General features: G+C 72.6%; 46 protein-coding genes and 3 pseudogenes (1 of these 49 running past the window's edge). 32 read left to right on the top strand and 17 right to left on the bottom strand.

Annotated features, from left to right (window positions below):
* From ACWDBE_RS31275 to ACWDBE_RS31265, 3 genes are all read left to right on the top strand, one after another.
* Nucleotides 1-238, top strand: the 3' portion of a protein-coding gene (locus tag ACWDBE_RS31275) for a PhoH family protein (protein ID WP_449791159.1). 1097 nt of this gene lie to the left of the window's left edge; the window shows 238 of its 1335 coding nt (coding positions 1098-1335); its start codon lies off the left edge, out of view; its stop codon occupies nt 236-238.
* A gap of 450 nt (nt 239-688) precedes the next feature.
* Nucleotides 689-1429, top strand: a complete 741-nt coding sequence (locus ACWDBE_RS31270) for an aggregation-promoting factor C-terminal-like domain-containing protein (RefSeq protein ID WP_449791158.1) — start codon at nt 689-691, stop codon at nt 1427-1429.
* Nucleotides 1430-1918: 489 nt separating this feature from the next.
* A complete protein-coding gene (locus ACWDBE_RS31265; RefSeq protein WP_449791157.1) occupies nt 1919-3430 on the top strand; it encodes an AI-2E family transporter in 1512 nt (503 codons plus the stop codon).
* Between the two features lie 71 nt (nt 3431-3501).
* Here ACWDBE_RS31265 and ACWDBE_RS31260 read toward each other — a convergent pair whose 3' ends face one another.
* Both ACWDBE_RS31260 and ACWDBE_RS31255 read right to left on the bottom strand, forming a co-directional pair.
* Complete coding sequence (locus ACWDBE_RS31260; RefSeq protein WP_392873757.1) at nt 3502-4038, bottom strand: alkyl hydroperoxide reductase; 537 nt, start codon at nt 4036-4038, stop codon at nt 3502-3504.
* 3 nt (nt 4039-4041) lie between these two features.
* Nucleotides 4042-4593, bottom strand: a complete 552-nt coding sequence (locus ACWDBE_RS31255) for a peroxiredoxin (RefSeq protein ID WP_224283642.1) — start codon at nt 4591-4593, stop codon at nt 4042-4044.
* A gap of 189 nt (nt 4594-4782) precedes the next feature.
* On the opposite strand from ACWDBE_RS31255, the gene ACWDBE_RS31250 reads away from it, so the two are divergent.
* Nucleotides 4783-5733 (top strand): LysR substrate-binding domain-containing protein, encoded by a 951-nt coding sequence (locus ACWDBE_RS31250; protein WP_449791156.1) that lies wholly within the window; start codon nt 4783-4785, stop codon nt 5731-5733.
* Between the two features lie 15 nt (nt 5734-5748).
* On the opposite strand, the gene ACWDBE_RS31245 is transcribed toward ACWDBE_RS31250, so the two are convergent.
* Complete coding sequence (locus tag ACWDBE_RS31245) at nt 5749-6384, bottom strand: TetR/AcrR family transcriptional regulator (protein WP_449809661.1); 636 nt, start codon at nt 6382-6384, stop codon at nt 5749-5751.
* Nucleotides 6385-6508: 124 nt separating this feature from the next.
* On the opposite strand from ACWDBE_RS31245, the gene ACWDBE_RS31240 reads away from it, so the two are divergent.
* Nucleotides 6509-8731, top strand: a complete 2223-nt coding sequence (locus ACWDBE_RS31240) for an MMPL family transporter (protein ID WP_449809660.1) — start codon at nt 6509-6511, stop codon at nt 8729-8731.
* A 122-nt stretch (nt 8732-8853) separates the two neighbouring features.
* Here the strand turns inward: ACWDBE_RS31240 and ACWDBE_RS31235 are convergent, their stop codons facing one another.
* The 3 genes from ACWDBE_RS31235 to ACWDBE_RS31225 form a co-directional block, all read right to left on the bottom strand.
* A complete protein-coding gene (locus ACWDBE_RS31235; RefSeq protein ID WP_449791193.1) occupies nt 8854-10596 on the bottom strand; it encodes a SpoIIE family protein phosphatase in 1743 nt (580 codons plus the stop codon).
* A 254-nt stretch (nt 10597-10850) separates the two neighbouring features.
* Entirely contained in the window at nt 10851-11522 is a 672-nt protein-coding gene (locus ACWDBE_RS31230; RefSeq protein ID WP_449791192.1) for a class I SAM-dependent methyltransferase, read from the bottom strand.
* 574 nt (nt 11523-12096) lie between these two features.
* Nucleotides 12097-15063 carry an AfsR/SARP family transcriptional regulator gene (locus tag ACWDBE_RS31225; RefSeq protein WP_449809659.1) on the bottom strand — a complete coding sequence of 989 codons (2967 nt, stop codon included), beginning with the start codon at nt 15061-15063 and terminating at the stop codon, nt 12097-12099.
* A gap of 214 nt (nt 15064-15277) precedes the next feature.
* Here ACWDBE_RS31225 and ACWDBE_RS31220 point away from each other — a divergent pair, with 214 nt between their 5' ends.
* Nucleotides 15278-15550: a hypothetical protein gene (locus tag ACWDBE_RS31220; protein ID WP_449791152.1), complete on the top strand. Its 273-nt coding sequence runs from the start codon at nt 15278-15280 to the stop codon at nt 15548-15550.
* Between the two features lie 234 nt (nt 15551-15784).
* On the opposite strand, the gene ACWDBE_RS31215 is transcribed toward ACWDBE_RS31220, so the two are convergent.
* A complete protein-coding gene (locus ACWDBE_RS31215; protein ID WP_449791151.1) occupies nt 15785-16003 on the bottom strand; it encodes a hypothetical protein in 219 nt (72 codons plus the stop codon).
* Nucleotides 16004-16138: 135 nt separating this feature from the next.
* On the opposite strand from ACWDBE_RS31215, the gene ACWDBE_RS31210 reads away from it, so the two are divergent.
* On the top strand, nt 16139-16897 hold the full coding sequence (locus ACWDBE_RS31210; RefSeq protein ID WP_449791150.1) for a GntR family transcriptional regulator: 759 nt from the start codon (nt 16139-16141) through the stop codon (nt 16895-16897).
* Between the two features lie 113 nt (nt 16898-17010).
* On the opposite strand, the gene ACWDBE_RS31205 is transcribed toward ACWDBE_RS31210, so the two are convergent.
* Nucleotides 17011-18678, bottom strand: a complete 1668-nt coding sequence (locus ACWDBE_RS31205; RefSeq protein ID WP_392873725.1) for a fumarate hydratase — start codon at nt 18676-18678, stop codon at nt 17011-17013.
* A 207-nt stretch (nt 18679-18885) separates the two neighbouring features.
* Here ACWDBE_RS31205 and ACWDBE_RS31200 point away from each other — a divergent pair, with 207 nt between their 5' ends.
* Together ACWDBE_RS31200 and ACWDBE_RS31195 are read left to right on the top strand one after the other, a co-directional pair.
* On the top strand, nt 18886-19566 hold the full coding sequence (locus tag ACWDBE_RS31200) for a DUF1707 SHOCT-like domain-containing protein (protein ID WP_449809674.1): 681 nt from the start codon (nt 18886-18888) through the stop codon (nt 19564-19566).
* A 261-nt stretch (nt 19567-19827) separates the two neighbouring features.
* The gene (locus tag ACWDBE_RS31195; RefSeq protein ID WP_449791149.1) at nt 19828-20259 is read left to right on the top strand and encodes a WhiB family transcriptional regulator; all 432 of its coding nucleotides are present in this window, start codon (nt 19828-19830) and stop codon (nt 20257-20259) included.
* A gap of 88 nt (nt 20260-20347) precedes the next feature.
* On the opposite strand, the gene glpX is transcribed toward ACWDBE_RS31195, so the two are convergent.
* Entirely contained in the window at nt 20348-21388 is a 1041-nt protein-coding gene (gene glpX, locus ACWDBE_RS31190) for a class II fructose-bisphosphatase (protein ID WP_449791148.1), read from the bottom strand.
* 215 nt (nt 21389-21603) lie between these two features.
* Between glpX and ACWDBE_RS31185 the strand changes: the two genes are divergently transcribed.
* Entirely contained in the window at nt 21604-22140 is a 537-nt protein-coding gene (locus ACWDBE_RS31185; protein WP_449791147.1) for a DUF4245 domain-containing protein, read from the top strand.
* 112 nt (nt 22141-22252) lie between these two features.
* Here the strand turns inward: ACWDBE_RS31185 and ACWDBE_RS31180 are convergent, their stop codons facing one another.
* The 4 genes from ACWDBE_RS31180 to ACWDBE_RS31165 form a co-directional block, all read right to left on the bottom strand.
* Nucleotides 22253-22855 carry a malonic semialdehyde reductase gene (locus ACWDBE_RS31180; protein ID WP_449791146.1) on the bottom strand — a complete coding sequence of 201 codons (603 nt, stop codon included), beginning with the start codon at nt 22853-22855 and terminating at the stop codon, nt 22253-22255.
* Nucleotides 22856-22999: 144 nt separating this feature from the next.
* Nucleotides 23000-23257: an exodeoxyribonuclease VII small subunit gene (locus ACWDBE_RS31175; RefSeq protein WP_449791145.1), complete on the bottom strand. Its 258-nt coding sequence runs from the start codon at nt 23255-23257 to the stop codon at nt 23000-23002.
* 64 nt (nt 23258-23321) lie between these two features.
* The gene (gene xseA, locus ACWDBE_RS31170) at nt 23322-24533 is read right to left on the bottom strand and encodes an exodeoxyribonuclease VII large subunit (protein WP_449791144.1); all 1212 of its coding nucleotides are present in this window, start codon (nt 24531-24533) and stop codon (nt 23322-23324) included.
* A gap of 62 nt (nt 24534-24595) precedes the next feature.
* A complete protein-coding gene (locus tag ACWDBE_RS31165) occupies nt 24596-25975 on the bottom strand; it encodes an APC family permease (RefSeq protein WP_449791143.1) in 1380 nt (459 codons plus the stop codon).
* A gap of 110 nt (nt 25976-26085) precedes the next feature.
* Between ACWDBE_RS31165 and ACWDBE_RS31160 the strand changes: the two genes are divergently transcribed.
* Together ACWDBE_RS31160 and ppgK are read left to right on the top strand one after the other, a co-directional pair.
* Complete coding sequence (locus ACWDBE_RS31160; RefSeq protein WP_392873704.1) at nt 26086-27060, top strand: 4-hydroxy-3-methylbut-2-enyl diphosphate reductase; 975 nt, start codon at nt 26086-26088, stop codon at nt 27058-27060.
* A 154-nt stretch (nt 27061-27214) separates the two neighbouring features.
* On the top strand, nt 27215-27961 hold the full coding sequence (gene ppgK / locus ACWDBE_RS31155) for a polyphosphate--glucose phosphotransferase (RefSeq protein ID WP_449791142.1): 747 nt from the start codon (nt 27215-27217) through the stop codon (nt 27959-27961).
* A 60-nt stretch (nt 27962-28021) separates the two neighbouring features.
* Here the strand turns inward: ppgK and ACWDBE_RS31150 are convergent, their stop codons facing one another.
* Nucleotides 28022-28639: a DUF6542 domain-containing protein gene (locus tag ACWDBE_RS31150; protein WP_449809658.1), complete on the bottom strand. Its 618-nt coding sequence runs from the start codon at nt 28637-28639 to the stop codon at nt 28022-28024.
* A 175-nt stretch (nt 28640-28814) separates the two neighbouring features.
* Between ACWDBE_RS31150 and ACWDBE_RS31145 the strand changes: the two genes are divergently transcribed.
* The 6 genes and pseudogenes from ACWDBE_RS31145 to ACWDBE_RS31120 all read left to right on the top strand — a co-directional run.
* Entirely contained in the window at nt 28815-29204 is a 390-nt protein-coding gene (locus ACWDBE_RS31145; protein WP_449809657.1) for a glyoxalase, read from the top strand.
* An 84-nt stretch (nt 29205-29288) separates the two neighbouring features.
* Nucleotides 29289-30362, top strand: a complete 1074-nt coding sequence (gene ychF / locus ACWDBE_RS31140; RefSeq protein ID WP_449791139.1) for a redox-regulated ATPase YchF — start codon at nt 29289-29291, stop codon at nt 30360-30362.
* Between the two features lie 160 nt (nt 30363-30522).
* Nucleotides 30523-30609 (top strand): annotated as a pseudogene (locus ACWDBE_RS31135) (type II toxin-antitoxin system YoeB family toxin); the annotation flags it as partial.
* A 266-nt stretch (nt 30610-30875) separates the two neighbouring features.
* The gene (locus tag ACWDBE_RS31130) at nt 30876-30965 is read left to right on the top strand and encodes a class III lanthipeptide (protein WP_449809656.1); all 90 of its coding nucleotides are present in this window, start codon (nt 30876-30878) and stop codon (nt 30963-30965) included.
* A gap of 111 nt (nt 30966-31076) precedes the next feature.
* The gene (locus ACWDBE_RS31125) at nt 31077-33020 is read left to right on the top strand and encodes an FtsX-like permease family protein (RefSeq protein WP_449809655.1); all 1944 of its coding nucleotides are present in this window, start codon (nt 31077-31079) and stop codon (nt 33018-33020) included.
* 255 nt (nt 33021-33275) lie between these two features.
* Nucleotides 33276-33458 (top strand): annotated as a pseudogene (locus tag ACWDBE_RS31120) (ABC transporter ATP-binding protein); the annotation flags it as partial.
* 137 nt (nt 33459-33595) lie between these two features.
* On the opposite strand, the gene ACWDBE_RS31115 reads toward ACWDBE_RS31120, so the two are convergent.
* A complete protein-coding gene (locus ACWDBE_RS31115; RefSeq protein ID WP_449809654.1) occupies nt 33596-34258 on the bottom strand; it encodes an HAD-IA family hydrolase in 663 nt (220 codons plus the stop codon).
* Nucleotides 34259-34334: 76 nt separating this feature from the next.
* A pseudogene (locus tag ACWDBE_RS31110) lies at nt 34335-35476 on the bottom strand (dihydrofolate reductase family protein).
* A gap of 164 nt (nt 35477-35640) precedes the next feature.
* Between ACWDBE_RS31110 and ACWDBE_RS31105 the strand changes: the two are divergent.
* The 7 genes from ACWDBE_RS31105 to ACWDBE_RS31075 all read left to right on the top strand — a co-directional run bounded on the left by ACWDBE_RS31105 (nt 35641) and on the right by ACWDBE_RS31075 (nt 46652).
* A complete protein-coding gene (locus ACWDBE_RS31105; RefSeq protein ID WP_449791136.1) occupies nt 35641-36459 on the top strand; it encodes a methyltransferase domain-containing protein in 819 nt (272 codons plus the stop codon).
* Nucleotides 36460-36736: 277 nt separating this feature from the next.
* Nucleotides 36737-38140 (top strand): DUF4190 domain-containing protein, encoded by a 1404-nt coding sequence (locus ACWDBE_RS31100; protein WP_449809653.1) that lies wholly within the window; start codon nt 36737-36739, stop codon nt 38138-38140.
* Between the two features lie 147 nt (nt 38141-38287).
* Nucleotides 38288-38479 (top strand): SPOR domain-containing protein, encoded by a 192-nt coding sequence (locus tag ACWDBE_RS31095; protein ID WP_449791134.1) that lies wholly within the window; start codon nt 38288-38290, stop codon nt 38477-38479.
* A gap of 18 nt (nt 38480-38497) precedes the next feature.
* A complete protein-coding gene (locus ACWDBE_RS31090; protein WP_449791133.1) occupies nt 38498-39007 on the top strand; it encodes an NUDIX domain-containing protein in 510 nt (169 codons plus the stop codon).
* 139 nt (nt 39008-39146) lie between these two features.
* On the top strand, nt 39147-41909 hold the full coding sequence (locus tag ACWDBE_RS31085; protein ID WP_449791132.1) for a SpoIIE family protein phosphatase: 2763 nt from the start codon (nt 39147-39149) through the stop codon (nt 41907-41909).
* Between the two features lie 282 nt (nt 41910-42191).
* Nucleotides 42192-44738, top strand: coding sequence for a SpoIIE family protein phosphatase (locus ACWDBE_RS31080; protein WP_449791131.1), 2547 nt, complete (start codon nt 42192-42194; stop codon nt 44736-44738).
* A 93-nt stretch (nt 44739-44831) separates the two neighbouring features.
* A complete protein-coding gene (locus tag ACWDBE_RS31075; protein WP_449809673.1) occupies nt 44832-46652 on the top strand; it encodes an ABC transporter family substrate-binding protein in 1821 nt (606 codons plus the stop codon).
* Between the two features lie 9 nt (nt 46653-46661).
* Here the strand turns inward: ACWDBE_RS31075 and ACWDBE_RS31070 are convergent, their stop codons facing one another.
* Entirely contained in the window at nt 46662-47387 is a 726-nt protein-coding gene (locus ACWDBE_RS31070; RefSeq protein ID WP_449791129.1) for an alpha/beta fold hydrolase, read from the bottom strand.
* A gap of 334 nt (nt 47388-47721) precedes the next feature.
* On the opposite strand from ACWDBE_RS31070, the gene typA reads away from it, so the two are divergent.
* The 7 genes from typA to ACWDBE_RS31035 all read left to right on the top strand — a co-directional run bounded on the left by typA (nt 47722) and on the right by ACWDBE_RS31035 (nt 57583).
* Nucleotides 47722-49626 (top strand): translational GTPase TypA, encoded by a 1905-nt coding sequence (gene typA / locus ACWDBE_RS31065; protein WP_449791128.1) that lies wholly within the window; start codon nt 47722-47724, stop codon nt 49624-49626.
* Between the two features lie 431 nt (nt 49627-50057).
* Nucleotides 50058-51692, top strand: a complete 1635-nt coding sequence (locus ACWDBE_RS31060; RefSeq protein WP_449791127.1) for a peptide ABC transporter substrate-binding protein — start codon at nt 50058-50060, stop codon at nt 51690-51692.
* A gap of 140 nt (nt 51693-51832) precedes the next feature.
* On the top strand, nt 51833-52759 hold the full coding sequence (locus ACWDBE_RS31055; protein ID WP_449791126.1) for an ABC transporter permease: 927 nt from the start codon (nt 51833-51835) through the stop codon (nt 52757-52759).
* Nucleotides 52752-53696: an ABC transporter permease gene (locus tag ACWDBE_RS31050; protein WP_449791125.1), complete on the top strand. Its 945-nt coding sequence runs from the start codon at nt 52752-52754 to the stop codon at nt 53694-53696. The genes ACWDBE_RS31055 and ACWDBE_RS31050 overlap by 8 nt, the downstream gene beginning before the upstream one ends.
* 19 nt (nt 53697-53715) lie before the next feature.
* Nucleotides 53716-54765, top strand: coding sequence for an ABC transporter ATP-binding protein (locus ACWDBE_RS31045; protein ID WP_449791124.1), 1050 nt, complete (start codon nt 53716-53718; stop codon nt 54763-54765).
* Nucleotides 54758-55777, top strand: coding sequence for an ABC transporter ATP-binding protein (locus ACWDBE_RS31040; RefSeq protein WP_449791123.1), 1020 nt, complete (start codon nt 54758-54760; stop codon nt 55775-55777). Before ACWDBE_RS31045 ends, ACWDBE_RS31040 begins: the two co-directional genes overlap by 8 nt.
* A gap of 180 nt (nt 55778-55957) precedes the next feature.
* Nucleotides 55958-57583, top strand: a complete 1626-nt coding sequence (locus ACWDBE_RS31035; RefSeq protein ID WP_449809652.1) for a peptide ABC transporter substrate-binding protein — start codon at nt 55958-55960, stop codon at nt 57581-57583.
* Nucleotides 57584-57671: the final 88 nt, after the last annotated feature.

Below are 57671 nucleotides of genomic sequence, written 5' to 3'. Positions count from 1 at the left end.
GCTGGAGCGGAACGTCCTGCTGACGGTGCTGTCCCGGATCGGCCAGGGCTCGCGGGTGGTGCTCACCCACGACGTGGCGCAGCGGGACAACCTCCGGGTGGGCCGCTACGACGGGGTGGTGGCGGTGGTGGAGAAGCTGAAGGGTCATCCGCTCTTCGCCCACATCACGCTGACCCGCTCGGAGCGTTCGCTGATCGCGGCGCTGGTCACGGAGATGCTGGAGGACATCCACCCGTGATCCGCCCGTACTAGGGCATAGTCGGACAATACGGTCAACTCATGGCCAGGGGTCCGTTCCTGACGGAGCGGGCCCCGCCCGTTTCATCACATCGAGTGCTTTCTGTCCAGGGAACTGCCGTACGGTGGATGTGACATGCGCCACGCGGGCGGGAATTGCGTCGACAGTGCCCGGTGCGGCATGGTGAGGGTTCTGTCAGGCCCCGCGTACGGCGCGGCAGGGCTCCCGGACTTCGGGGGTCAGGCCCCGGAAGGTCCGCCAACTCCGGTCAGTGGACGCACAATTGAAGACCGTTTAGCCGTACGCCGCCCGATTCCAACGCCCGGTCGCCTCACCTCGGCCGGACGCCGGGCCAGCACCTCCCGTGACCAGAGCACCATGCGGAGGTCCGTGCCAAGGGGCATGTTGCGCCCGTACGGTCACGCGTGGGCGATGCTGGAAGGAATCCATGTGACTCGGATCTCGGTCCGGGGAGTTGCTGTGGCCTCCGCCACCGCCGTCACCGCTGTCGGTGCCGTCGTTGGTATGGCCTCGGGCAGCGAGGGCAAGACCACGCAGACGGTCGACGTCGCCGGCGCGACCCTGCTTGCCGAAGTCCCCTCTGGCGCCCAGGCGCAGACCATCAGTGACAACATCGGCCAGCAGGCGTCCGCCCAGCAGGCCTCCGCCGACGCCGCCGCCAAGGCCGCCGCGGAGCAGAAGGCCGCCGAGGAGGCCGCGCGCCAGCAGGCCGCCGCGGACGCCCAGGCGAAGGCCGACGCCCAGGCCAAGGCCGACGCGGAGCAGGCTGCCAAGGCCGCGGACGACAAGCGCAAGGCCGACGAGGCCGCCGCGAACCGTTCCAAGGCCCGGTCCGCGATGACCGCGGTCGAGGACAGCGCACCGGCCGTCTCGGTCAGCCCCGGCTCGGTCCAGGACCTCGCCCGGCAGATCGTCGGCAACGACGCCCAGTTCCAGTGCTTCAGCCAGATCGTGAAGCGCGAGAGCGGCTGGGACTACACCGCGACCAACAAGAGCTCCGGCGCGTACGGTCTGGTCCAGGCGCTGCCCGGCAACAAGATGGCCTCGGCCGGTGCCGACTGGCGCACCAACCCGGCCACCCAGATCAAGTGGGGCCTCAGCTACATGAACTCCCGCTACGGCAGCCCCTGCGGCGCGTGGTCGTTCTGGCAGGCCCACAACTGGTACTAGGAACGGCGGCCGCTCCGGCGGCGCGGTTCCACACGGCCCCCCGGCCGTCCGTCCTCCTCGGGCGGGCGACCGGGGGGCCGTGGCGTTCTCCGGCCACAGGCGCCGCGCGGTGGGCGCGGGAGGACCGCGCCGCCCGGGCTGCGCTGACCAGTGCGCCCTCGGACGGTGCGGTCCCGGTTGCGGACGCGGGGCGCGGGAAGGGGTCCTGGTAGCCTCCCGCGCCGGTCGGTCCGCCGACAGTTGGCCGTGGGGCGACCTCGGCGGCTCGGCTCCGGGGTCTCGTCCCGACTCCTCCCCAGCGAACTGTGACCGAAACCAGGTGGAACCTGGTGTTTTGTCCGGTTCATCGGGATGGTCGGTTCGAGTCGAACGGACCGGCGGCCGGAATTGCCGCAGCCACGCCGGGTAGCGTCATCCCTGACGGCCGCGGCGGGACCCGCGGCGTACCGCCGGTACGGCGGGTTCGGCAGGGGAGTGGTGGTAGCAAGGATGGCGCGGGGCGGAAAGGCCTTCAAGGCCGTGGCCAAGGGCATGGCCGTGGTGGCGAGCGCGGCCGCCGTGATCGAACGGCGCCGGCGGGCCGCGATGGCGGCCGACCCGCACGAGCCGGTCCTGCCGGGGCAGGCCCTTCCCGAGCCGGCCGAGGGGCATGTTCCGGCGCTGGTGGACGGGCACGTCCCGGCACTCGCCGAGGCGCCCGGCCCGGTCCCGGTCCCGCGGGCCGACCCGGGCCCGGTGGCCGAGGCCCTCCCGCAGTCCGCCGCGGCGCTCCCGGCCGCCCGGCCCGCACCGGCCACGCACGCCGGCCTCGGGCGGGAGTACCACCCCGGCCGCCCGGCCACGCCCGCGGAGGCGGTGCCGTGGGGGCTGCGGGTGGCCGCCGAGTCGACCTGGCGGCTGCTGCTGCTCGGCGCCGCGCTCTACGTCGTCTTCTACGTGGTCGACATGCTGCGGCTGGTCGCCTTCTCGGTGCTGGCCTCGCTGCTGATCACCGCGCTGCTGGAGCCCTCGGTCTCCTGGCTGCGCCGGCGCGGGGTGCCGCGCTCGCTGGCGGCGGGCGGGGTGTTCCTCAGCGGTCTGGCCGGGATCGGGCTGGTCGGCTGGTTCGTGGTCTGGCAGGTGTCGACCAACCTCTCGGACGTCACCACCCAGGTGAAGACCGGTGTCAACCAGCTGCGGGACTGGATGGTCACCGGGCCGCTGCACCTGACCCAGCAGCAGATCACCGACTTCGCCAACCAGATCACCAAGGCCATCACCACCAACACCGACCAGCTCACCTCGGCCTCGATCACCGGCGCGCAGATCGCCGTCGAGGTGCTGACCGCGCTGCTGATGACCTTCTTCACCACCTTCTTCTTCCTCTACGACGGCGGGAAGATCTGGAACTGGGCGCTGCGCGGCCTGCCCCGGCACTCCCGGTTCGCGATGGCCGGGGCCGGTCCGAAGGCCTGGACGACGCTCACCGCCTATGTGCGCGGCACGGTCTGCGTGGCGTTCATCGACGCGCTCTGCATCGGCATCGGCGTCGACCTGCTGGGTGTGCCGCTCGCCCTCCCGCTGGCCGTGATCATCTTCCTGGGCGCCTTCGTCCCGCTGGTCGGCGCGCTGATCACCGGCACCGTCGCGGTGCTGATCGCGCTGGTCACCCAGGGGCCGTGGACGGCGCTGATGGTGCTGGTGGTGCTGGTGGTGGTGATGCAGGTGGAGAGCCACATCCTCCAGCCGCTGATCCTCGGCCGGGCCGTCCGGGTCCACCCGCTCGGCGTCGTGCTCGGCGTCGCGGCGGGCGGGATCATCGGCGGCATCGGCGGCGCGGTGGTCGCCGTCCCGCTGATCGCCGTCACCAACACCGTGGTCGCCCACCTGCGCCGCCGCAACGAGGCCGGCCAGGCCGTCTTCACCGCGCTGGAAGCCGCCCGCGAGGCCGCCGAGCGCACCGCGGCCGCCCCGACGGGGGCCCCGCAACCACAGGCGCAGCCGCGGTCCGCGGCGGAGTAGCCGGCGCGTACGCCGACGGGCCCCTCGCGGACATGGTGTCCGGGAGGGGCCCGTCGGCGTACGCGGGTGCGTCAGGCGTTGGCGAGGGCGGCCTCGGAGTCGAGGACGCCGGCCACGGCCTGGAGGACGGCGGCGATCTTCATCGAGGCCTGGACGACCTCGCGCTCGACGCCGGCCTTGCGCAGCACGGCCTCGTGCGAGTCGAGGCACTGGCCGCAGCCGTTGATGGCCGAGACCGCGAAGCACCAGAGCTCGAAGTCGACCTTCTCGACGCCCGGGGTGCCGATGATGTTCATCCGCAGACCGGCCCGCATCGTGCTGTACTCCTTGTCGGAGAGCAGGTGCAGCGTCCGGTAGTAGACGTTGTTCATCCCCATGATCGCGGCCGCGCCCTTGGCGGCGTTGTACGCCTCCGGGGAGAGGTTGGCCTTGGCCTCGGGCTCCAGCTCGCGCAGCAGGCCGGGGCTGCGGGTGGCCATCGCGCAGGACAGCACGGTGCCCCAGAGCTGCTGGGCGGGGAGGTCGGAGTTGCCGATGACCGAGCCCAGGTTGAGCTTGAGGTCCTTGGCGTAGTCCGGGAGGGCGGCCTTCAGGTCGTCGAGAGCCATGGGTCAGCCCGCCAGCAGGGCCTGGGCGTCGAGGGTGTCCTCGCCCTTGTTCCAGTTGCACGGGCACAGCTCGTCGGTCTGCAGGGCGTCCAGCACCCGCAGGACCTCCTTGGGGTTACGGCCGACGGAGCCGGCGGTGACCATGACGAACTGGATCTCGTTGTTCGGGTCGACGATGAAGACGGCGCGCTGGGCGGTGCCGTCCTCGTTCTCGACGCCGCAGTCGCGCATCAGGTCGTGCTTGATGTCGGCCAGCATCGGGAAGGGCAGGTCGCGCAGGTCCTTGTGGTCCTTGCGCCAGGCGTGGTGCACGAACTCGGAGTCGCCGGAGACGCCGAGGATCTGGGCGTCGCGGTCGGCGAACTCGTCGTTCAGCTTGCCGAACGCGGCGATCTCGGTCGGGCAGACGAAGGTGAAGTCCATCGGCCAGAAGAAGACGACCTTCCACTTGCCCTCGTAGGACTTGTGGTTGATGTCGGCGAAGGCGCTCGCGGCGTCCAGGTCGACACAGGCCTTGAGGTCGAACTCGGGGAACTTGTCACCGATCGTGAGCACGTTCGCTTCTCCTGAAGTGAGATGAGGGGAGATGTCCGGAATCCGGACACCACTCACGATTCCACAGGGTGGACTGATCAGGGAAATAGCTACACTTGATGTGTCTGATCGGAGATTGCTATCAGTACTGAATTCCCCACGTCGCGCCCGGCCTCCCGCAGGAAGGGCGGCGCCAGGACCGAGCCCGCTGTGGCGAGTGCCACAGTCCGCAGTCCGCGCACCCCGACCGTCGCCCAGCTGAGGGCCTTCGTCGCGGTGGCCGAACACCGGCACTTCAGGGAGGCCGCCGCCGCCACCGGGACGAGCCAGCCCGCGCTGTCCGGAGCGGTCGCGGCGCTGGAGGAGTCGCTGGGCGCGCAGCTGGTCGAGCGTACGACGCGCAAGGTGATCGTCACACCGCTGGGGGAGCGCGTGCACCAGCATGCCCGCCGGGTGCTCGCCTCGCTCCAGGCCCTCACCGAGGAGGTCGAGGCCGCCCGCCGCCCGTTCACCGGGCCGCTGCACCTGGGCGTCATCCCGACCGTCGCGCCCTACCTGCTGCCCACCGTGCTGCGGCTGGTGCGCGACCGCTTCCCGGACCTGGAGCTGCACGTCCACGAGGAGCGCACCCCCTCGCTGTTGGAGGGCCTGGCCGCCGGGCGGCTGGACGTCCTGATGCTCGCGCTGCCCGCCGGCGGGGTTTCGCCGACCCTGGACATCCCGCTGTTCGACGAGGACTTCGTCCTGCTCACCCCGCCCGGGCACCCGCTCGCCGGGCGGATCGACGTGCCGCGCGACGTGCTGCTCGACCTGGACGTGCTGCTGCTGGAGGAGGGCCACTGCCTGCGCGACCAGGCGCTGGACATCTGTCGTGAGGTCGGCGCCGACCCGACGGGCTCGACCACCCGCGCGGCCGGCCTGTCCACCCTGGTCCAGCTGGTCGCCGGCGGCCTCGGGGTGACCCTGCTGCCCGCCACCGCGCTGGACGTCGAGGCCGGGCGCACCGACCGGCTGGCGGCTGTCCGCTTCGCCGCTCCGGCGCCCGGCCGCCGGATCGGGCTGGCCGTCCGGCCGGGCTCGGCCCGCGGAGCCGAGTACGAGCGCTTCGCGGCCGCGCTGCGCGAGGTGCTGGTCGAGCTGCCGGTCCGGATCGTCTCCTAGGGCTTGCCTCCTCGGTCAGCCCTGGGCGCTCTCCGCCGCCGGGGCGCCCAGGCAGAGCCCGACCGTCGTCGCGACCAGCAGCTCCAGCGCGTCCAGGGTGTCCTGGTCGGGCCGGTCGCCGGGGCGACGCAGGGTGAGGTGGCGGGCCGTCAGGCCGTCGAAGCCGCCGAGGAAGTGGACGGCGATCCGGCGGGCGGGCAGCGCCAGGGTCAGGCCGTGGGCGGCCGCGAGGGCGCCGAGCATCTCGGTGGCGGTGCCCTCGATGTCGTGCTGGAGCCCGAGCATGATCTCCTGCATGTCCGGGTCGCGCATGGCCAGCGCCCCGAACTCGCTCAGCAGCACACAGCGCCCGTGCTCGCCGGTGGCGGCCTCCCAGAGCGCGTGCACCAGCGTGCGGACCTGCTCGCCGAACGCGCCGTCGCCGGGGGAGGCGGCGCGCACCTCGCCGACGAAGTCGGACTTCAGCTGCTCGACGACGGCCCGGTAGAGGTCCTTCTTGGTGCCGAAGGTGTAGTGCACCGTCGCCTGCGCCACGCCGAGCTCGGCGGCGATCGCTCGGGTGCTGCCGGCCGCGATTCCCTCCCTGGTCATCAGGTCGATCGCGGCCTGGACCAGTTGCGGTCGGCGTTCGGAGGCGGGGACATGAGCCATCCAGTCAGGGTAGCGCCACGAGCGGGTAACTACGTCATTTGAACTTGTCGATCAACTTTGTCACTCGACAAAGTTCGGTCTACGGTGGGACGCGACCTGCCCTGACCGACCCGAGGGACCGCCGATGGCCACGTACCTGTACCGACTGGGCCGATACTGCTTCCGACGACGGCGAGCCGTCGTCGCCGTCTGGATCGCCGTACTCATCGCCATCGGCGGAGCCGCGGGCGCCTTCGCCGGCAAGACCACCGACGAGTTCAAGGTCCCGGGCACCGAGGCCCAGGCCACCCTGGACCGGATCAAGGACACCTTCCCGGAGCAGGGCCACGGCTCCGCGCAGGTCGTCTTCGCCGCCGGTGCGCCCGGCGGCGTCGCGACGCCCGAGGCGGGCAAGGCGGTCGGCGAGGCCGTCGCCCGGATCGCGCGGGTGCCGGGCGTTGCCGCGGTGCCCGACCCGTACGCCACCGGCGCGCTCTCGCCGGACGGGAAGGTCGCGATCGCCCTGGTCTCGTTCGACCACAAGCTCGCCGACGTCACCGACCAGCAGCGCGAGGCCGTGAAGGCCGCCGCCGAGCCGGCCCGCGCGGCCGGGCTGGACGTGGCCTTCGGCGGCGACGCGTACAACACGATGGCCCAGATCGAGGGCGGCAGCGAGGCGATCGGCCTGGCGGTGGCCGGGGTGGTCCTGGTGGTCACCCTCGGCACGCTGGTCGCCGCCGGGCTGCCGCTGCTGACCGCGCTGGTCGGCGTCGGCGTGACGATGGCCGGCCTGCTGGCGCTCACCGGCTCCTTCGAGATCATCACCACCGCGCCGGTGCTGGCCCTGATGGTCGGCCTCGCGGTCGGCATCGACTACGCGCTGTTCATCCTGTTCCGGTACCGCCGCCACCTGGACGAGGGCCTGGAGCCGGAGGAGGCAGCCGCCCGGGCCACCGCGACCGCCGGCAGCGCCGTCGTCTTCGCCGGCCTGACCGTGGTCGTCGCGCTCGCCGGACTCGCCGTCGCGGGCGTCCCCTTCCTCACGGTGATGGGCCTGGCCGCCTCCGGCGCCGTCGTGGTGGCCGTCCTGGTCGCGATCACCCTGCTGCCCGCCGTGCTGGGCTTCACCGGCCGGGCCATCGACCGGCTGCCGATCTGGAAGCGGGCCCTGACCGCCAACGGCCGCACCACCACGGGCGAGCGCTGGGGCCGCTTCGTGGTCCGCCGCCCGCTGCCCGTGCTGCTGGTCTCACTGGCCGGGCTGGGCGCCCTGGCGGTGCCCGCCGCGAGCCTGAACCTCGGCCTGCCGAGCGGCGGTTCGCAGGCCGCCGGGACGGACGCCCGCAAGGCCTACGACCTGGTGGGCGAGAGCTTCGGGCCGGGCTTCAACGCGCCGCTGGTGGTCGTCGTGGACGCCCACGGCGCGCCGCGGCCCGAGCAGGCGGTGCAGGGCGTGGCCGCGAAGCTCCAGACCCTCGACGGCGTCGGGACGCTGCTGCCGCCGACCGTCGACCGGGCGAGCGGCACCGCGCTGGTGACCGTCATCCCGCGGACCGGCCCGGACCACGCGGACACCAAGGCGCTGGTCAACGAGATCCGCGACCAGAAGGCGGAGCTCAAGGCGGCGACCGGCGCGGACATCGCCGTCACCGGCACCACGGCCGCCAACATCGACGTCTCCACCAAGCTCGGCCAGGCGCTGCCGCCCTTCCTCGCGGTGATCGTCGGGATCGCGGTGGTGCTGCTGGCGCTGGCGTTCCGCTCGGTGCTCGTCCCGCTCAAGGCGGTGGCCGGCTTCCTGCTCAGCGTCACCGCCTCGCTCGGCGCGGTGGTCGCGGTCTACCAGTGGGGCTGGCTGGACGGCCTGATCGACGTGCCCAGGGTCGGCCCGGTGGTGAGCTTCGTGCCGATCCTGCTGATCGGCGTGCTGTTCGGGCTGGCGATGGACTACGAGCTGTTCCTGGTCTCCGGGATGAAGGAGCAGCACGTCCACGGCGTGGCGCCGCGCGAGGCCGTGGTGGGCGGTGTGCGCAACGGGGCCCGGGTGGTCACCGCGGCCGCGCTGATCATGGTGGCGGTGTTCGGCTCGTTCGTCTTCGGCCACGACCCGATCGTCCAGCCGATCGGCTTCGCCCTCGCGGTGGGCGTGCTGGTGGACGCCTTCGTGGTGCGGATGGCGTTGGTGCCGGCCGCGATGGCGCTGTTCGGCAAGGCGGCCTGGTGGTTCCCGAAGCGGCTGGAGAAGGTCGTGCCGCGGGTGGACATGGAGGGCGAGCAGCTGATCGCCCGGCTGGCGGAGCAGTCGGCGCAGACGGAGCAGTCGGAGCGGTCGGCGCAGGAGCCGGCCAAGGAGCCGGCCCGGGCCTGACGGACCGACCCGGGGCGCCCGGTGGGACTCGTTCCCGCCGGGCGCCGTCGCGTGCACGGCACCGGGTTCACGGCGGCCGCTCGCAACACCGCGTTCACGGCGGCGCGCTCACAACGGCGCGCTCACGCCCCGGCGTTCACGTTCACGTTCGCGGGCAGCCGCTGCTCGAACCAGACCACCTTGCCGGTGCCCAGCCTGGTCGCGCCCCAGCGGTCCGCGCACCGGGCCACTATCTGCAGCCCGCGCCCGCGTTCGTCCTCCGGCCCGGTGCGGCGCGGGCGCGGCAGCAGCGGGCTGTCGTCGCCGACCTCGCAGCGCAGCCGGGTGGTGCGCACCAGGCTCAGGGTGACCGGCCGGGTCGCGTGCTGGACGGCGTTGGTCACCAGCTCGCTGACCATCAGCTCGGTCGCCTCGCTGAGCTCGTCCAGCCCCCAGCGGCGCAGGGTGTGCGCGGCCAGCCGGCGGGCCCGTCCGGGCGTCTCGTTGCGCGGCTGCAGGTACCAGTGCGCGACGTCCCCGGCCGGGATGCCGTCGAAGCAGGCGCCGAGCAGCGCGATGTCGTCGCCGCGGTCGCCGGGCGGCAGGATCCGCAGCGCCTCCTGGCACAGCTGCTCCGGGGACTGCCAGCGGGCGGCGGCGATCCGGGCGCGCAGCAGCTCCAGGCCGTCACTGATCGGGCGGGTGCGGGTCTCCACCAGGCCGTCGGTGAACAGCAGCAGCGCCGAGCCGGGCGGCGCGGGCAGTTCGACGGAGTTGAAGTCCACCCCGCCGACGCCGATCGGCGCCCCGGAGTCCAGTTCGACGAGCTCGGCGGTGCCGTCCGGGCGGACCAGCACCGGCGGGACGTGCCCGGCGTTGGCCATCACCACCCGGTTGGCGATCGGGTCGTACACCGCGTAGACGCAGGTGGCCAGGTGCTGTTCGCGGCCGAGCCGCTGGGCCTGTTCGTCCAGGTGGTAGAGCACCTCGTGCGGCGGCAGGTCGAGGGCGGCCAGGGTCTGGGCGCTGGTGCGCAGCTGGCCCATGATGGCGGCCGAGGTGAGCGAGTGGCCCATCACGTCGCCGACGATCAGGGCGACCCGGTTGCCGGGCAGCGGGACGGCGTCGTACCAGTCCCCGCCGACCTGGGCGCCGCGCTCGCCGGGCAGGTAGCGCTGGGCGATCCGGACGCCGTGCGACTGCGGCAGGCGCAGCGGCAGCATGCTGCGCTGCAGCTCGTTGGCGATCTCCCACTCGCGGGCGTAGCGCAGCGCGGTGTCCACGGCCAGCCCGGCCTGGGTGGCGAGGTGCGCCGCGGTCGCGGTGTCCGCGGCGTCGAAGACCGGGCGGCCGCTGCGTTCGGGAGGGCGGCGGATCAGTATCAACAGCCCGAGCACCGCCTTGCGGCCGCGCAGCGGCAGGGCGAGGACGGAGGTGCCGGCGGCCAGCCGGGCCACCCCGCGGGTGCCGTACAGCTCGCGCAGCAGCGTCTCGGCGCGCTCGGCGGAGGGCGTGCCCAGGACGGCGGCCTCGGCGGGGCGGCGGCTCAGCAGGGCGTGGGCGAGCGCCCCGCCGCGGGTCACCGGGGTGGCCGGGCCGCCGTCGGCGGTCGAGCGGGCGCCGTAGCGGGAGCGGCGCCGGTCGTCCAGGCCGCTCGGGCGGCCGCGGCGGCCGATCCGGGTGCCGGTGCTGTGGTGTATCCGCAGCTCCTCCGGGAATCCGGGTTCGCGTTCGACGTTGGGCAGCGGGTCGCGCAGGTGGACGACGGCGGCGTCGGCGAGCGTCGGGACGAGCACCCGGCCGATGTTGCGCAGCGTCGCGGCGAGGTCGAGGGCGGTGTTGATCCGCCGGGTCGCCGAGTCGAGGTATGCCAGGCGGTCCGCCATCTCGGCGCGCTCCGGCCGTGCGCCCGTCCGTCGGGCCGGGGCCGCCGGGGCCACCGCCAGGGCCGGGGCGGTCGGAGCCGGGGCCGAGGTCGGTGGCGCGGCCGGGACCTGGCGGCGCTGGCCCGGGACGGCGGGCGGCTGCTCCGCCTCGGTCTTGAGCTGGTCGCGCACGGCTGCCTGTCCTGGATTCGGTGTGGTCGGTGAGCTGTTCTGTTGCGCCGGCCGCGGGTACGGCCGGTCCTGTCCCGGTTCGATCAGCCGACGCGTCGACAGCACAGGAACAGCTGTTCCTCCGGCGGCAGCGAGGTGCTGGCCGGTGCGTACGGATGCCCCGAGCACTCCTCGACGGCGAAGCCGGCCGAGACCAGAACCCGCTCCAGATCCTCCCTCAGATACCCACTGATCCGCAGCTCTCTGCCAAGGAACGGAAGCGGAACGTGATCCAGGTCCGCCTCGACCATACCGAGCGCCAGCAGTCCCCCCGGACGCAGGAGTTCGCGCAGCCGCCCGAGCACGGTCGGAATCTCGTCCTGCGGCAGCAGGATCAGCGAGAAGAACGCGGTGACCGCGGCGAAGCCGCCCCGCCCGTCCGGCCCCAGTTCGGGGGCGTTCCAGACCCGGTCCGCACGCTCGGTGGCCAGATCGTACAGGTCGATCCGATGGAAGACTGGCGCAAAGACGCCGGGGAGAGCGGTCCGCCGGGCCAGGGTGAGCATCCCGTCGGAGAGGTCCGCGCCGATCACCCGCAGACCGGCCGCGGCCAGCTGCCGGACGGTCGGGTCGCCGGTGCCGCAGCCGACGTCCAGCACCCGGGCGCCGGGTTCCAGCCCGGCGAGCAGCCGCCGGACGCAGGCCAGCTGGCCGTCCTTGGCCGGGAAGGCCTCGCCGTACCCGGCGCCGATGGTGTCGAAGGCGACCGCCTGCAGCGCCCGGGCCGCCCGCCGCCGCCGTACCTCGGGATCGTCGTCGCCCGCGTCCTCGCCGACGGGGAACGGGTCGGATATCTGTCCGGTCGTCACGTTGCGAGACACCCTTCCACCCGTGGCCTCCGGTGGCTCCTCCCGCGGCCCAGCGGGCCGCTGCCGGTGGCGGTACGTCACGCTCTGCGCACCACACGGACGGACTGCGCCCCGATGGGCATCCGGCAGACACTCGTGTGCGTACTGGCATCTGAGAATATGCGCGATCACTGCGCCATGGGGTCCCTTTCCGGCCAACTCGCCGTGCTTGGACCGTTGTGGCCCGGGTTGCGGAAGCACGAGGGTGTGGGCGGGGTTGTGCGCGAGGCCCCGCGCGCCGGACAACGCGTCAGGCTGACGTCGATGACCTGCGGTTTTGCCGATCCGCAGGCCGACTATCGGACGTTTATCGAACGTCAATCGGCGCGGTGCAGAGTGGAGTCCAGCGCCGGGGAAGCGTTGAGGGCGCTCCCGCAGCCGGGGGGCTGCGGGAGCGCCGACGCGCGGAACGGGGGAGGTCTTCCGTGGGGGAGCGGAGGCCTTACGGCGCGGGGGGAGAGAAGGGCTCGGTGTGCTGCTGGGAGATGAGGTCCGCCACGGGGGAGGCCTCGGGCACACCGAGCCGGATGAAGATCGCATGTGCCTCCTGGAGGCAGGCGAGCCCACGGGCCGGCTGGGCGAGCGCCAGCAGCGCCTCGCCGAGTGCGGCGTTCGCCAGGCCCTGGCAGTAGGCGGAGTCCAGCTCCTGGGCGATCGCGAGCGACTCGCCGGCCGCCTCGGCGGCCTCGGTGGGCTGCCCGGCCGCGAGCAGGGCGGTGGCGAGGCGGGCCAGGGTGTAACCGCCCCACAGGGCGTTCTGCTGCGACTGGTACAGCTCGTGCGCCTCCCTCAGGTGCGGGACGGCCTCGGCGCCGGAGAGCACCACACCGAGCTGGTAGAGCGTCTGCGCGAGCAGCGGGCCGTTCTTGGACTCCCGAGCGGCGGCGACACCCTCGCCGGCGGACCGGATCGCCGTCTCCGTCATGCCGAGCCGGTGCTGAGCCCGGGCCATGTTGCTGACCACCCGCGCCTCGGCCGTCGGTGCGCCGACGGCCTGGCTGGTGGCACGGGCCTGTTCGTAGAACGACAGGGCCTCGGCCGGACGGTTGCCGACGTTCAGCATCACGCCCAGCATGTTGGCCGTGGCGAGGAGCAGGACGGTCGGGTCGTCCGGCGCCTGGTGGTCCAGGCTCCGGCGGAAGGACTGTTCGGCCCCCTGGAAGTCGCTGGTGTCGGACTGCAGGGTGCCGCGGGCGAAGTGCACCCGGGCGAGCGCGGCCGAGTCGTCACGACGACGCGCGTCCGCACCGATGGCCTCCAGGGTCCGCAGTGCCCGGGGGCCGCGGGTCGGGTCCGGGTCGATGCTGATCAGGTAGTTCAACAGGTCGATGGCTGCGCGCTGCAGGGCGCCGGGGCCGCTCGCGGCGGCCTCGACGGTGCTGAGCAACAGACCGCCCTCGGTACGCAGCCAGTCCTGTGCGGCCTGACTCGTGGGCAGGCCGATTCCCGGCGACGTGGGTGCGGTCAGCTGTTCGAGCACGGGTTCGTCCGGCTCGATCACCTGGGCCGCGTTTCGCACGGTCGGGATCAGCAGGTCGAGCAGCCGGAGCACCGCCTGCTCCTGCTCGCCGGTGTCTCCTGTCCGCTCGTTCTGCCGCTGGGCGTAGAGCCGGAGCAGGTCGTGGTAGCGGTAGCGGCCGGGGGCGAAGCACTCCAGCATGTTCGCCTCGACCAGGGCCTCGGCGAGGTCCTCGGCGGTGTACTCGTCCACGCCGAGCAGTGCTGCGGCGGCCGCCAGGGGGACGTCGGGGGAGTCGATCAGCGCGAGCAGCCGAAAGGCGCGGGCCTCGGTCGCGGACAGCTGTCCGTAGCCGAGCCCGATGGTGGTCTCCACCGCGAGGTTGCCGAGCTGGAGTTCGTCCAGCCGTCGGCGTTGGTCGGCTAACCGACGGGCCAGGTCGGAGACGCTCCACCGCGGGCGGCTGGCCAGTCGGGCGGCGGCGATGCGTACGGCCAGCGGCAGGAAGCCGCAGGCGGTGACCACCTTCATGGCGGCCTCGGGCTCGGCGGCGACCCGCTGCTCGCCGACGACGGCCGAGAACAGCGCCAGCGCCTCGTCGGGGGTCAGCTCCTCGACGTCGAACAGCTGGGCGCCGGGGATGTCGGCCAGCCGGGACCGGCTGGTGGCGAGCACGGCACAGCCGGAGACGCCGGGGATGAGCGGCCGGATCTGCTCCGCGTCGCGCGCGTTGTCCAGCAGGATCAGCATGCGGCGGTTCGCGAGCAGTGAGCGGTAGAGGGCGGCACGCTGTTCGAGCGACTCGGGGTTGTCGGCGACACCGAGCGCGTGCAGGAAGTCGCCCAGGACGACCGCCGGGTCGGCGGGCGAGACGCCGGCTCCGCGCAGGTCGACGTACAGCTGCCCGTCCGGAAACTCGGCGCGGACCCGGTGGGCGACGTGAACCGCGAGGGTGGTCTTGCCGACGCCGCCGATGCCGGCCAGCGAGGTCACGACCACGGCCTGACCGGTGGCGTTCATCAGGGCCGCCGAGAGGTCGACCGCCAGTTCCGTTCGTCCGCTGAAGTCGGATACGTCGGCCGGGAGTTGGGCCGGAGCGGGGGGTGTGGCCGGGCCGTCCTCGCGGACGGTGGGGCCAGGGGCGGGGGCGACCGGGACGGCGAGCGCCGGGTCGGCCGCGAGGATGCGGGTGTGCATCGCGGACAGGCCCGCGCCCGGTTCGACCCCGAGCTCCTCGATCAGCAGCTTGCGGGTGTCGGTGTAGACACCGAGTGCCTCGGCCTGGCGTCCGCAGCGGTACAGCGCCAGCATCAGCAGTTCGCGCAGGCGCTCGCGCAGTGGGTGCTCTGTCGTCAGGTTGTCGAGCTCGCCGACGATCTCGGCGTGCAGGCCGATGTCGAGCGCGGCGGCGCACAGCTCCTCGGTCGCCGCCACCTGGCGCTCGGCCAGCCGCCCGCGCTGGGCGTCGGCGTACGGGCCGGGGACGCCGGTCAGCGGACGTCCGCTGAACAGGTCCAGCGCCTGCGTCAGCAGCCGGTGCGCCTTGTGCTTGTCGCCGGAGGTGCGGGCGGTGGCGGCCTCGGCGGAGAGCCGCTCGAAGACCGTCAGGTCGAGGGCCTCGCCCGGGATGCGCAGCGCGTAGCCGTCGGCGACGGAGACCAGCAGTTCGGCGGGCCGGCGCACCTCGCGCCGGGGCTCGATGACGGAGCGCAGGCGGGAGATGTAGGTGCGCAGCGCGGCCACGGCCTGGGTGGGGGGCCGGTCGCCCCAGAGGGCGTCGACCAGGTCCTGGGTGGTGACCGGGCGTCCGGAGTGCAGCAGGAGGGTGGTGAGCACCGCTTGCTGCTGGGGCGATCCGAGGGAGAGGGGCTTGCCGTCGAGCCAGGCCTGGACCGGACCGAGGACTTGGAAGCGCAGCGCAGGGTTCTGCGGCGTCTCCAGAAACTCCATGAAGTCCCCCGATGGCCTGTGGTGTCGATTCCGTGAAAGGGCGCTCGGCGGTCCGCCGCGAGGCTTCAGCTTAGGCGGACGCCCGACTCTGCCGGACGGCGCCGCAAGTCGCACGATGTTTATCGGACATTTAATCAACCCTACGATACTGTCCGCGCGCCCGCGCCACAGAGGTCGGGCTGAACACATTTGATGACCGAAAGGCGGCCGCCCAATGGCCAATGACCAGAGCGAGACCCCGGTGCTGTCGACGCCCGAGAACGCGGCGCAGACCGGCACCCCGGCCGCCGCTGTGGAGGCGGGCAAGGCTGTGGAGGGCGCGGTGACCGCGGCCTCGGACCCGACCGGGTACACCGCGCCGACCGACGCGGAGAAGAACGCGTTCGAGAACGGCTCCTTCGGTGACGAGGGCCAGTACATCGAGGAGCCCGCCGGTGAGCCGGGCGGCCCGTACCGGCCGGAGAACGCGGTCGGCGGCAACCCGTAAGCCGTTGTGGCCGAGTGCCCCCGCGCCCTGTCCGGGCGCGGGGGCGCCGTCGGTTATGCGCGCCAATTCGTGTGCGAGTGCACCGTGGTGGCCGATTTCGGCCCCTGGTGCACGCATGGTGACCGGTGCTATCCGTAACGTGCCGGTCGTGGGGCGTCCGGCGTTCCGGAATTCCGGATTCACCGGGGGATTGTCGAGTCCTGAACGTTGCGATTTGCGTGGATTTTGCCGCAATTACCGCAAATGATCCCATTCAGTCGAATCGCGGGGCCCGGGAACGGGTGAGACCTGGTGCGGTTCGGCGGTCCATTCCCGGCCGCCGCCCTCGGGGCGCAGGTAGTGCTCGCCGCCGAGGGTGTCCATGTAGATGCCGGTGCGTCCGGTCCTCCGGTCGAGGACGAGTTCACCCGTGTGTGGCCGGTAGGCCGAGGTGTCGCGCTGTCGGGTGCTCACCGCCTGCTCCTTTCGGCGTGTGCCCAGCATCTCTAGAGAAGCTAATATCTCTAGAGATGTCAACGGCCCGTCGTATCTCCTTACCGGCGGCCGCGGGCGCGCCTACGATTTGTCCGAGGCAGAGGGAGAGCGGCGATGACCGGTAGCAGTGGCGACAAGCAGCCCAAGTACCAGCGGATCGCCGAAGCGCTGAAGGCGGCCATCGCCGCCGGCCGGTACCGCGCGGGCGACCGCCTGCCCGGCGAGAACGACCTCATGGACGAGTACGGCGTGGCCCGGATGACGGCTCGTCAGGCGCTCGGCGTGCTGCAGAGCGAGGGCATCGCCGAGGCGCGCCGCGGCGCCGGGGTGTTCGTCCGGGACTTCCGGCCGCTGCGCCGGCGCGGCATCCAGCGGCTGGCGCAGGGGCAGTGGGGGTCCGGCCGGTCGATATGGTCGGCGGACATCGACAACCGCAGCCTGGTGGTCGACCAGGTGACCGTCGCCGAGCAGGGCGCGCCCGAGCACGTGGCGCGGGTGCTCGGGGTCGACCCGGGCGCCCCGATGTGCGTGCGGCAGCGCCGCTTCGTGCTGGACGGCAAGCCGGTGCTGCTCTCCACCTCCTACCTGCCCGCCGGGCTGGTCGCGGGCACCGCCATCACCCGCGAGGACACCGGCCCCGGCGGCATCTTCGCCCGGCTCGCCGAGGTCGGCGCCAAGCCCGTGCACTTCCGCGAGGAGGTCCGCTCCCGGATGCCCAGCTCGGAGGAGTCCACCCGCCTGGAACTGTCCGCCGGCACCCCGGTCATCCTGATCTGCCGCACCGCCTTCGCCGACGAGGGGCAGGTCGTCGAACTCAACGAGATGACCCTGGACGCCGCCTCCTACGTCCTGGAGTACGACTTCGACGCCTGAGCGCGGATCGGCCGGTGCGGGCACGGACGTGGAACCGCCCCGGGCGCGGGTTCCAGCGGCCGGGGCGGTTCGGGGGGTGCTGCGGGGGCGTGCGGGGACGGCCCCGGGCGGGGCTACTCCTTGGAGCGGACGCGCAGGTTGGTGATCAGCGGGCCCTCGGTGGTCTCGCGGAAGAAGTCGTTGCCCTTGTCGTCGACGACGATGAAGGCCGGGAAGTCCTCGACCTCGATGCGCCAGACCGCCTCCATGCCGAGCTCTGCGTACTCCAGCACCTCGACCTTCTTGATGCAGTCCTGGGCGAGACGGGCGGCCGGGCCGCCGATCGAGCCGAGGTAGAAGCCGCCGTGCGCGGCGCAGGCGTCGGTGACCTGCTTGCTGCGGTTGCCCTTGGCGAGCATGACCATCGAGCCGCCGGCCGCCTGGAACTGGTCGACGTAGGAGTCCATCCGGCCGGCCGTGGTCGGGCCGAAGGAGCCGGAGGCGTAGCCCTCGGGGGTCTTGGCCGGGCCCGCGTAGTAGACCGGGTGGTCCTGGAGGTACTTGGGCATGCCCTCGCCGGCGTCCAGGCGCTCCTTGATCTTGGCGTGGGCGATGTCGCGGGCGACCACGAGCGTGCCGGTGAGTGACAGCCGGGTCTTCACCGGGTACTTGGAGAGCTCGGCGCGGATCGCGGACATCGGCTGGTCGAGGTCGACGCGCACCACGTCGTCGTCGAGGTGCTCGTCGGTGGTGTCCGGCAGGTACTTCGCCGGGTCGGTCTCCAGCTGCTCCAGGAACACGCCCTCGGCGGTGATCTTGCCGAGCGCCTGGCGGTCGGCGGAGCAGGAGACGGCCATCGCGACCGGCAGCGAGGCGCCGTGCCGCGGCAGGCGCACCACGCGCACGTCGTGGCAGAAGTACTTGCCGCCGAACTGGGCGCCGATGCCGATCTTCTGGGTCAGCTCGGTGACCTTGGCCTCCAGTTCCAGGTCGCGGAAGCCGTGGCCGGTCTTGGCGTTGCCCGAGGTCGGCAGGTTGTCCAGGTAGTGCGCCGAGGCGTACTTGGCGGTCTTGAGCGCGAACTCGGCGCTGGTGCCGCCGATCACGATGGCCAGGTGGTACGGCGGGCAGGCCGCGGTGCCCAGCGAGCGGATCTTCTGCTCCAGGAACGAGAGCATGCTCGCCTCGTTCAGGATGGCCTTGGTCTCCTGGTACAGGTACGACTTGTTGGCGGAGCCGCCGCCCTTGGCCATGAACAGGAACTTGTACGCGTCCCCGTCGGTGGCGTACAGCTCGATCTGGGCCGGCAGGTTGTTGCCGGTGTTCTTCTCGTCCCAGGTGGTCACCGGGGCCATCTGGGAGTAGCGCAGGTTGAGCTTGGTGTACGCGTCGAACACGCCGCGCGCGATGGCGGACTCGTCGCCGCCCTCGGTCAGCACGTTCTGACCGCGCTTGCCCATGACGATCGCGGTGCCGGTGTCCTGGCACATCGGGAGGATGCCGCCGGCCGAGATGTTGACGTTCTTCAGCAGGTCGAGCGCGACGAAGCGGTCGTTGGGGCTGGCCTCCGGGTCGTCCAGGATGCGGCGCAGCTGGGCGAGGTGGGCGGGGCGCAGGTAGTGCGAGATGTCGTGCATCGCCTCGGCCGTCAGCAGCCGCAGCGCCTCGGGCTCGACCTGGAGGAAGGTGCGACCGCCGGCCTCGAAGGTGGAGACACCCTCGGAGGTGAGCTTGCGGTACGGGGTCGGGTCAGCGCCCAGGGGGAGCAGGTCGCTGTACTCGAAGTCTGGCGTGGGAGCCATGGGGGCGGTCCTTAGCTGTCCAGTTGGTCCGGCTGCGTCGGCGAAGCACCATCAAGGGTAGGACCCGCCGGAGGTCGGCATGCGGACAGGGCAGCCTTGCGTGACCGGGCTCACTCGCTCGGGAGTGCGAGCGACTAGTCTGATCCCGTGGACAACTCGCCGTCGCACGACGACCCGGGGCAGCCGCCGGTGCCGGCGCCCGTACCGATGACCAAGCCCGAGAGCGGGGCGCATGCCGCACCGCGCCCGCACGCGCCGGCCGCGGAAGCGGAGTTGCGCGTCTCCGACGCCGACCGCGAGAAGGTCGCGGAACTGCTGCGGGACGCCTACGCCGAGGGCCGCCTGGACGCGGACGAGCACGCCGAGCGGATCGAGGCCGCCTACGCCGCGAAGACCTTCGGCGACCTCGCGCCGCTGACCCGGGACCTGCCGGCCCGTCCGCTGTCCTTCGAGAAGCCGCCGCCGGCCGCCCCGCAGCCGTCGCCGCCGCAGCCGCCCGCGCGCCTGGAGTCCCCCACGGTGGTGGCGATCTTCGGTGGCGCCGCCCGCAAGGGCCGCTGGCGGGTGGGCTCGCACCTGAGCGCCTTCGCCGCGTTCGGCGGGGTGGACATCGACCTGACCGACGCCGTGTTCGAGTCCCCCGAGGTGGAGATCACCGTGACGGCGATCTTCGGCGGGGTCGAGGTCCGGGTCCCGGAGAACGTCACCCTGCAGGGCTCCGGCATCGGCATCTTCGGCGGTTTCGACGTCCGGGAGACGACCGCGGCGGACCCGTACGCTCCGGTTGTCCGGGTCAAGGGCCTTGCGCTGTTCGGCGGTTGTGAGGCGAAGCCGCGCCGGGGCAAGAAGCTGAAGGAGTGGGTGCGCCGCCAACTCGGCGTCGACTGACCGCCATTGACCTGCGAAGCGCCCGACCGTGGATCAACTCCCGGCCGGGCGCTCGGCGTTGCGGCCAGTGCGCTGCGTAGTCGATTGCGTGCAGTGTGCATGAATCGCGGCCGGGCGGGGTAGTTCCTTCCGCACATCGCTTCTTGGACGGCTGCGCACCGGAGGCGGCCGAGCGGCCGTGCCGGGTTGGACAGCGGGGGCTCGCGGCCGGCGGGGGAGCGAGGGATCCCCGTGTCCGAGAGCCTCGTCAGGAGTACGGCCGTGCTGCATCCGATCGAGTCCCGCACCACCTCGCCAGTCGCCGCCGCGCAGGTCCTGGAGCGCCGCCCCGGCGTCCGGCCGCAGCCGCAGCCCCAGGGCGGCCAGGCAGGTGCCCCCGCGGGCGAGGACAACCCCTGGCACACCGGTGCCGCGTGTCGGCGGGACGAGGCGGGGCTGTTCTTCGCGCCCTCCAAGGAGCCCACGGCGGCCCGGCTGTCGCGCGAGGAGCAGGCCAAGCAGGTGTGCGCCCGGTGTCCGGTGCTGCTGGAGTGCCGCGAGCACGCGCTGGCCCAGCCGGAGCCGTACGGGGTCTGGGGCGGGCTGACGGCCGCCGAGCGGCGGGTGGTGCTGGCCCGGCGCCGCCGCCGGGACGCGGAGCTGCGCGAGGCGGCCCGGGCGACGGAGGCCGCGCGGCGCCGGATAGCCGGGTGACGGCGGGCCCGAGAGCGGGACGGCGACGCGCCGCGGCCCCGGCGGAGGGGGATTCCGCCGGGGCCGCGGTGCCGCGTTCTTCCGGGCCTCAGTTGGCGCGGTCGAAGTCGATCGCGCTGTACGCCCGCAGCTTCGAGAGCTTGTGGGTGGAGTTGATCTCGCGGATGGTGCCGCTCTTGGAGCGCATCACCAGCGAGCTGGTGGTGGCGGTCTCCGAGCGGTAGTGCACGCCGCGCAGCAGCTCGCCGTCGGTGATGCCGGTGGCGACGAAGAACACGTTCTCGCCGCTGACCAGGTCGTCCGTGGTGAGCACCCGGTCCAGGTCGTGGCCGGCGTCCAGGGCCTTCTGCCGCTCGGCCTCGTCCTTGGGCCACAGCCGGCCCTGGATCACGCCGCCCATGCACTTCATCGCGCAGGCCGCGATGATGCCCTCGGGGGTGCCGCCGATGCCCATCAGCAGGTCGACGCCGGTGCCTTCGCGGGCGGCCATGATGGCGCCGGCCACGTCGCCGTCCGAGATGAACTTGATCCGGGCGCCCGCCTCGCGGATCTCCCGGACCAGGCCGTCGTGGCGCGGGCGGTCGAGCACGACGACGGTGACGTCCTCGACGGCGCTGCCCTTGGCCTTGGCGACCCGGCGGATGTTGACCGCGGCCGGGGCGGTGATGTCGACGAACTCGGCGGCCTCCGGGCCGGCCACCAGCTTGTCCATGTAGAACACGGCGCTGGGGTCGAACATGGTGCCGCGGTCGGCGACGGCCAGCACGGCCACCGCGTTGTTCATGCCCTTGGCGGTCAGCGTGGTGCCGTCCACCGGGTCGACCGCGACGTCGCACTCGGCGCCGGTGCCGTCGCCGACCCGCTCGCCGTTGTAGAGCATCGGGGCTTCGTCCTTCTCGCCCTCGCCGATGACGACCACGCCGTTCATCGACACGGTCGAGACGAGGGTGCGCATCGCCTTCACGGCGGCACCGTCCGCGCCGTTCTTGTCGCCACGTCCGACCCACCGGCCGGCGGCCATCGCGGCCGCCTCGGTGACCCGGACGAGCTCGAGCGCGAGGTTCCGGTCGGGAGCCTCGGGCGCGACCTCCAGGGCACTGGGAAGGTGGTGCGGGTACTGCGTGGTCATCGTCGTTACCTCTCTGTACGCGACGGCCAGTGAGCGCCCGACTACTGCCAGGTCGAACGCCGTGGTGAGGGTATTGCGATCGTATCTGCCCATGAGATGACTGTCTGTGGCGCGGGTCGCTGCTCTGTGGCGGAAAACACCGGTTCGACCCCTTTCATCCGTACGTGGACACCCCTGGTGGCCGTCCCGGTGTGTGGATGAGTCACCATGTGGGGGTGGCAGCAGACAGCAAGGGCATGAGGGGTCGGCAGACCGTACGGGACATGGTCCTGTCGATGCTGGCGGTCGGTTTCATCGTCTGGATCGGGTACCTGTTCCTCCCGCACGACGCCAACGGCGACCCGGTGCACGTGGTCGAGTACAAGGTCGCGGCGGCCTCCGCCAAGCGCGCCGCGCCGTACCCGCTGCTCGCCCCGGAGGGGCTGCCGGAGAAGTGGCGGGCCACCTCGGTCGCCTACCGGCCGGCCGACCAGAACAACGGCAAGGGCAACGCCTGGCACCTGGGCTTCGTGACTCCCTCCGGCCAGTACGCGGCGGTCGAGCAGAGCGACGTCTCGCGCGACTCCCTGGTGTCGGACTACGTCAAGGGCGCCAAGGCGGACGGCACCTCCGAGGTGGCCGGCCGCACCTGGGACCGGCTGCAGGGCGAGAAGGACCGCGCCCTGGCCGCGCAGACCGGCGTCGGGACCACCCTGCTCACCGGCACCGCCTCCTACGAGGAGCTGGCCGAGCTGGCGCAGGCGCTCAAGTAGTCCGCCCCCGCACTCGCCCCGCCCCCTCACCCGCTTCCGCGCGCACGCGCACGCCGAAGGGCCCCGCACCGGACGAACCGGTGCGGGGCCCTTCGGGCGTGCGCGGGGCGGATCAGACGGTGGTGACGACCTCGTCGTAGGCCAGGCGCGGCGAACGCGGGAACCAGGCGTCCTCGCCCGGCCGGCCGATGTTGACCACGGCCAGCACCGAGTGCTCGCCGTCCTCGAAGAACTCCTTGTTGATGCCGTCGGCGTCGAAGCCGGTCATCGGGCCGGCGGCCAGGCCGGCGGCGCGCACGCCGACGATGAAGTAGGCGGCCTGCAGGGCACCGTTCAGCGTGGCGGACTGCTCGCGGACGCTGCGCTCCGAGAAGAACAGGTCCTTGGCCTGCGGGAAGTGCGGGAGCTGGGTCGGCAGCTCCTCGTGGAACTCGTTGTCCACGGCCAGGATGGCGACCAGCGGGGCGGCGGCGGTCTTCTCCTTGTTGCCGTCCGCCATCTGCCGGACGAGGCGCTCGCGGCCCTCGGCCGAGCGGACCAGGACGACGCGCAGCGGCTGCTGGTTGAAGGCGGTCGGGCCGAACTTGACCAGCTCGTAGATGGCCCGGATCTGCTCCTCGGAGACCGGCTCGTCGGTGAAGGTGTTCGCGGTGCGGGCCTCGCGGAACAGCAGGTCCTGGGCGGCGGCGTCGAGTACCAGGGCGTCGGTGGTCATGCTTGTGCACCTCATGCGGAAAGGAGTTCGTCGGTGTGACCGGCCGCGGCCGATCACTTCCTCCAACATAGGTGAAGATTCAACGATTCCCCAAGCGGGTGTGAGCTGCTTCACTCCCGCCCGGTTTCCAGCCGCCGCGCGGCCTCACTCCCCGCCCGGGCTCGCGCCCTCCTCGGCGGCCAGCGCGGCGTCCAGCCGGGCCCGGGCGCCGTCCAGCCAGCGCTGGCACACCTTCGCCAGCTGCTCGCCGCGCTCCCACAGGGCCAGCGACTCCTCCAGCGAGGTTCCGCCGTTCTCCAGCTGCCGGACGACGTCCAGCAGCGCGTCCCGGGCGTGCTCGTAGCCCAGCGCGTCGTCCGGGTTCGGCGCCGCCGCGTCCTGCTGTTCCTGCTGCTCTGCCATGCGTGCCAGCGTAGGGGCTCGGGCCGACACTCCCCAGCCCCGTCCGGCCGTGGTCAGGGCCTGCCTACCGGGCGTCCACGGTGACGTCGAGGCCGCCGCCCGCCACCCGGGCGTGCAGCCCCTCGCCGGGCGCGACCTGCGCCGGGTCTGTCACCACCGTGCCGTCCGCCCGCTGGAGCACCGCGTAGCCGCGCTCCAGGGTGGCCGCCGGGGAGAGCGCGACCACCCGGGCCAGGGTGTGCCCGAGGTCGCTCTGCGCGTGGTCCAGCCGGTGCCGCAGGGTGCGCCGGGCCCGCTCCAGCAGGCCGTCCACCTCCTGCCCGCGCCCGTCCAGCATCCGGTGCGGGGCGGCCAGCGCCGGACGGCTGCGCACCCCGTCCAGCCCGTGCTGCTCGCGCTCGACCCGGGACAGCACGTGCCGGCGGGCGCGGTCGCGCAGCTGGCGGATCTTCGCCAGCTCCTCGCCGACGTCCGGGACCACCCGTTTGGCCGCGTCGGTCGGGGTGGAGGCGCGCAGGTCGGCCACGAAGTCCAGCAGCGGCTGGTCCGGCTCGTGCCCGATCGCGCTCACCACCGGCGTACGGGCGGCCGCGACCAGCCGCACCAGCCCCTCGTCCGAGAACGGCAGCAGGTCCTCCACGCTGCCGCCGCCGCGGGCCACGACGATCACGTCGACCTCGGGGTGCTCGTCCAGCTCCCGCACGGCCGCGCACACCCGCTCCACCGCGCTGACCCCCTGCACCGGGACGTTGCGCACCTCGAAGCGGACGGCCGGCCAGCGCCGCCGGGCGTTCTCCAGGACGTCCCGCTCGGCGGCCGAACCGCGCCCGGTGACCAGCCCGACGCACTGCGGCAGGAACGGCAGAGGCTTCTTGCGCTCGGCCGCGAACAGGCCCTCCCCGGCGAGCCGCCGCTTCAGCTGCTCCAGCCGGGCCAGCAGCTCGCCCAGGCCCACCGGCCGGATCTCGGAGGCGCGCATCGACAGCTGCCCGCGCGCCGCGTACCACTCCGGCTTGGCGTGCACGACGACCCGCGCGCCCTCCTGCACCACGTCCGCGACCTGGTCGAACACCGAGCGGAAGCAGGTCACCGTGAGCGACACGTCGGCCTGGGGGTCGCGCAGGGTCAGGAACACCACGCCCGCGCCGGGGCGGCGGCTGAGCTGGGTGATCTGCCCCTCCACCCAGACCGCGCCGAGCCGGTCGATCCAGCCGCCGATCAGCGCGGAGACCTTGCCGACCGGGAGCGGCGCTTCGGGGGAGCTGGTGTTGGCCATGCGTACGAGGCTAGCGGCGCCGGCCGACACGGCTACGTCCGCCGCAACGGCGACAGCCGCGTCTACGGCCGTCGGCGCCCGCCGGCCCGGCCGGGGCCGCCGCTTCGGCCGCTCGCCCCCTGGACGGCGAGCACCGCCAGGCCGACCGCCAGCCAGACCAGCCCGACCAGCTGCGCGGTGGACGAGGCCTCGTACACCACCGCCCCGATCACCGCGATCCCCAGTACCGGCACGACCAGGTGCCGCAGCCACCGCCGCGAGCGGTGCCGCACCGCGTACCAGCCGATCACCGAGGCGTGCAGCAGCGCGAAGGCGGTCAGCGCGCCCACGTTCACCACCGAGGTGAGCTGGTCCAGCCCGTCGTCCCGGTCGGCCGCCCAGACCGCCGCCGCCATCGTGATCACCGCGGCCGTCAGCAGCGCCCGGCGCGGCACCGCGCTGGCCGGGTCGACCGAGCCGAGCGTCCGCGGCAGCCGGCCGTCCCGGGCCATCGCGAAGACCAGCCGGCCGGCCGCGGCCTGCCCGGCCAGGGCGGCGAAGGCCGCGCCGATCGCCTTGCTGGCCGCCACCAGCACGTGCAGCCAGTGCCCGACCCCGCTCTCCACGGTGTCGTAGAATGCCGAGCCCTGGGCCGCCGGGTCCGCCGCGAGCTGCTGCGGGCCGGTCGGCTCCAGCAGCGCCGCCAGGTAGGTCTGGACGACGAACAGCACCCCGGCCAGCGCCAGGCACCAGAGCACCGCCCTGGCCACCGCCGCGGACGCGCCGACCGCCTCCTCCACGAAGGTGGCGATCGCGTCGAAGCCCAGGTAGGAGAGCACCGCGACGGACACCGCCGAGATCACCGCGGTCGGCGAGAACGCCCCGACGGCGGTGAACGGGGTGTCCCAGCCGCGCCGGGGGCCGTCCTGGACCAGCGCCACCACGGCCGCGGTTGTGAACACCAGCAGCACCGCGATCTCCATCGCGAGCACCGCGAACCCGACCGCCGCCGCCGTCCGCACCCCGACCAGGTTGAGCGCGGTGGTCACCACCACCGCGAGCGCCGTCCAGACCCAGCGGGAGACGTCCGGCACCAGGGAGTTCAGCGCGATCCCGGAGAACAGGTAGGCCACTGCGGGGATCAGGAGGTAGTCGAGCATCGCCATCCACCCGGCGACGAAGCCCGGGCCCTCGCCCAGGCCGGCCCGCGCGTAGGCGAACACCGAGCCGGTCTGCGGCACCGCGCGCACCATCTCGGCGTACGAGAAGGCGGTGAAGCCCATCGCCACCGTCGCGGCCAGGTACACGGCGGCGACGGCGCCGTGGCTCCTGGCGTCCAGCACGCCGAACACGCCGACCGGGGCCATCGGGGCGATGAACAGCAGTCCGTAGACCATCAGATCGCGCACGCCCAGGCTGCGGCGCAGGCCGCTCGGCGTTGCCCGCTCGCTCACAGAGCTCATAGACACCACATTTTGAGCGGTATCGACCGAGTCCGCACGGAAAGCGTCCACTGTTGGCGCGGCTCCCCGGCCGGGGCGGCACGACCCGCCACCGCCCGTACGATGGAGCCATGTCCAAGACCGCGCAGCGCCGTGTCCTGCTCGCCGCCCCCCGGGGCTACTGCGCGGGAGTCGACCGCGCCGTGATCGCCGTGGAGAAGGCCCTGGAGCAGTACGGGGCGCCCATCTACGTCCGCAAGCAGATCGTCCACAACAAGTACGTGGTGCAGACCCTGGAGAAGAAGGGCGCGATCTTCGTCGACGAGACGGAGGAGGTGCCGCAGGGCGCGATCGTCGTCTTCTCCGCGCACGGCGTCGCCCCGTCCGTCCACGACGAGGCGCGGGCCGGGAAGCTCGCCACCATCGACGCGACCTGCCCGCTCGTCACCAAGGTGCACAAGGAGGCCGTGCGCTTCGCCGACGAGGGCTTCGACATCCTGCTGGTGGGCCACGAGGGCCACGAGGAGGTCATCGGCACCATGGGCGAGGCCCCGGACCGGATCCACCTGGTGGACGGTGCCGAGGACGTCGCCAACGTGCGGGTCCGGGACGAGTCCAAGGTCGTCTGGCTGTCCCAGACCACCCTGTCCGTGGACGAGACCATGGCCACCGTCGGTGAGCTGAAGAAGCGCTTCCCCGCGCTGGTCAGCCCGCCCAGCGACGACATCTGCTACGCCACCCAGAACCGCCAGGTCGCGGTCAAGCAGCTGGCCGCGGAGACCGACCTGCTGATCGTGGTCGGCTCCAGGAACTCCTCCAACTCCGTCCGCCTGGTCGAGGTCGGCCTGGAGTACGGCGCCAAGGCCGCCCACCTGGTGGACTTCGCCGAGGAGATCCGCGAGGAGTGGCTGGAGGGCGTCACCACGGTCGGCCTGACCAGCGGCGCCTCGGTGCCGGAGATCCTGGTCGACGGCGTGCTGGAGTTCCTGGCCGCGCGCGGTTACGACACGGTCGAGACGGTCAAGACCGCCGAGGAGCACCTGACCTTCTCGCTGCCCAAGGAGCTGCGCCGCGACCTGCGCGCCGAGGCCGCGGGCAAGCTCTGACCCCACCCGGAAGGCCCGGCACCCCCGACTCGGGGCGCCGGGCCTTCCGCTGTGCACGCCCCGGCGCGCTCTCGTAGCTTTGTGCACAGGGCTGTGGACAATCCACCGGCCGCGGACCGGCCCGGTCCGCGGCCGACGGCGGAGGGCGGACGTGATGACGGCGGTATTCGGCGTGGACATCGGCGGCTCGGGGATCAAGGGGGCGCCCGTCGACCTCGCCCGGGGCGTGCTCGTCGAGGAGCGCCACAAGGTGCTCACCCCGCAGCCGTCCGCGCCCGAGGCCGTGGTCGCCGCCGTCTGCGAGGTGGTCCGCCACTTCGACCACCACGGCCCGGTCGGGCTGACCTTCCCCGGCGTGGTGGTCGACGGCCGCACCAGAACGGCGGCCAACGTGGACAAGGGCTGGATCGACCTGGACGCGGCGGGTCTCTTCCGCGAGGCACTGGGGATGCCCGCGACCGTCCTGAACGACGCGGACGCGGCCGGCCTGGCCGAGCTGACGCACGGCGCCGGCCGGGGCGAGCCGGGCGTGGTCCTGGTGCTCACCTTCGGCACCGGCATCGGCAGCGCCCTGTTCGTGGACGGCACGCTGGTGCCCAACACCGAGCTGGGCCACCTGGAGCTGCGCGGCAAGGACGCCGAGCGCCGGGCCTCCTCGGCCGCCAAGGATCGGCACGGGCTGAACTGGGAGCAGTGGGCCGGGCGGGTGGACGACTACCTGGACCTGGTGGAGAGGCTGTTCTCGCCGCACCTGATCGTGATCGGCGGCGGGGTGAGCCGCAAGCACGAGAGGTTCCTGCCGCTGCTGAGGGACCGCGAGGCGCGCGTGGTGCCGGCGGAGCTGCGCAACGACGCGGGCATCGTCGGGGCCGCCATGGCGGCGGCCCGGGCGGAGGGCTGAGCGGGCCGGGCCCCGGGCTCGGCACTCGGTCCTCGGCTCAGGCCTCGCGGGAGGGCGGCGTCAGCGGGAGCGGTGGATCCGGCGCTGGGCGACGAACCGCGCGAGCACGATCAGCGCGGCCAGCCCTGTGCCGGAGAACAGCCAGCCGGCCCGCAGCGCCAGCCCGGTCGCCAGCGAGACCACCTGGGCGGTGACGCCCGGGGAGCTCACCGGTTCGAGCAGCAGCAGCGCGAGGGCGAAGGCGATCGGCCCGCTGATCGGTGCGGCCAGCAGGTCGACGTAGCGCACCCGGACGGCCAGCTGGAAGCAGACCGCCAGGTAGCCGAGGCCGAACACCCAGCCCAGGCCGTCGAACAGCAGCCGGTCCACGCCGGCCACCGCGAGCGTCGCCAGGACGGCGACCACCCCGGTGCCGACGGCCGTCAGCCGGGCCCGCCGGCCGGTGCGCCGCCGCCCGTCCGACGGTTCGTCGCCGCGCTGCCCGCCCAGCGGCACGCGCAGGCGCAGCCGGGGGCCGGCCGGGCTCTCGGTGGCCGCCGGGCGCGGCCGGGAGCCGCGCCCGGCGGGGGCTCCGGCGCTCTCGGGGGCCCGGCCCGGGCCGGGGACGGCGGCTGCGGCCAGGCCGGTCGGCGGACGGCGTCTGGGCCCTGGCGGCTGGGTACGGATGCTCTGCTCCACCCGCCCAACGTACGGTCCGATCATCGCCACACTGTGTAATGGACCGTTCAGGTCTTGCCCCGTGTCTTTGGGCGGAGTAGTGATGTGATCGTCGTTCAGGTCGGCTGACCTGCTCGGACGAGCCGACGAGCGATGACCACCGGATCCGTACACGGGCTTCCCGCGGGGGGACAACATGACCGATTTCACGTTCGAACGGCTCGATCACGTCCAGCTCGACATCCCGGCCGGCGCCGAGGACGAGTGCCGGGCGTTCTGGTCCGGCGTGCTCGGCATGGCCGAACTGCCGAAGCCGCCGGTGCCGGCCGCCCGGGGAGGCTGCTGGTTCCGGGGCGGCGGCGTCGAGGTGCACCTGGGCGTGACCCCGGACTTCCGCCCGTCCCGCAAGGGGCACCCGGGGATCCTGGTCCGCTCGCTGGACGCGCTCGCCGACCGCCTCACCGCGCACGGCCACCCGGTGGCCTGGGACGACAACCTGCCCGGCCACCGGCGCTTCTACGCCGACGACGCGCTGGGCAACCGGCTGGAGTTCCTGGAGCCCAGGGCGGCTGCGACCGAGGAGTGAGGCGCGGCGGAGGCTGCCCGTAGACTTGGGGGTCGGCCCGTACGGTGCCGACCCAACTCCTCCAAGCCCACGGGACTGCGCTTCATGTCGCTCACGATCGGAATCGTCGGCCTGCCGAACGTCGGCAAGTCGACCCTGTTCAACGCCCTGACCAAGAACGACGTGCTGGCGGCCAACTACCCGTTCGCCACCATCGAGCCGAACGTCGGCGTGGTCGGCGTCCCGGACGAGCGGCTGACCAAGCTCGCCGAGATCTTCGGCTCCCAGCGCATCCTCCCGGCGACCGTCGACTTCGTCGACATCGCCGGCATCGTGCGCGGCGCCAGCGAGGGTGAGGGCCTGGGCAACAAGTTCCTCGCCAACATCCGCGAGTCGGACGCGATCTGCCAGGTCGTGCGCGCCTTCACCGACCCGGACGTGGTGCACGTGGACGGCAAGGTGTCGCCCAAGGACGACATCGAGACCATCCACACCGAGCTGATCCTGGCCGACCTCCAGACCATCGAGAAGGTCCTGCCGCGACTCCAGAAGGAGGCGCGCCTCAAGAAGGACACCGCCCCCGTGCTGGCCGCCGCCGAGGCCGCGCAGGCGATCCTGGAGACCGGCAAGACCCTCTTCGAGGCGGGTTTCGACACCGCCCCGATCCGCGAGCTCCACCTGCTGACCGCCAAGCCCTTCCTCTACGTCTTCAACGTGGACGAGGACGAGCTGGCCGACGAGGACTTCAAGAACGCCCAGCGCCAGCTGGTCGCCCCGGCCGAGGCGATCTTCCTCAACGCCAAGATCGAGTCCGAGCTGATCGAGCTGGACGACGCCGAGGCCCTGGAGCTGCTCCAGTCCATGGGCCAGGAGGAGCCCGGCCTCGCCACCCTCGCCCGGGTCGGCTTCGACACCCTCGGCCTCCAGACCTACCTGACGGCCGGCCCGAAGGAAGCCCGCGCCTGGACCATCAAGAAGGGCGCCACCGCCCCCGAGGCCGCCGGAGTCATCCACACCGACTTCCAGAAGGGCTTCATCAAGGCCGAGGTCATCTCCTTCGCCGACCTGGTCGAGACCGGCTCCATCGCCGAGGCCCGCTCCAAGGGCAAGGCCCGCATCGAGGGCAAGGAGTACGTCATGCAGGACGGCGACGTCGTGGAGTTCCGCTTCAACGTGTGAGCGTCTGATTGCGCTGAGATAACTCGACCTGTCAACAGTGCAGGTCGGCCGGGGCCCGCCTCCCTTGAGACGGGCCCCGATCCCTTTTCCGTGCTGACTTGGTGCTGACTCGTTCGGTTCGTCGCTCCCACTTGAGGGGTACGTTATGTGGTACGCGTGATCGCGGCGGATCGACGACGAGCACCGCCTCGTCTACCTGGTCACCGACCGGGACATCATCATCCTGGCAGCCCGCTACCACTACTGATTGCCGGTCGGGTTGCATCGCCGTACCCGCGTCGGGTCGGATCTGCTCGGTGAGCGCGCCGACCTCGCGGGATCGGCCGGGCGAGGTGGGTGTCGAATTCGGGCCCTGAGGGCGGTTCGGCGTGGCCTGGGGGATCGGTTCGTCGAACGAGTAGTGGAACCACGCGAAGCGACGCTTTCATCGCCGGGGTCAAGCCGCGGCCACCAGCCGTCTCCTGGAGACGAGGCGGACGCGTGGTGACGGTCGCAGTGGGGAGGTGACTTCGCATGCTGAACGTTCTCGCTCTGCAGGAGCTGGACGAGGAGACCGTGGTCGAGGCCCCGATCGGCACCGTGAGCATCGTCGTGTGCCACTGAGGCGCCGATAATTGGGCAAGACCCGTTCCAAAGAAGCGAGTTCGGGGAGGCCGCGGTCAGTGCGGCCTCCCCGGCTCGTTCCGGCTCACGCTCCGATGGAGGTCAGCAAACGTGTCCGCGCCTTCCAGCCCTCCCGCCGGTCCGACGAGCATGCGCCGGCTGTTCGCCGCCGAGGTCCGGGCCTACCCCGGCAGAGTGGTGGCCGCGGCCCTGGCATGCGCCGTGACGGCCGCCGGGCTGGGCGCCGGCGCGCTGCTCTTCATCGGGGCCGGCCTCCCGGAGTACGAGAAGGACTCGGCGGCCTGGGCCGCCGCGCAGGACGCGCGGAACCTCCTGTCACTCCTGATGTCCATGCTGCTGATGTGCGCGGTGATGGTCATCGGATCCACCGTCTCGCTGTGGACGGGCCAACGGCTCTCCCAGTTCGCCGTGCTGCGCGCCCTGGGGGTCGGCGCGAACCGGTTGCGCGGGCTCGTCGCCTTCGACGTCGCGCGGCTCGGCCTGGTCTCGGCGGCGGTGGGCGCGGCCCTGGGCATGGTTCCGCTGGCGGGACTCGGCCGGAGCGTCCTCCTGGACCGCGGGCTGTTCCCGGCGGAGGCCTCGCTTCCCGCCACGGACCGGACGGTGTGGACGGCGGTGGCCGTCTGCCTCGCCACGGCGGGCGTGGGGGTGCTCGCGGCCCTGGCGAGCGTGCTGGCCGCGGGACGGGTCAGCCCCGGCACCCTGTTGCGGGACGCGGAGCTGTCCGTGGCCTCGTCCCGGCGCACGGCGCGCCTGGTGACCGGCCTGCTGCTGCTGGTGACCCTGTGCGCCCCACTGCTGTTCGTCATGGCCTTCATGGACCTGCCCGCGACGCTCCGCGCCGCGATGGCACCCGGCGTCGCGCTGGTGGTGATCCCCGTGCTGGCCGTGCTGGCTCCCTGGATCGTGCCGCCGCTCATCCGTCCGGCCACCGTGCTGATGCGCCTGTTCGACCGCCGGGTGGGCCGCCTCGCCGCCGTGGGCCTGCGGGCCACACCCGCGCGGACGACGGCGATGGCGGTGCCGGTGCTCCTGTCGGTGGGCATCGCCGTGTCGCTGCTCGGGGCCGGGGCCACCATCGGGCAGGCGAAGCACCGGCAGGCCGAGGAGGGCCTGCGCGCGGCGGCGGTCGTCACGGCCGAGCCCGGGGCCCGGCTCCCGGTCGCGGCGCCGCCGGTCCCCGGCGGGACGGCGGTCCCGCTGGTGGCCACCGAGGTCACGCCTCCGCCCACCTGGTACGACGACCAGCCGGCGGCCACCAGCGCGTGGGGGGCCGACGGCGGCCCCCTGGCCGAGGTCCTGGACCTCAAGGTGCGGGAAGGCAGCATCTCCGACCTGCGGCAGGGCACCTTCGCCGCCGGTGCCATGCAGACCGACGGGCACCACTGGCGCCTGGGCCAGGAGGTGACGTTCGTCCTGGCGGACGGCTCCTCGCAGCCGCTGACCCTGGCCGCCGTCTACGAACGGGACCTGGCCTTCCCGGAGTTGGTGATTGCGCGGTCGACGGCGCTGGAACACACGCCGTCCGCCCGCGCCGATCGGATCCTGCTCACCGGCGGCACGGACAGCTGGCCGCGCGCGCAGGGCCAGAAGGTCGCCTCCCGCGCCGACCACCTCGCCGACCTCAGCCCGCGCAGCGCCGCCGACGACCTGGCCGTCCGGCTCATCGTGGCCGTCGTCGCGGGCTATGCGCTGTTGGCCGCCGCCAACACCAGCTCCCTCGCCCAGCGCGACCGGCGGGCGCAACGGGCGCACCTGCGGGCCCTGGGCCTCGGCCGGTTCCAGATGCTGCGCTGCGTGGTGTACGAGGCCGCGGGGGTGACGATCGTCGGTACGGCCCTCGCCGCCGTCACGGCGATCGTCTGCCTGGTCCCGTTGGCCCTGGTCCTGGGCACCGGTGCGATGCCGGCCTTCGACGTGCCCTGGACCGTGGGCGTGACCGTCGCCGCGGCTCTGGCGGTGGCCGTCCCCGCGGTCATGACGGCCCATCCGATGTCCGGCGTCCAACGGCAGTTCGCCAGGAGGCTGGCATGAGGGTCCCTGGGCATCGTGCTCGCCCGACTGCCGGCCGGCGTGCTCGCGGACCGCTACGAGCGCAGGACCCTGCTGCTCGGCTGCGACGCGGCGGTCGCCCTGGTGCTCGGAGTCCTCGCCCTGCTCGAGACGTCGGATGCGGCCCCGCTGGGGGAGCTCGTTCTGGCCGCGTTCCTGCTCGGCACCGTGGGCAGCACGCCGGCGCCCGCGGAGAACCTCGCGGTACGGAACTTCGTGGACGCCGACCCGCTTCCGGTCCGGGGGACGGGCCGGACGATCGTGATGGTCACGCACGACCCGGCCGCCGCGGCGTACGCGGACCGCGTGGCCTTCCTCGCCGACGGTCGCATCGTCGACGACCTCCGGCAGCCCGGAACGGGACAGCTCCTGGAGCGCATGATCCGGTTCGACGGCCCGCGGGGACCCCGGGGCCGTTGATCCCACTGCCGGAGCACGCCGCCGCGTCCGGCTGCCGTGAGGCCTCGGCCGGGTGCGCCCGGACGCTGCGGACCGACTCGACGGCCGGGCGCGTACCCGTACCGGTCCGGGCCCGGACCGGTACGGCGTTGCCGGGGTCAGGCGACCGTGGCGGTGAGGAGGCCGTCGGGGGTGGTGGTGACGGTGACGGCGGTGAGGGTGTCGGCGTGGGCGTCCGGGTGGTGGGGTAGGGCGCGCGGGCCGATGCCGATGACGCGGACGCCGGCGGCCCTGGCGGCGGCGATGCCGGCGCCGGAGTCCTCGAAGGCGAGGCAGTCGGCGGGGGCGAAGCCGAGGGCGGCGGCGCCCTTGAGGAAGCCCTCGGGGTCGGGCTTGCTCGCGCCGACGGACTCGGCGGTGATCAGGACGGGCGGCAGCGGCAGGCCGGCGGCGGCCATCCGGACCCGGGCGAGCGGCTGGTCGGCGGAGGTGACCAGGGCGTGCGGGAGCCCGGCCAGCGAGGCGAGGAAGGCGACGGCGCCGGGCACCGGCACGACGCCCTCGGTGTCGGCGCGCTCCTCGTCGAGCATCCGCTCGTTGTCGGCCAGGTTGAGTTCGGCCGGGCGCTCGGGCAGTAGGGCGGCCATGGTCGCGTGGCCCTGGCGGCCGTGGGCGACGGCGAGCACCTCGGCCGGGTCCAGGCCGTGCCGCCCGGCCCAGCGGCTCCAGCAGCGCTCGACCACGGCGTCGGAGTCGACGAGCGTCCCGTCCATGTCGAGGAGGACGGCGCGGGCGGTCAGGCGGACGGGGGTGGCGGGCACGGGGCGGCTCCTCGGGGAGTGCGGCGACGGGAGAGCCGGAGGACGCGAGCTCTTTGTTTCGAAATGATACAAAAAGTCAGCCGAGCAGGTGGGCGTTGACCGCCCGGGCCTCCTCGGCCGGCTCCGGCAGCTCCACCACCTCGACCCCGGCCGCCGTCAGCAGTGCGGTGCCCTGGCAGTCGGTGACGAACAGGTCCGGCTCGCGCCAGGCGACCACCACCCGCGGCACGCCCGCCGCGACGAGCAGCCGGGCGCACGGCACCGGCCGCGAGGCGCGCTGCCCGCAGGGCTCCAGTGAGCTGTAGACGGTCGCCCCCCGCAGCCGCGGATCGCCCGCCGGGAGCTTGGCCAGGGCCGCCTCCTCGGCGTGGTCGTGCGGGTCCGTCTCCCGGCTGTAGCCCTCCGCCAGTACCGTGCCGTCGGCGCCGACGATCACCGCGCCGACCGAGAAGGCCGTCTCCGACGGCGGGCAGCGGCGGGAGAGCTCGACGGCCCGGCGCAGGTGGTCGAGGTCGGTGGACGCGGACTGGGTCACGGCGCGGGCTCCTTCGGGGCGTACCTGAGCAGGACGACGTCGCCCACGGTACGTGCCTCCAGCAGCCGCATCCGCCGGGTCGGCCCGCCCGGGAACGCGGCCGGACGGACGAACCGCGGCGCCTCGGCCTGACCGACCAGCAGCGGGGCGACGGCCAGCTGGAGTTCGTCCGCCAGGCCCCGGGCCAGGAACTGGGTGTGCACGCCCCCGCCGCCCTCGACCATCAGCCGGCGCACCCCGCGGGCGCCCAGGTCGTCCAGCACCGCGCCGAGGTCCACCGTCTCGCCCAGCGCGACCACCTCGGCCAGCCCGTCCAGCCGGGGCCGGAGCGCCGCCGCCCCGCAGTCCGTGGTGTACGCGAGCCGGGCGCCGCCGGTGTGCCAGAACCGCAGGCCGGCGTCAAGGTCGCCGCTCGCGCTGAGGGTCACCTTCAGCGGGTACTCGGGCCGGCCCGCCGCCAGCCGGGCCTCCCGGCGCCCCGGGTCGTCGACCAGCAGCCGGGGGTTGTCGACGCGCAGGGTGTTGCCGCCGACCAGGATCGCGTCGGCGGCGGCGCGCTCCTCGTCGACCCGGTCGAAGTCGGCGGCGTTGGAGAGCAGCAGCCGGTCGGGGGAAGCGTCGTCGAGGTGGCCGTCGAGCGAGACGGCGGCGCTCAGCAGGACGAAGGGGCGCGGGCCGGGCATGGGCGGGGACCGTTCTGTCGGGGGCGCCTCCACGGTACGGCGGCCGGGATCCGGTCGGGCGGACCGGGCCCCTGGTGGTCGGAATATGAGACGGATCTTCTCGCGATGCGGGACTGGGAGTAGCGTCGGGAGTACCGGGACCGACCACACCCAGGGGGGACCTCATGACCGGACCGCGGCCCGCCGCCGTCTACACCCATGGCCACCAGGAGGCCGTGCTGCGCTCGCACCGCTCCCGCACCGCCGCCGACTCGGCCGGCTACCTGCTGCCCGAACTGCAGCCCGGGCAGGCCCTGTTGGACGTCGGCTGCGGGCCCGGCACGATCACCGCGGACCTGGCCGGGCTGGTCGGCCCGCAGGGACGGGTGGTGGCCGTGGACACCTCCGCCGAGGTGTTGGAGCAGGCCGCCGGACACACCGCCGGGCGGGGTCTGGCCAACGTCGTCTTCGAGCGCGCCGACGTCCATCGACTGCCGTACCGGGACGGTGAGTTCGACGTGGTGCACGCCCACCAGGTGCTCCAGCACGTGGCCGACCCGGTGGCCGCGCTGCGCGAGCTGCGGCGGGTGACGGCACCGGGCGGCGTGGTCGCGGTCCGCGACGTCGACTACGCCTCGATGACCTGGTTCCCGGAGGTCCCCGCGCTGGACCGGTGGCTGGAGCTGTACCGACGGGCCGCCCGCGCCAACGGCGGCGAGCCGGACGCCGGCCGACGGCTGCTGTCCTGGGCCCGCGCGGCCGGTTTCACCGAGGTCACCGCGAGCGCCTCCACCTGGACGTTCGCGACGCCCGAGCAGCGCGCCTGGTGGGGCGGGATGTGGGCGGACCGGGTGACGGGCACCGCGCTGGGCCGGACGGCCGTCGGGCTGGGCCTCGCGGACCGGGACGAGCTGGACCGGATCGCGGACGGCTGGCGGGAGTGGAGCGCCGCCGGGGACGGCTGGTTCTCGATGCTGCACGGCGAGGTCCTGGCCCGCGGCTGAGCCGGGGGAGGGCGGGCCGGAAAGAGTGGACGGACGTTCGGAAAGATCGGGTAAAGTCGCGCGACCGTTCAGATTCGGGCCCGTTCGGGTCCGAGCCATGGTGCCGAGCGCCGAGCCGATGCCCGTTCCGGCGGGGTGGGGAGTCCACGTGTCCAAGCCTGAGTCCGAGCCGCCCGTCCCGGGGCCGGAGGCGGAGACTGCGGTGGCGGCGGAAACGGAATCGGGAACGGAAACGGCGGCGGCGCCGGAGACGCCGGCAGCCGGCCAGGACCCGCGAGTGGACTTCCGCAAGGACACCGCCGAGCCCGCACGGCCCGCCGAGTCCGGTGCCGAGCCCGCGCGGCCCGCCGGCCCCTGGGCCGCACCCGACCTCTCCGCCGGCCCGCCCGCGACCCCGCCCACCGCCCCCGCCACCGCCCCGGGCCCGACCGAGGCATCGACCGCGGCCCCGGCCCCGCAGGCCGTCCCGCCGTCGGCCGCCCCGCCCCAGCCGCCGCACCCGCTGCCCGCCGGCGGCTGGGCCTCCGTCACCCCCGCCGCCCAGTCCGGCTTCCAGCCGGGCAACCCGTACGCTCCGACCCACGGCCCGGTCCCGGCCGGCGCCCCCCTCCCCGGATTCGCCCCGGGGTTCGCGCCCGGTCCCGGCCCCGCCCCCACCAACGGTTTCGCCGTCGGCTCCCTGGTCACCGGCCTGCTCCTGGTGGCCCCGGTGGCCCTGGTGTTCGGCATCCTCGCGCTGGTCCAGATCAACCGCCGCAAGGAGCGCGGCACCGGCATGGCGGTGACCGGCCTGGTGCTGGGCACGGTCGGCACGGTGCTGCTGGCCCTCATGCTCGGTGCGGCCGACTTCAGCTCGGCGCGGGCCGGCCGCTACGGCCAGGTCCCGAAGGCGCCGGCCGGCTCGGTGCACTGGTCGGACCTCAAGGCCGGCGACTGCTACGACTCGCCCGAGGACGGTTCGACGGTCGACGGGAACGGCGACGCGAAGGTGTACTGGGTGAACCGGGTGGCCTGCGCCAAGCCGCACCACGGCGAGGTGGCGGGCACCGCCGACCTCCTGGACAAGGCCGGCCCGTACCCGGGCGAGGACGCGGTCCGCAAGATGTCCGTCCGGCTGTGCCGCACGGTGCTGGACTCCTACGCGCTCGACCAGTGGGCCGTCCCGGACGGCATGGACGACGTCTACCTCTACCCGACCGCGAAGAACTGGGCGGCCGGCGACCGGTACGTCACCTGCGCCTTCGAGGACGCCGAGGACCGGCACCAGGGGACGGTCCGCACCGACCGGAGCCGCCTGACCGCGCCGCAGCTGGCCTACCTGGAGGCCGCCCGGAGCTTCAACGACGACTACCTGGACGAGCCGGAGCGGGACGTCTCCGAGGCCGAGGCCGACTACCGGGCCTGGGCCCGCCGGGTGGCCTCCGCCTCCCGGGCCCAGGCAGCGGCGTTGGGCCGGACGGGGGTGGCCTGGCCGCTCGACGTCCAGCCGATGATCGCCAAGCTGGCCGAGGCCAAGGCACAGGCGGCCGCCGCCTGGGACGCCGCGGCCTCCGGCACCGACCTGGCCGGTGACCTCCGCCGGGCCAGGGCGGCGGAGGCCAGGTCGGCCCCGACGATCCTGGAGATCCGCCGCGGGCTGGGCCTGTCGACCGGCGAGCAGGCACCCGACCTGCGGGTCTGAGCGGCCGCCTATCCGGTTACCGGGCGTTGACCTCGCCCGTACCCGCCGGTAACCCGCCGACCGTACGGTCGTGAGCGCGTCCCCGGCCCGACCCCCACGCGAGCCGGGGACCGTCCCGTCCCGGGATGGTCCCGGTACCCTCCCGCCATGGGCACCCACCGGGTCATGCGGCAGGACGACAACGGCAACCGCTTCGTGGTCGCCAAGGGCCTCGACCCGGCCGAGGCCCGACGGCTGGCCGCCGAGTTCGAGGCCCGCGGCCACAAGCAGATGTACTGGGTCGAAGCGGACGCGGAGGCCCGGCCGGACGCGGCGGACGGGACGGTCCGCAACGCCTGAACCCGTAGGGTCGGGGCCATGGACGCGACCCACGCCAGTCACCCCGCTCCCGACGGCTCCGACACCCCCGCCGCCCCCGCCGCGCCCCGGATCGTGGTCGGCGGCGCGCTGGTGCGCGGCGGCCGGGTGCTCGCCGCCCGGCGCAGCGCGCCCGAGTCGGTGGCCGGCCGGTGGGAGTTCCCCGGAGGGAAGGCCGAGCCCGGCGAGACCGAGGCGCAGGCGCTGGAGCGGGAGCTGCTGGAGGAGCTCGGCGTCCGGGCGCGCGCGCTGACCCGGCTGCCGGGCGCGTGGGCCGTGCGCCCCGGCCTGGAGCTGCACTTCTGGGCCGCCGAATTGCTGGCCGGCGAGCCGAGCGCACTGGAGGACCACGACGCGCTGCGCTGGCTGGGCCCGGAGGAGCTGGACGCCGTGGACTGGATCGACCATGACCGTGACGTGCTGCCGCACGTCGCACGGCTGCTCACGGGTGCCCCGGCGCGGGCCGTGGACGGCGTGTCGGCGGTCGGCGACGCGCCGCCCGCCGGGTAGGTCAATCGGACAAGACGACCTAGGCGCCGGGATAGCCTGGGTGTCGCTGGGTATGTCACTTTTCGGCACTATTCGTCACCATCGGTGAGCCGTCCCCAGCCGGCGACGCCGATCCCGACCAGAGCCGGAGGCCCCGTCGGTGTCGAGTTCCGGGAACGGCGGCGGGGGAGAGCGGCGGGCAGGCTCCGCGGGGAGCGCCGCCGCCCGCGCCCGACTGCGCCGCGCCGCCCGTCCTGCCGCCCCCCAGCCTCCGGCCGGCCGCCGCCGCGGCGGCACCGTCGAGGCCGCCGGCACCGCCACCCCCGCCGCCGCGCGGCCCCACCAGCCGACCCCGACCCTGGCGGTGGCCGAGCCGGTTCCCCGGCCCGGCGGCCTGCGCAGCCGTCCCGGACGGCCGTTCCCCGGCGGGTCCGCCGACGCCCCGGGGGGCTCCGGCACGCCAGCCGAGGGCCTGCTGGACATGCTCAAGGTCGCCATCGCGATCCTGGACACCGCGGGCCGGGTGGTGCTCTGGAGCCCGGCCGCCGAGGAACTGCTCGGTTGGCCGAACGAGCTGCTGGTCGGCCGCCGGATCGACGAGCTGATCCCCGACCGGGAGCAGGTCGCCCGGATCCGGGCCGCGATCCAGTCCACCCTGCGGGAGGGCCGCTGGGCCGGCCACGCCGAACTGCTCGACCGGGACGGCCTGGCCGTCGCCATGGACGCCCGGATCTCCCTCCTGGTGGACGGCGACGGCACCCCGTTCCTCCAGGTCAGCATGGCCGAGGCGGCTGCCGTCCGGGCCGTCGAGCGGGACCTCGCGGTGCGCGACGCGCTGTTCGAACAGTCCCCGCTGGGCATCGCCATCATGGACACCGACCTGCGCTACACCGCCGTCAACCGGACCCTCGCCGAGATGAACGGCGTCGCCCCGGACGACCACGTCGGCCGGACCACCGGCGAGACCCTGCCGGAGCGGGCGGCCGACGAGATCACCGCCATCCAGCGCCAGGTACTGGCCACCGGCGAGCCGGTCATCGACGTCACCCTGGCCTCCCCGGTCACCACCCGGGCCGGCTACCGCTCGATCTCCTACAGCCGGATGACCGACCGCTCCGGCCGGGTGCTCGGCATCTCCGGCACCGTGATGGACGTGACCGAGCGTTACCGGGCGGTGGCCAAGGTCGAGCACGCCCGGCGCCGGCTCTCGCTGCTCAACGAGTTCGGCTCCCGGGTCGGCGACCTGCTGGACGCCTCCCGGATCGCCCAGGAGCTGGCCGGCTCGGTCGTCCCCCGGCTGTCCGACCACTCGGCGGTGATCCTGCTCCAGGCCGTCGCGCACGGTGACGACCTGCCCCGGCACGGCCACGACCGGCGCACCTCCCTGCTCCAGCTCGGCACCGCCTCCGTCCAGGACGGCCCCGAGGTGGAGGTGATGCTGCGCCGCGGCGCCCGGATCACCTTCGCCGAGGACTCCGTCTGCGGCCGGGTGCTGCGCACCGGCGTTCCCGAGCTGGTCTCCGGCGCCGACCAGCTGGACGACGTCACCTACCCGGGCGACCCGAAGATGCAGGCCGCCCGGGACCTCGGCGTGCACTCGATGCTGGTCTCGCCACTGCGCGCCCGCGGCATCGTGATCGGCCTGCTGCTGGTCAGCCGGGCCGGCTACCGCGAGGGCTTCGACCGGGACGACCTGGCCTTCACCGTCGAGCTGGCCGACCGGGCCGGCAGCTCACTGGACAACGCCCGCCTCTACGCCCGCGAGCGCACCGCCGCGCTCACCCTCCAGCGCACCCTGCTCCCGCAGCAGGTCCCGCAGCCCACCGGCGTCGAGGTCGCCTACCGGTACGTGCCCGGCAGCAGCGGCACCGAGGTCGGCGGCGACTGGTTCGACGTCATCCCGCTGCCCGGCGACCGCACCGCGCTGGTGGTCGGCGACGTGATGGGCCACGGCCTGCGGGCCGCCGCCACGATGGGGCGGCTGCGCACCGCCGTCCGGGTGCTGGCCGCCCTCGACCTGCCGCCGGACGTCCTGCTGCGGCACGTCCACGAGCTGGCCGACGACCTCGCCCAGGGCCCGGACGAGGCGCTGCTGGCGACCTGCGTCTACGCGGTGTTCGACCCGGCGACGGCCCGGCTCACCGTCGCCAAGGCCGGCCACATCCCGCCGGTGCTGGTGGTGCCGGACAGGGACGCCGCGGAGCCGACCCGCACCGGCGGCCCGCTGCTCGGCGGCGCCGGCCGCATCCTCGACCTGCCCTCCGGCGCCCCGCTCGGGGTGGGCGGAGTCCCGTTCGAGTCGGTCGAACTGAAGATCCCCGAGGGCAGCCTGCTGGCGCTGTGCACCGACGGCCTGGTGGAGTCCCGGGACAAGGACCTGGACGTCGGCCTCGGCCGGCTGGTCACCGTGCTCCAGGAGCCGCACGCCTCCATCCAGGCCGCCTGCGAGGCGGTGCTGGACACCATGGAGCAGGGCCGGGAGCCGGACGACGTCGCCCTGCTGCTGGCCCGGCTCGGCCACGGCCAGGCCGGCACCCCGACGGCGGGCTGGACCCTCCCGGCCGAGCCCACCGCCGTCTCCCGGGCCCGCCGGCTGGTCCGCGCCACGCTCCTCGAGTGGGGCGTCGAGGAGCTCACCGACATCGCCGAGCTGCTGGTCAGCGAGCTGGTCACGAACGCCGTCCGGTACGCCAGCGCCCCCATCGGGCTGCGGCTGACGCTCGGTGAGACGCTGCTGGCCGAGATCTCCGACCCGCTGCCCGACCCGCCCCGGGAGCGGCACGCGGCCGTTGCCGACGAGGGCGGGCGCGGCATCGAACTGGTCCACCGGCTGGCACTGCGCTGGGGCGCCCGGGCCGAGGGCATCGGCAAGGTGGTCTGGTTCGAGCAGGCGCTGCCGGGTAGTGAGCCGGATGGATCGTGATCGGAGCGAACAGCAGGGGAGCGGTGTCGAACATGCCATCGGGCGCTCGGGGGGAGCGCGCGCTCCGGAAGGGGGCGCGAGCGTGGCATTGTGGTTGCGCGGGCGGTAGGACAAAAACCTTCGCCCGATCTGATGTTGTGATGTTGAGGGCGTGTGAACGTACCCCTCGATGATGAATACTCGGTCTTCTCGACATCCGGACGGTCGCGGGTTGGAGGGGTCGGTCCGTTGAACAGCACTCCGGCGCGGAGCGCATCGCCGAGCAGCAGCGGTCATGCCGCCGTGCCCGGACAGGCCGGGTCCGCGCACCTGCCCGTACGGGACGGCGCGGGCGCGGGCCGCGGCCACCGCCCCGCCGACCGGGACCGGCCCTGGGGCGCCAACGACCCCGGCTCGATCTACGACTACATCAGGGTCGCCACCTTCGCGATCGGCCCCGACGGGCTGATCAGCCAGTGGAGCGAGCGCGCCGCCGAGTTCTTCGGCGTCCCGGCCGCCGAGGCCGTCGGAGCCGACCCGATCGCCACCTTCGTCCCCCGCGAGCTCTGGCAGCGCGGCCGAGCCCGGCTGGAGCGCACCCTGGCGGGCGAGGAGTGGGTCGGCACCACCCCGTACCGGGACGCCGACGGCGGCGAGGGCCTCGCCGAGCTCTACCTGATGCCGGACAGCTCGCTGCCCACCGCGGGCGCCACCTGTCTGGCCGTCGACCTCGGGCGGCTGCGCCGGATCGAGACCGACCTGGCCGCCTCCGAGGCCGTCTTCGGGCAGACGCCCACCGGCTTCGTGCTGTTCGACGACCGGCTGCGGCTGCAGCGGGTCAACGACGCCTTCGCCTCCGGGATGGGCCTGGTCCCCACCGAACTGGAGGGCCTCACCCCGCACGACCTCTTCCCGCAGTCCGAGGCCGACCGGCTCACCGCCGCCCTGCGCAAGGTCCTGGCCACCGGCGAGCCCGTCTTCGACCTGCGCTTCCACGGCGCCGTCCCGACCCGCGAGGGCAACCGGCTCTGGGCCGTCTCGCTGTACCGCCTGAACGGCTCCGCCGGGCAGACCATGGGCGTCGCCGGGCAGGTCTCCGACGTCACCAGCCGACACGTCGCCGAGCGCGAGGCCGACGGCGTGCGCCGCAACCTGGCCCTGCTCAACGAGGCCAGCGCGCACATCGGCTCCACGCTCGACCTGGAGACCACCGCCAAGGAGCTGCTGGACGTCGTCGTCCCGCCGTTCTGCGACCTCGCCACCGTCGACCTGTACACCGCGCTGCTCTCCGGCGAGACCGTGCCCAGCGCGGGCCGGCTCGGCGACACCGTGCTCACCGACGGCAGCGGCGAACTGCGCCGGGTCGCCGTCTCCAGCGTGGTCGGCGGCGCCTCCTCGGTGCTCGGCTCGGTCACCGGCCTGCCGATCGCCGAGGCCGGCGGCACCCTCTGCTACCCGCGCCGCTCCCCGCACGCCCGGGCGCTGCGCACCGGCCGCAGCGTCGTCCCCGAGCCCGGGCGCGACCCGCTGCTGCGCTCCACCCTGATCGTCCCGCTGGTCGCCCGCGACCAGGTGCTCGGCCTCGTCCAGCTCTCCCGGGCGATCGGCAGCGAGCCCTTCGACGCCCGCGACGTCGCGATCGCCGAGGAGCTGGTCGCCCGCGCCGCCGTCTGCATCGACAACGCCCGGCTCTACCGGCGCGAGCACGAGCGGGCCCTGATCCTCCAGCGCAGCCTGCTGCCCCCGGGCAACCCGGCCGCCAGCGGCCTGGAGATCGCCTGCCGCTACCTGCCCAGCAACAACAACACCGAGGTCGGCGGCGACTGGTTCGACGTCATCCCGCTGCCCGGCAACCGCACCGCGCTGGTCATCGGCGACGTCATGGGCCGCGGTCTGCGCGCCGCCGTCGCGATGGGCCAACTGCGCACCGCCGTCCGCACCCTGGCGATGCTCGACCTCGACCCGGCCGAGGTGCTCACCGCCCTGGACGAGATCGCCCGCGGCCTCGGCGACGACTCGGTCCCGGCCGGCCCGCCCACCCCGTACGGGCGGCTCACCTCGACCGCCGACGAGGAGGCCCGCGAGGTCTACCTCGCGACCTGCGTCTACGCGGTCTACGACGCCGTCACCCGCCGCTGCCTCTTCGCCAACGCCGGCCACCTGCCGCCCGTGCTGCTCAGCCCCGGCGAGGGCTCCCGGATGCTCGACGTGCCGCCCGGCCTGCCGCTCGGCGTCGGCGGCGAGCCCTTCGAGGAGGTCGAGCTGACCCTCCCGGACGGCGCCGTGCTCGCCCTCTACACCGACGGTCTGGTGGAGAGCCGCAAGCACCAGCTGGACGAGGGCCTGCGGGCCTTCCGCTCCGCGCTCTCCGACGAGGGCAAGGGGCTGGAGGACCTCTGCGACCACGTGCTCGGCGAGCTCAACCCGCACCACGGCGAGGACGACATCGCCCTGCTGATGGCCAAGGTGCACGCCTTCCCCGACGACGCCGTCGGCAACTGGTTCCTGCCGCCCGAGCCCACCTCGGTGGCCAAGGCCCGGGAGCTGGCGTGCAGCTGGCTGCTCTCCCGGGGGCTGGAGGAGTTGGTCGACACCACCGAGCTGCTGGTCAGCGAGCTGGTCACCAACGCGCTCAAGCACGGCCGGGGCGAGATCCGGCTGCGGCTGCTGCGCGAGCGCGGCCTGGTCTGCGAGGTCTGGGACGACGGCTACGCCCAGCCCCGGCAGCGGCGCGCCCAGGAGACCGACGAGGGCGGGCGCGGCCTGCAGCTGGTCAGCCTGCTGGCCGAGCGCTGGGGCAGCCGGCGCACGCCCAAGGGCAAGATCGTCTGGTTCGAGCTGGCGCTGTAGTCGCCGGAAACGGTGGGCCGGACGGGTGCAGTCGCCCGGCGGCCCGCCGTGTCGGCACGGTCCCAGGGCCCCGGGCGGCGTTCGATGGCCGCCATGCGCGTCCGCCAGCTCACCGCCGCAGCCGCCGCGCTGCTGCTCGCCGCCGGTCTCGGCGGCTGCTCCGACGACTCGGGGCCCGCCCACACACCCGCCCCCGTGCCCGTTCCGGCCGATCCCACCGCCACCACCGGGGACGTCCGGCCCGCCGACCGCGCCGCCGTCCGGGACGGCGGCACGCTGCGCTGGGCGGTGGACGGCGTCCCGGCCACGCTGAACGTCTACCAGGGCGCGGCCAACGCCGACTCGGCGCTGCTCGCCCACGCCCTGTACCCCTCGCTGTTCCGGCCCGACGAGCACGGCCGGCTCGTCCCCGACCCGGACTACCTGGCCGGAGCCGAGTCCACCCCGCCCGGGCCGGGCCCGCAGGTGGTGACGTACCGGCTCAACCCGAACGCCGTCTGGAGCGACGGCACCCCGGTCTCGGCCGCCGACCTCGACGCCCAGCGGACCGCGCTGTCCGGCCTGGACCCGGCGTACGGGGGCGCGCGGGCGGTCGGGTACGACGCCATCGACTCGGTCACCCAGGGCGCCGACCCGTCCGAGGTGCGGGTGACCTTCCGGCGGCCGTACGCCGACTGGCGCTCGCTGTTCGGCCCGCTCTACCCGGCCGCCGAGACGGCCACCCCGGCCGCGTTCGGCCGACCGCTGACCGGAGGCGGGCCGAGCGCCGGGCCGTACACCGTCGCCCGGTACGACGCCGAGGACGGGACGGTCAGCATGGTGCGCAGTCCGCTCTGGTGGGGCGACCCGCCGAAGGCCGACCGGATCGACTTCCTCGCCGCGCCGCCCGAGCAGCGGCTGGACGCGCTGGACCAGGACCGGCTGGACATCGCCCCGCTCACCGCGGCCGTGGACCGGGCGGTCCCGGTCCCGGCCGCCGACGCCACCGCCGCCTCGGCCTCCCCCTCCGTCGCGCCGCCGCCCGCGGCCGCGCCCGAGGCGGCGGCACTGGCACTGCACCGGGCCGAATCGCTGCCCGGCGTCACCGTGCACCGGGCCGCCGCGGCCTCGCTCACCCAGCTCACCCTCAACGCCGCGCGCGGCCCGCTGACCGACCCGCTGGTGCGCCGCGCCCTCACCCGGGCCGTCGACCGGCAGCGGATCGCCGACGCCGCGCTCACCCCGCTCGGCCTGCCCGCCGCGCCGCTGGGCAGCCACCTGCTCGCGGGCGACCAGGAGGGCTACCGGGACAACAGCGGCGCGGCCGGTCAGGGGGACCCGGGCCGGCTGCTGGACGAGGCGGGCTGGACGCGGCCCGGCGGCGGGGGCACCCGGACCAAGGGCGGCAAGCCGCTCGCCCTCTCGATGCTCGTCCCGGCCGGTTCGGCGACCGCCAAGCGCACCGCCGACGCGCTCACCGCCGGCCTCGCGGACGCCGGGATCGCGGTGCAGCAGGTGCCAGCGCCCGCCGACTCCTTCGTCGGGGAGCACCTGGCCGCCGGGGACTACGACCTCGTGCTGCTCACCTGGCCGGCCGGCCCCAGTCCGGCGATCGAACAGCGCCCCGCCTACGCCAAGCCCCGGCCCGACCCCGACGGGGTGCCCGAGCCGGGCGGCAACTTCGGCCGCAGCGGCACCGAGGAGATCGACCGACTGTTCGAGCGGGCGGCCACCGAGCCGGACCAGGCGGCCCGGCTGGACCTGCTCCAGCAGGCGGACGTACGGATCTGGGAGCTCGGGCACTCGGTGCCGCTCTACCAGCGGCCGGAGCTGGTCGGGGTCAGGACCGGGGTGCTCGGCGCGGGCGCGTACGGCTTCGGGTGGCCGCGCTTCCAGGACGTGGGCTGGAGCGCACTGGAGACCGGGCAGGACTAGACCAAAGGACTAGACCCGCGGCCGCAGCTCCCGGGCGAAGCGGCGCAGGGCGTCGGTGAAGGCCTCCGGGGCGTCGAAGTTGGCGAGGTGCCGGGCACGGGGTACCAGCTCGATCCGGGCCCGCCCGTGCGGGTGGGCGGCGGCGAAGGCGCGCTCGCCGGAGCGGAAGGCCGGGTCCTTCTCCCCGTTCAGGATCAGCACCGGGGCCTCGACCCGGCGCAGGACGCCGGGCTCGAAGCGGCCCAGCACCGAGGCCCAGGCGGCGGGCAGGGCCTCGAAGCCGTACCCGGCGCGGATCGTCTCCGCGACCACCTGCGCCGGGTAGAGCCGGCGCAGCAGCCCGTCGTTCCAGCGGGACAGCCGCGCGGCCGGGACCCGCGGCACCAGCGCGCCGACCGCCCGGTACGGGACCGCCCAGCGCCCCCGGGTGTCGGCGCTCGCGCCGGCCAGCACCAGCCCGCGCAGCAGCTCGGGCCTGCGCAGGGCGAACTCCAGCGCGACGTACCCGCCCAGCGAGTGCCCGACCACCAGCGCGGGCCCGCCGCCCAGCTCCTCCACCCCCGCGGCGACGCTCGCGCAGGCGGCCGTCAGGCTCCACGGCTCGCCGCGTCGGGTGCCGTGCCCCGGCAGGTCGACGGCCACCACCGGGAACTCCTCCCGCAGCGCCGCCAACTGCGGGCTCCACTGCCCCGCGCTGAAGCGGGTGCCGTGCACCAGGACGATCGGGACACTCATCGGGCCACCTCCGCGGGCTCCGGCATGCGTTCGACATCGGCGATCCGGCGCCGCCGGGCCCCGGGCTGTCGGATCACGAACGGAAGACTGTCGGAGCACGGCCGGTCGGTGAAGGGCGTGTGACCCACCTGTGATCTTGATCCCGCCGGACCGGCTCGTTTCCGCCCACCTCCGCCCTTCCCCGTACGATAGGAGGAAGCCGCGGCATGGCCATGTGCCCGGCGGGTGGACCGGTAGTAGCAGGCGGAACGGGCGGCGGCGATCGACAGGGATCGCAAGTGCGCGTCACGCAGCCGGGCGCCGCAACCCACGATTCCGGGAGAATCCGCAAGGCATGCCCACGCGCAACGACATCCGTAACGTCGCCATCGTCGCCCACGTCGACCACGGCAAGACCACGCTGGTCGACGCCATGCTCAAGCAGGCCGGCGCCTTCGCCGCCCACCAGCAGCTCGATGACCGGATGATGGACTCCAACGACCTGGAGCGCGAGAAGGGCATCACCATTCTCGCGAAGAACACCGCGGTCAAGTACCACCCCAAGGACGGTGGCGCGCCGATCACCATCAACATCATCGACACCCCGGGCCACGCCGACTTCGGTGGCGAGGTCGAGCGCGGTCTGTCGATGGTGGACGCGGTCGTCCTGCTGGTCGACGCCTCCGAGGGCCCGCTGCCGCAGACCCGCTTCGTGCTGCGCAAGGCGCTCTCCCAGCGGCTGCCCGTCATCCTCTGCATCAACAAGACCGACCGTCCGGACTCCCGGATCGACGAGGTCATCAACGAGACCTACGACCTGTTCCTGGACCTGGACGCGGACGAGGAGCAGATCGAGTTCCCGATCGTCTACGCCTGCGCGCGTGACGGCGTCGCCTCGCTGACCAAGCCGGAGAACGGCACCGTTCCCGCGGACAGCACCAACCTGGAGCCGTTCTTCTCCACCCTGCTGGAGCACGTCCCGGCCCCCAGCTACGACGAGGACGCCCCGCTCCAGGCCCACGTCACCAACCTGGACGCCGACAACTTCCTCGGCCGCATCGCGCTGCTCCGCGTCGAGCAGGGCGAGCTGCGCAAGGGCCAGACCGTGGCCTGGATCAAGCGCGACGGCTCGATCCAGAACGTCCGCATCTCCGAGCTGCTGATGACCGAGGCGCTCACCCGCAAGCCGGCCGAGGTGGCCGGCCCCGGTGACATCTGCGCCGTCGCCGGCATCTCCGACATCATGATCGGCGAGACCCTGGCCGACCCGGAGAACCCGATCGCGCTGCCGCTGATCACGGTGGACGAGCCGGCCATCTCGATGACCATCGGCACCAACACCTCCCCGCTGGTCGGCCGTGGCGGCAGCGGCAAGGGCGCCGACGCCAAGTCCGGCGTCAAGGTGGACCGCAAGGTCACCGCCCGCCAGGTGAAGGACCGCCTGGACCGCGAGCTGATCGGCAACGTCTCGCTGCGCGTGCTGGACACCGAGCGTCCGGACGCCTGGGAGGTGCAGGGCCGCGGTGAGCTGGCGCTGGCCATCCTGATCGAGACCATGCGCCGCGAGGGCTTCGAGCTGACCGTCGGCAAGCCGCAGGTGGTCACCAAGGAGGTCAACGGCAAGACCCACGAGCCGGTCGAGCGCCTCACCGTGGACGTGCCCGAGGAGCACATGGGTGCCGTCACCCAGCTCATGGGCGTCCGCAAGGGCCGGATGGACAACATGTCCAACCACGGCTCGGGCTGGGTCCGGATGGAGTTCGTCGTCCCGTCCCGGGGCCTGATCGGCTTCCGGACCGAGTTCCTCACCAACACCCGCGGCACCGGCATCGCCCACTCGATCCACGAGGGCCACGAGCCGTGGTTCGGCCAGCTGACCACCCGCAACAACGGCTCCCTGGTCGCCGACCGGGCCGGCGTGGTGACCGCCTTCGCGATGACCAACCTCCAGGAGCGCGGCGTGCTCTTCTGCGAGCCGGGCACCGAGGTGTACGAGGGCATGATCGTCGGCGAGAACTCGCGCTCCGACGACATGGACGTGAACATCACCAAGGAGAAGAAGCTCACCAACATGCGGTCCTCGACCGCCGACGTGGCCGAGTCGATCGTCCCGCCGCGCAAGCTCTCGCTGGAGCAGTCGCTGGAGTTCTGCCGCGAGGACGAGTGCATCGAGGTGACCCCGGAGACGGTTCGCATCCGTAAGGTCGTCCTGGACCAGAAGGACCGCGGTCGCACCGCCTCGCGCGCCAAGAAGGCGTGATCCGGACGCACTGAACGGCCATTGGCCGGAATGATTCGCCCCCCTTTCCCATGGAGAGGGGGGCGAACTTTTTCAACTACTCCAAGTTGTCGGGGCCGCTATTCACGGAATAGCGCTCATCACACCTGAGTGTCCGCTGAGCGGACGTGACAGTTCGTCATCCGTGACGACTGTCCGTTTGGTGCCTGTCTGGCTATGTCTCAAATGTCCGGTTTTCGAAACTTACCGACTGTTCATGTGACCTAATTGAGATCGTCACTGGTCACTTTCGTGTCCGTGCGTGACGGATAGTGGGTGCAGTCAGGCTCGGGTCAAGGGTGAACGCGCAGGGGTGCGCGCCGAAACCACGAGCGCGGACGGCACAGCGGGCCCGGTGACCACCGTTCCGCGATGCCTTCCTCGTTGCAACGTCGAATTCAGGAGGCACACCGATGCGCGGTGCGAGCCAGGCCAAGTGGGTTGTCGCAGCTGTTGCTGTCGCCCTCGCTGCGACTGCGTGCAGCAGCAGCGACTCCTCCGGGGGTAGCTCCGAGGGCGGTGCGGTCAACGCCGCCGCCAGCTTCAGCTACCAGAGCGGTGAGCCGCAGCGTCCGCTCCAGCCGGCCAACGCCAATGAGAACATCGGCGGCCGTATCGTCAAGGTGCTCTTCAAGGGCCTGGTCGACTACGACCCCGCGACCGGTGCGCTGCGCAACCAGGTGGCCGACAAGATCGAGACCACCGACGCCAAGAACTACACCGTCACGCTGAAGTCCGGCTGGACCTTCCACGACGGCACCCCGGTCACCGCCGCGTCCTTCGTCAAGGCCTGGAACTGGTCGGCCAACACGAAGAACAACCAGATCAACTCGTCCTGGTTCTCCGACATCGTCGGCTACGACGCCGTCCACCCGGAGAAGGGTGACCCGACCGCGACCGAGATGTCCGGCCTGAAGATCGTCGACGACACCCACTTCACCATCGAACTGACCAGCCCCGTCTCGTACTTCACGTACAAGCTCGGCTACACGGCCTTCTCCCCGCTGCCCGAGGGCTTCTTCGCCGACCCGGCCGGCTTCGGCCAGAAGCCGGTCGGCAACGGCCCCTACAAGTTCGTCTCGTGGGAGCACAACAAGGCCGTCACCGTCCAGGCCTACGACAAGTACGCCGGCTCGGACAAGCCGAAGAACGGCGGCATCGTCTTCCGGAACTACAGCGCCGGTGAGGCCGCGTACAAGGACCTGATGTCCGACACCCTGGACGTCCTGGACCAGGTCGACTCGACCGACCTCCCGAAGTACAAGGACGACCTGGGCAAGCGCGCCGTCGACCAGGCCCAGGGCGCCATCCAGAACGTCGGCTTCGCGCTGTACCAGGGCGAATGGAACACCCCGGGCAAGGAGAAGGTCCGTCAGGGCATCTCCATGGCGATCGACCGCGACACCATCACCAAGACCGTGCTGAACGGCAACCGCATCCCCGCCGACTCGTGGGTCGCCCCGGGCGTCATGGGCTACAAGGCCGGCACCTGCGGTGAGTTCTGCAAGTTCAACCCGGAGAAGGCCAAGCAGCTCATCGCCGAGGGCGGCGGCGTCCCCGGTGGCAAGGTCACCATCCTGTACAACGCCGACGGCAGCCACAAGGAGTGGGTGGACGCGGTCTGCAACTCCATCCGCCAGTCGACCGGCGTGGACTGCACCGGTGACCCGAAGCCGGACTTCAAGACCGTGCGTGACGTCGTCACCAACAAGCAGGTCCAGAGCATGATGCGTACCGGCTGGGTGCAGGACTACCCGCTGAACGCCAACTTCCTGCGTGACGTCTACGGCACCGGCGCCTCGTCGAACGACAACCAGTACTCCAGCACGGAGTTCGACCGCCTGGCCAAGGAGGCGGACGCCGCCACCTCGGTCGAGAAGACCGCCGAGCTGTACCAGCAGGCCGAGGCCCAGCTGGCCAAGGACATGCCGTCCATCCCGCTCTGGTACTACAAGACCAGCTCCGGCTACTCCAAGAACGTCCAGAACGTGAAGTTCGACTCCTTCGGCGACCCGGTCTTCACCGACGTCGAGGTCAAGAAGAAGTAATCGGTCGGCACCGCCTGACCCGGTGACAACGGCCGGTGCCCGTCCATCCCCACAAGGGCGAGGACTGGCACCGGCCGTTGGCACGCCGACTTATCTCTTGCCGGGTTGACGGGCCCGGCAGAGTCATACATGGAGGCACGATGGGGCGCTTTGTCGCGAGGCGACTGCTCCAGATGATCCCGGTCTTCTTCGGAACGACCTTGCTCATCTTTTTGATGGTGCACGCGCTGCCGGGTGACCCGGTGGCCGCGATGTGGGGCGACAAGGCGCCGGATCCGGCGCAGGTCGAGGCCCTGAAGCACTCGATGGGTCTCGACAAGTCGCTGCCCCAGCAGTACCTCGACTACATGGGGAACCTGCTGACCGGTGACTTCGGGAAGACCCTGGCCCAGCGACCGGTGCTCGACGTGATCACCGAGGCGCTGCCGGTCACGGTCCGGTTGGCGCTGTTCGCGTTCGCCATCGAGATCGTGCTGGGCATCAGCATCGGTCTGTTCGCCGGTCTGCGCCGGGGCAAGGCGTTCGACAAGGGCGCCCTGATCTTCACCCTGCTGCTGATCTCGATCCCGATCCCGGTGCTCGGCTTCATCTTCCAGACGATCTTCTCGGACAACCTGAAGTGGGTCACCCCGACCGTCCAGGACTCCAACGACATCACCCAGCTGGTGCTGCCGGCCGTCGTGCTCGGCTCGGTGTCGCTGGCCTTCGTGGCGCGTCTCACCCGCACCTCCATAGCCGAGAACATCAAGGCCGACTACGTCCGCACCGCGGTGGCCAAGGGCCTGCCGCGGCGCAAGGTGATCGGCACCCACCTGCTGCGCAACTCGCTGATCCCGGTGGTCACCTTCCTCGGCACCGACCTGGGCGCCCTGATGGGCGGCGCGATCGTCACCGAAGGCATCTTCAACGTCAAGGGCGTCGGCAACGCGCTCTTCCACGCGATCAACCTGAAGGAGGGCTCGACGGTCTCCGGCTTCGTCGCCTTCCTGGTGATCGTGTACCTGGTTGCCGGCCTGATCGTCGACCTGCTTTACGCGGTCCTGGACCCGAGGATCCGTTATGCCTGACCTGACCGAGAAGAAGACGGCCGGGGAGACCCCGGCCCAGACCGCTGCCGCCGCCGCGGTCGCCAAGCCGGAGAAGGCACGCAGCCTCGGCTCCGACGCCTGGCACGACCTGCGCCGCAAGCCGATCTTCGTGATCTCCGCGCTGCTCATCCTGCTGCTGATCGTCATCGCGATCGCGCCGGGCCTGTTCACCTCGGTGGACCCGCGGGCCGGCGACCTGCGCAACCACTACCTGTCGAAGCCGAACTACAGTCACTTCTTCCAGCCCGACTGGTTCGGCTACGACCTCCAGGGCCGCAGCATCTACGCCCGCGTCATCTACGGCGCCCGCGCCTCGGTCGTGGTCGGCATCTGCGTCACCCTCGGCGTGACCATCATCGGCGGCATCGCCGGTATGCTCGCCGGCTACTTCGGCGGCTGGGTCGACACGATCATCTCCCGCGTCACCGACATCTTCTTCGGCATCCCGCTGCTGCTCGGCTCGCTGGTGGTCCTGAACGCCTTCACCACGCGCACCGTGTGGAGCGTGGTCTTCGCGCTGGCCGCCCTGGGCTGGACCCAGATGACCCGTGTCATGCGCGGCTCGGTGATCACGGTCAAGCAGGCCGACTTCGTGACGGCGGCCAGGGCGCTCGGCGCCGGCACCAACCGGATCATGTTCAAGCACATCCTGCCGAACGCGATCGCCCCGGTGATCGTCGTCGCGACCATCGCCCTCGGCGGCTACATCGCGGCCGAGGCGACGCTGAGCTTCCTCGGCATCGGTCTGCAGGACCCGACCATCTCCTGGGGCATCGACATCTCCTCGGCCCAGAAGGTGATCCGTACGGCGCCGTTCGCCCTGTTCTTCCCGGCCGGAATGCTGAGCCTCACCGTGCTGGCGTTCATCATGCTCGGCGACGCGGTGCGCGACGCCCTCGACCCGAAGCTCCGCTGAGAGAAGAGGTGACGACCCGATGACCACCGTGATCGAGAACAACCAGAAGAACGATCGTCTCGAAGTTGGCACCCCTCTCCTGGAGGTGAAGGACCTCCACGTGGAGTTCCACACCCGGGACGGGATCGCCAAGGCCGTGAACGGCGTCAACTACTCCGTCGCGGCCGGCGAGACGCTCGCCGTCCTCGGCGAGTCCGGCTCCGGCAAGTCCGTGACGGCGCAGACCATCATGGGCATCCTGGACATGCCCCCGGGCAAGGTGACGCAGGGCGAGATCCTGTACCGGGGCAAGGACATGCTCAAGATGAGCAACGAGGAGCGGCGGCAGGTCCGCGGCCGGAAGATCGCGATGATCTTCCAGGACGCGCTGTCCGCGCTGAACCCGGTGCTCAGCGTCGGCTACCAGCTCGGCGAGATGTTCCGCGTGCACCAGGGTGCCTCCAAGAAGGAGGCGAAGGAGAAGGCCATCGAGCTGATGGACCGGGTGCGCATCCCCGCCGCCCGGCAGCGGGTGAACGACTACCCGCACCAGTTCTCCGGCGGCATGCGCCAGCGCATCATGATCGCCATGGCGCTGGCCCTGGAGCCGGACCTGATCATCGCGGACGAGCCCACCACCGCCCTGGACGTGACCGTCCAGGCCCAGGTGATGGACCTCCTCGCGGAGCTGCAGGCCGAGTACAACATGGGCCTGATCCTGATCACCCACGACCTCGGCGTGGTCGCCGACGTCGCGGACAAGATCGCCGTGATGTACGCGGGCCGGATCGTGGAGACCGCCCCGGTGCACGAGCTGTACGCGAACCCCGCGCACCCGTACACCAAGGGCCTGCTCCGCTCCATCCCGCGCCTGGACCAGAAGGGCCAGGAGCTGTACGCGATCAAGGGCCTGCCCCCGAACCTGCTGAAGGTTCCGACCGGCTGCGCGTTCAACCCCCGCTGCGACGTCGCCACCGACCTGTGCCGCACCGAGATCCCGGCGCTGCACCACGTGACGGACAAGGACGGCAAGGAGCTCGCCGGCCGCCGCAGCGCGTGCCACCTCTGGAAGGAGACCCTCCATGGCTGAGAACATCCTGGAGGTCAAGGACCTGCACAAGCACTACCCGCTGACCCAGGGCATCCTCTTCAAGAAGCAGGTCGGTGCGGTCAAGGCGGTCGACGGCATCTCCTTCGAGCTGAAGAAGGGCGAGACCCTCGGCATCGTCGGCGAGTCCGGCTGTGGCAAGTCCACGCTGGCCAAGGTGCTGATGAACCTGGAGCGGGCCACCTCCGGCCAGGTGCTGTTCAAGGGCGAGGACATCTCCCGGCTGTCCGGCGCGGCGCTCAAGTCCGTCCGCCGCAACATCCAGATGGTGTTCCAGGACCCGTACACCTCGCTCAACCCGCGCATGACGGTCGGCGACATCATCGGCGAGCCGTTCGAGATCCACCCCGAGGTGGCGCCCAAGGGCGACCGCCGCAAGGCCGTCCAGGACCTGCTGGACGTCGTGGGTCTGAACCCGGAGTACATCAACCGGTACCCGCACCAGTTCTCCGGCGGTCAGCGCCAGCGCATCGGCATCGCCCGCGGCCTCGCGCTCAAGCCCGAGATCATCATCTGCGACGAGCCGGTCTCCGCCCTGGACGTGTCCGTCCAGGCGCAGGTGATCAACCTGCTGGAGCAGCTGCAGGGCGAGTTCGGCCTCTCCTACATGTTCATCGCGCACGACCTCTCCATCGTCCGGCACATCTCCGACCGCGTCGGCGTGATGTACCTGGGCAAGATGGTCGAGATCGGCTCGGACGAGGAGATCTACGAGAACGCCACCCACCCGTACACCCAGGCGCTGCTCTCCGCCGTGCCGGTGCCGGACCCGACGGCGCGCGAGTCCCGCGAGCGGATCATCCTCAGCGGTGACATCCCCTCGCCGGCCAACCCGCCGTCCGGCTGCCGCTTCCGCACCCGCTGCTGGAAGGCGGAGGAGAAGTGCTCCGAGGAGGTCCCGCTGCTCGCGGTCCCCTCGCTGCTGAAGGGCCCGGCCGCGCACGAGTCGGCCTGCCACTTCCCCGAGGTCCGGGAGCAGGCCGCAGCGGCCTGATCCCCCGGTGGTCCCAGGAAGGGCCCGTGGCGTTCGCGCCGCGGGCCCTTCCGGCGTTCCGGCGCCGCGTCAACTCGGCGGGGGGTCAGCGCACCCGTCCGGGTGTTCCTGACGCGCGCCGTCGCCGGGGCGCACTTCTCATGGGGTGTGATGCGACAACACCCTTGAGGAGGAACCTCCATGCCCGTAGCCGCCCGTGCTCGCTGGGTCCTCGCCGTCGCGACGTCCGTGGCCCTGATGGCCACCGGGTGCAGCAACAACGGCAGCGGAGGAGGCAGCGGCTCGACGGACGCCAGCAAGTCCTTCAGCTACCAGAGCAACGAGCCGCAGAACCCGTTGCAGCCCGCCAACGCGAACGAGGTCGGCGGCGGTCGCATCATCCAGAACCTCTTCAAGGGGCTGGTCGACTACGACCCGAGCAACGCCCGGATCCGGATGCAGGTCGCCGAGAAGATCGACACCAGTGACTCGCAGACCTTCGAGATCACGCTGAAGGACGGCTGGAAGTTCCACGACGGCACCCCGGTGCACGCCCGGAACTTCGTCGACGCCTGGAACTGGGGGGCCAACCCGGCCAACAACCAGATCAACAGCTCCTGGTTCTCCGACATCGAGGGCTACGAGGACGTCCACCCGGCCTCCGGCCGGCCCGCCTCGGACAAGATGTCCGGGCTGACCGTCACCGACGACCTCCACTTCACCGTCAAGCTCAGCCACAAGGTCTCGTACTTCGAGTACAAGCTCGGCTACATCGCCTTCTCGCCACTGCCCGATGGCTTCTACTCCGACCCGGCCGGGTACGGGCAGAAGCCGGTGGGCAACGGCCCGTACCAGTTCGTCAGCTGGTCGCACAACAGCAACGTGACCACCAAGGCCTTCCCCGACTATCAGGGCGTGGACAAGCCGAAGAACGGCGGCATCGTCTTCAAGATGTACACCACGTCCGAGGCCGCCTACGCCGACCTCCAGTCCAACAACCTGGACGTGATGGACCAGGTGCCGCCGTCCGCGCTGGCCACGTACAGGAGCGACCTCGGCGACCGCGCGGTGGACGAGCCGCAGGGCGCCATCCAGAACATCGGCTTCACGCTCTACCAGGCCGACTGGGCCGCGCCGGAGAAGGCCAAGGTGCGCCAGGGCCTGTCGATGGCGATCGACCGCGCCACCATCACCAAGACGGTGCTCCAGGGCTCCCGCAAGCCCGCCACCGCCTGGGTGGCCGAGGGCGTCGAGGGCTACAAGTCCGGTACCTGCGGCGACTTCTGCACCTTCGACGCGGCCAGGGCCAAGCAGCTGATCCAGGAGGGCGGCGGCGTCCCCGGCAACAAGCTGATGATCACCTACAACGCGGACGGCGGCCACAAGGAGTGGGTGGACGCGGTCTGCAACTCGATCCGGCAGAGCACCGGGGTCGACTGCCTGGGCGACCCGAAGCCCGACTTCAAGACCGCGCGGGCCGCGATCACCGGGCACACCGTCAACGGCGCCTTCCGCACCGGCTGGGTGCAGGACTACCCGCTGAACGCCAACTTCCTGGCCGACGTGTACCGCACCGGCGCCGCGTCCAACGACTTCGGCTACAGCAGCCCGCAGTTCGACGAGGCGGCCACCCAGGCCGACGAGGCCGCCAGCGTCGCGGACACGGTGACGGGCTACCAGCGGGCCGAAGCGGTGCTGCCGAGCGGGATGCCGGCCATCCCGCTCTGGTACTACCGCACCAACTCGGGCTACTCGACCAAGGTGCAGAACGTGAAGTTCGACTCCTTCGGCAACCCGGCCTGGACCCAGGTCGAGGTCAAGGGCTGAGCCCCGACTCCTCGCACCGGCCCCGCCCTCCCCGCACCGGAGGGCGGGGCGCGGTCTCTCGGCCGACCGGCCCGGTCGGCCGAGAGAC

This window comes from Kitasatospora sp. NPDC001132 (genome assembly GCF_053598415.1).
Note: the sequence above shows the minus strand (reverse complement) of the source record. Positions and strands in the feature narration are given on the sequence as shown.

Bases quoted from the DNA above. Each gene is read 5' to 3' on its own strand.
- ACWDBE_RS31265 (WP_449791157.1), top strand. From the start codon at position 1,919: ATGGCGCGGGGCGGAAAGGCCTTCAAGGCCGTGGCCAAGGGCATGGCC.
- ACWDBE_RS31260 (WP_392873757.1), bottom strand. From the start codon at position 4,038: ATGGCTCTCGACGACCTGAAGGCCGCCCTCCCGGACTACGCCAAGGAC.
- ACWDBE_RS31245 (WP_449809661.1), bottom strand. From the start codon at position 6,384: ATGGCTCATGTCCCCGCCTCCGAACGCCGACCGCAACTGGTCCAGGCC.
- ACWDBE_RS31240 (WP_449809660.1), top strand. From the start codon at position 6,509: ATGGCCACGTACCTGTACCGACTGGGCCGATACTGCTTCCGACGACGG.
- ACWDBE_RS31235 (WP_449791193.1), bottom strand. From the start codon at position 10,596: ATGGCGGACCGCCTGGCATACCTCGACTCGGCGACCCGGCGGATCAAC.
- ACWDBE_RS31225 (WP_449809659.1), bottom strand. From the start codon at position 15,063: ATGGAGTTTCTGGAGACGCCGCAGAACCCTGCGCTGCGCTTCCAAGTC.
- ACWDBE_RS31220 (WP_449791152.1), top strand. From the start codon at position 15,278: ATGGCCAATGACCAGAGCGAGACCCCGGTGCTGTCGACGCCCGAGAAC.
- ACWDBE_RS31210 (WP_449791150.1), top strand. From the start codon at position 16,139: ATGACCGGTAGCAGTGGCGACAAGCAGCCCAAGTACCAGCGGATCGCC.
- ACWDBE_RS31205 (WP_392873725.1), bottom strand. From the start codon at position 18,678: ATGGCTCCCACGCCAGACTTCGAGTACAGCGACCTGCTCCCCCTGGGC.
- ACWDBE_RS31200 (WP_449809674.1), top strand. From the start codon at position 18,886: ATGACCAAGCCCGAGAGCGGGGCGCATGCCGCACCGCGCCCGCACGCG.
- glpX (WP_449791148.1), bottom strand. From the start codon at position 21,388: ATGACCACGCAGTACCCGCACCACCTTCCCAGTGCCCTGGAGGTCGCG.
- ACWDBE_RS31180 (WP_449791146.1), bottom strand. From the start codon at position 22,855: ATGACCACCGACGCCCTGGTACTCGACGCCGCCGCCCAGGACCTGCTG.
- ACWDBE_RS31175 (WP_449791145.1), bottom strand. From the start codon at position 23,257: ATGGCAGAGCAGCAGGAACAGCAGGACGCGGCGGCGCCGAACCCGGAC.
- xseA (WP_449791144.1), bottom strand. From the start codon at position 24,533: ATGGCCAACACCAGCTCCCCCGAAGCGCCGCTCCCGGTCGGCAAGGTC.
- ACWDBE_RS31165 (WP_449791143.1), bottom strand. From the start codon at position 25,975: ATGAGCTCTGTGAGCGAGCGGGCAACGCCGAGCGGCCTGCGCCGCAGC.
- ACWDBE_RS31160 (WP_392873704.1), top strand. From the start codon at position 26,086: ATGTCCAAGACCGCGCAGCGCCGTGTCCTGCTCGCCGCCCCCCGGGGC.
- ppgK (WP_449791142.1), top strand. From the start codon at position 27,215: ATGACGGCGGTATTCGGCGTGGACATCGGCGGCTCGGGGATCAAGGGG.
- ACWDBE_RS31145 (WP_449809657.1), top strand. From the start codon at position 28,815: ATGACCGATTTCACGTTCGAACGGCTCGATCACGTCCAGCTCGACATC.
- ychF (WP_449791139.1), top strand. From the start codon at position 29,289: ATGTCGCTCACGATCGGAATCGTCGGCCTGCCGAACGTCGGCAAGTCG.
- ACWDBE_RS31130 (WP_449809656.1), top strand. From the start codon at position 30,876: ATGCTGAACGTTCTCGCTCTGCAGGAGCTGGACGAGGAGACCGTGGTC.
- ACWDBE_RS31105 (WP_449791136.1), top strand. From the start codon at position 35,641: ATGACCGGACCGCGGCCCGCCGCCGTCTACACCCATGGCCACCAGGAG.
- ACWDBE_RS31095 (WP_449791134.1), top strand. From the start codon at position 38,288: ATGGGCACCCACCGGGTCATGCGGCAGGACGACAACGGCAACCGCTTC.
- ACWDBE_RS31090 (WP_449791133.1), top strand. From the start codon at position 38,498: ATGGACGCGACCCACGCCAGTCACCCCGCTCCCGACGGCTCCGACACC.
- ACWDBE_RS31075 (WP_449809673.1), top strand. From the start codon at position 44,832: ATGCGCGTCCGCCAGCTCACCGCCGCAGCCGCCGCGCTGCTGCTCGCC.
- ACWDBE_RS31070 (WP_449791129.1), bottom strand. From the start codon at position 47,387: ATGAGTGTCCCGATCGTCCTGGTGCACGGCACCCGCTTCAGCGCGGGG.
- typA (WP_449791128.1), top strand. From the start codon at position 47,722: ATGCCCACGCGCAACGACATCCGTAACGTCGCCATCGTCGCCCACGTC.
- ACWDBE_RS31060 (WP_449791127.1), top strand. From the start codon at position 50,058: ATGCGCGGTGCGAGCCAGGCCAAGTGGGTTGTCGCAGCTGTTGCTGTC.
- ACWDBE_RS31055 (WP_449791126.1), top strand. From the start codon at position 51,833: ATGGGGCGCTTTGTCGCGAGGCGACTGCTCCAGATGATCCCGGTCTTC.
- ACWDBE_RS31050 (WP_449791125.1), top strand. From the start codon at position 52,752: ATGCCTGACCTGACCGAGAAGAAGACGGCCGGGGAGACCCCGGCCCAG.
- ACWDBE_RS31045 (WP_449791124.1), top strand. From the start codon at position 53,716: ATGACCACCGTGATCGAGAACAACCAGAAGAACGATCGTCTCGAAGTT.
- ACWDBE_RS31040 (WP_449791123.1), top strand. From the start codon at position 54,758: ATGGCTGAGAACATCCTGGAGGTCAAGGACCTGCACAAGCACTACCCG.
- ACWDBE_RS31035 (WP_449809652.1), top strand. From the start codon at position 55,958: ATGCCCGTAGCCGCCCGTGCTCGCTGGGTCCTCGCCGTCGCGACGTCC.